This is a genomic window from Parendozoicomonas sp. Alg238-R29, from assembly GCF_947331445.1.
Classification (GTDB): domain Bacteria; phylum Pseudomonadota; class Gammaproteobacteria; order Pseudomonadales; family Endozoicomonadaceae; genus Sansalvadorimonas.
Genome location: NZ_CAMZOG010000032.1, coordinates 1 through 44,457 on the forward strand (window position 1 = coordinate 1; position 44,457 = coordinate 44,457).

Below are 44,457 nucleotides of genomic sequence, written 5' to 3' on the forward strand. Positions count from 1 at the left end.
CAACGGGTTTGAATATCCATTTATTCATAGAGCTTGACGCCACTGCAACTGGATGTTCGATTCTATCTTGATTGACGTTTTAAGTCCGACAGGCTGCTAGAGGAAGTGGCAGGTGATGCTACTGAATATTACTCGGTAAACGGTTCAATCAGTGGTTTCTGTCAAAGTGTTTGTGTGGATGACTGCAGCTCACAGGACGTTACTGTTTTAAACGGTACAGAGTCCATGGATAAGATGCGCTGCTGGCCAACAACCCTAACCAATTCTCCCTTCCATCTTGCCGCTATTATCAATCCGGATAGAGCTCCCAGTGATGCCCCCGTTGCATCACGAGTAGTGATGTTTCCAACCATTAGCAATGGCTCTATTGAGTGGCTCTGCGGGTATCACAACGAAACCAGCCTGAGGCTTCCTGAAAAATACCTGCCAGCAGAGTGCCGCAGCAATTATGTCACTAGCACAGTAACCATTCATGTGGGTGGGGTTGATGTGAGCAGTGACGGTTTGCTTATTGAGTAACCACTAAGTCAGCATTTAAACCTCGACATAATAGTCATCAAGCAGTTGCTGGAAAGCCTCCCTATGCGCAGGCATCACATAGCTTTTATCCAGCATGAGCACCTGATAGATACCTCTGCGAATGGTATTTCTGGAAAACTCTCCGTCACTGCGAGAAGCAATGGTAGCTCCCACAAATCCAACCCAGGACACCAACACCATCCAGGAATTGAAGATAAGAGCCTCCCTGTCCTTACCATCCATGTCACAGAAAATACCAGCCGCAACCATCAACTGATATAGCTTTTTCATATGAAGAATGACGCTTTGTGAGAGCTCCAGCATGCCATTTTTGAGCTGCTCATTCTCTGTAAGCAGATACTCAATGTCTTTGTAAACAAAGCGATAGTGCCACATAAGTTGCACCACATCTTCCAACAGCTGTCTTTTATCTTCTATGGTGAACGGTTTTTCAGAATCAAAGGAGAGAATTTTCACAGACTCAAGGGAAAGCTCACCAAACAGCGCCTGCACAATCTCTCCCTTATTGCGAAAGTGGTAATACAGATTGCCCGGAGACATATCAAGAGCCGCCGCAATATGATTTGTTGATACCAGCCTTTCGCCTTGAGAGTTAAAAAGCCCTCTGGCCGCTTCCAGAATGCGGGCCCTTGTTTTTCCGGCCTTGCCTGTCGCCATACTTATTTTCACTTATACGGATTTGCCGAAGCATTATCCGTTTACATTTTAGAGTTACTACTCTAAATTATCCGACAAAGTGAATATAAGAACAACAATACTCATACCGCCTTCCCAGTCGCAGTTTTCCAACTACATTGGCGGTCATAACCGGAGGAAATGTTTATGGCTACCGCCGTTGAAACCATGACTGCCGCCCAAGAGACAAAAGATTCCCTGCGTCCTTTACTGGAAAAGCAACAAAAAGCCTACCGGGCTAATCCCATGCCTTCAAAAGCAGACCGCATTCGCAATCTGCAAAAACTCAAGAAGGTTATGCTGGACAACCAAGGTGCCATCATCAAAGCCATCAGTGATGATTTTGCTGGTCGCTCCCCTGAAGAAACTCAGCTCGCCGAATTGATGCCTATTGCCCAGGACATCAACTACACCTGCAAAAAACTCGGCAAATGGATGAAGCCAAGCAAACGCCATGTTGGCCAGCATCTCCAGCCAGCCAAAGCTGTTGTGCATTACCAGCCATTAGGCGTTGTTGGCATTATGGTGCCTTGGAACTACCCGGTTCAGCTTGCAGTACTGCCAATGATTGGCGCACTGGCTGCCGGCAATCGGGTGATGGTGAAAATGTCTGAATTTACACCATCAACGGCAGACCTGTTTGCCAAACTGATGAAAGACAACTTCCCGGAAGACCTGATCTGCGTTGTTAATGGTGACGCTGGTGTTGCTGCAGACTTTAGCAAGCTTCCTTTTGATCATCTGCTGTTTACAGGTTCTACCCAAGTTGGCCGTATTGTTATGCGCGCCGCCGCAGAAAACCTGACTCCTGTGACTCTGGAGCTGGGCGGTAAATCTCCAGCCATTGTTGCCGATGACGTTGATCTGGAAGAAGCCGCAGAACGTATCTGTTTTGGTAAATCATTTAACGCTGGTCAAACCTGCGTTGCTCCTGATTACATCCTTTGCCCAAGAAACAAGCAGGAAGCCTTTATCGAGGCCTACCGCAAAGTCTTCAACAGAATGTATCCCAAGCTTTCCAACAACAGCGATTACACCAGCATAGTCAATGACCGTCAGTATCAACGACTGAACAAGCTGGTTGATGACGCTAGAGAAAGTGGCGCAGGTATTCACATAATTGGTGAAGAGAATATTGACGACGGCAGTCGTCGTATGCCTCTGCATATTATTACCGATGCCAGGGAAGACTTGGCCGTGATGCAGGATGAAATCTTTGGACCAGTCATGCCAGTCGTACCTTACGATTCAATGGACGAAGCCCTGTCTTACATAAACGACAGGCCTCGCCCGCTGGCTCTGTACCTGTTCAGTCATAATAGTCAGTGCCAATCAAAGGTTATGGAGGGAACGCATTCTGGCGGTGCCTGCATTAACGAAACTCTGCTTCATGTTGCGGTAGACGATATGCCATTTGGTGGTATCGGGCCTTCCGGTATGGGCCATTACCATGGTCATGAAGGTTTCCTGACCTTCACCAAAGCCAAAGGCACGCTGGTGAAAGGCAAATTTAACGCAGCCAAGTTTATGTATCCTCCTTATGGCGGCTTACTGGGCAAAATCGTATTCAAATTATTCGTTCGATAAGGCTTTGTGCTGAAAAGGACGGGAAAAACACGAAAAAAGCCCTGCCGGATGCCGCAAACCTTTGAGATTATGTTCTGTTCAAAGGCTGCGGCCTCTTTTTGACGAGCAGAAAGCCTGGATCGAGCCACTGTGTTTAGTCAGCTATACACGGGTCATCAGGAAGATAATAAATATGAATAAAAATACCTCTGCTGAGAAGTCTCCAGGCGGTTTCAACCCCGCCTTGAACAGGCGCACCTTTCTGAAAACCGGTCTGGTTGGCGGCGCGATTCTCTCCACCGCGGGCGCGGCTCTTTCTCTTGCTGGTTCAACGCCTGCCCCTAAAGCCAGTGGGTATCTGTTTTTTGCAGACACTGATATCCCATTTATAAGGGCTCTTTTTAGGGGGATCATCGGTAATGCTATTCCCAGCGAAGAAATCTTAATGCTTGGCGTCAGAGATCTGGATAAACACAGTGCCAAACTGTCTCCGGAGCTGCAAAAAATTCTCCGACTGCTGTTCGATGTGGCCACTATGCCTCTGACCAAAGGGCTCGCAACAGGAGTCTGGAAAGATTGGGATAACCTAACCACCGAGGAAGTTTACGCCTTTCTGAATCGCTGGCAGCACAGTCGCCTCTATCTCAACCGTATGGCTCATGCCTCCCTTGTACAGCTGACGTCTATGTCATGGTATGGAATGCCGGAATCTTTTGAACACTCCGATTACCCTGGGGCACCTTACACGAGCGTTCTGATTACAAAACCTAATAACTACTGATTGCTGTCGTATTCAGCGGGGAATTTATGGCTATTAAAGATCTGTTTGCCGAAGGCGTGGCCAGTGGCTGGAAGGTTCATAATGCATCACGCTTTGAGAAGGACACAACTCTGGAAGCTGATGTTGCCATAGTTGGCACAGGTGCCGGTGGCGGAACCACAGCTGAAATTCTGGCAATGGCCGGTTTCAGGGTTGTCATGATTGAGGAAGGTCCGCTGAAATCATCCAACGATTTCAACATGGATGAGCGGGAAGCCTACGCAACGCTTTATCAGGAAGCGGTTGGACGATTGAGTAAAGATGAAGCCATTACTATTCTGCAAGGTCGCAGTGTCGGTGGTTCAACAACCATCAACTGGACATCCAGCTTCCGAACTCCTGAGCCGACCTTGGATTACTGGACATCTGAGTTTGGCGTAAAAGGCACATCGGTAAACGAGATGGCTCCCTGGTTTGCTGACCGGGAAGAACGTTTGAATGTTCATATCTGGGAAATCCCCCCCAATGCCAACAACAGTGTTCTGCAAAAGGGTTGTGATGCTCTGGGTTACGAATGGAAGATGATTCCTCGTAATATTTCCGGTTGCTGGAATCTTGGATATTGCGGAACAGGTTGCCCGACTAACGCCAAGCAATCTATGCTGGTGACAACCATTCCAGGAGCCCTGCAGCGCAATGCGGAACTGCTATTCCTTGCCCGCGCTCACTACCTCCGGCATAAGAATGGCAAGGTAAGCGGTGTTGTCTGTCAGGCTATGGATGAAACCTGCGTCAAACCAACAGGGAAAACCATTACCGTTAAAGCCAAACATGTTGTGCTTTCTGGTGGATCAATCAACAGCCCAGCTGTTTTGATGCGTTCCGCAATACCGGACCCTTATAATATTGTTGGCAAACGCACCTTCCTGCACCCGGTTCCCATGACAACCGCCATAATGCCAGAAAAAATAGATGGTTATCATGGCGCTCCACAGTCAGTTCATAGTGACCACTTTCAATGGAAAGATGGTGTAACCGGCCCAATCGGCTACAAGCTGGAAGTGCCGCCTCTGCAACCAAAACTGGCAGCAGCACTGTTCCGGGCCAGAAGCGAAGATCTGGCTGACAATATGAGCAAGCTTCCATATATGAACGTGACTCTCGCTCTGCTCAGAGATGGTTTCCATGAGCAAAGCCAGGGTGGTCGGGTTGAGATTCGCAATGATGGTAGCCCGGTTCTCGATTACAGAATGAATGAATATCTGTGGGATGGTATGCGTCGTGCGATGTTGTCTATGGCAGAAATCCAGTTTGCCGCCGGAGCCAGCACAGTTCGTCCCCACCACTACGGCGCTCCTCACTACAAGAGCTGGAAAGAGGCCAAAGCTGGCATCAGTGATCTAAACCTCAGAGAGTACGATACCCTGATAGGCTGTGCCCATGTGATGGGTGGCTGCCCAATGGGAGAAGACCAGAAACGCTCTGTTGTAAATAGCCTCGGTGAACATCATCAGATGGATAATCTTTCAGTTATCGACGGTTCGGTGTTCCCCACCAGCATCGGTGCTAACCCGCAACTCTCGGTCTATGGTCAAGCGGCACGAATGGCTACGAACCTGGCCGAAAGGCTTGGATCACCGGTAATTACCAGAACTTAACTGGTAATACGCAGACAGATGGCCTTGTGCATAAGCCTAGGGTTGGTTAGCATCGCTGGCTTTGCCAGTGTTTATGCCAACCTCAGTAGTAAGTGAACGAGAGGACTTGAAAGCCTTGATGAGAACAGTTATCTACCCGGGAACATTCGATCCGATTACCCGGGGGCATTGCGATCTTGTAGAGCGGGCTTCCCTGTTGTTTGATCGGGTGATTATTGCGGTTGCCGAAAGCCCCAAGAAAAAACCTTTGTTTGATCTTGTAGAACGTGTGGATCTTGCAGAAAAAGCAACCGTCCATCTGGATAATGTGGAAGTTCAGGGGTTCAGTAACCTGCTGGCTGATTTCACCAAAGATGTTGGCGCCGGGGTTATTCTGCGGGGCTTGCGTGCAGTATCGGATTTCGAGTACGAATTCCAGCTGGCTAACATGAACCGGGTTCTGGCTCCGAGTGTAGAAAGCCTGTTCCTGACACCTGCAGAAGCATTCTCTTATATTTCTTCTACTTTGGTGCGGGAAATTGCCTCACTGCATGGTGACATTTCCAAGTTTGTTTCTCCAGAAGTGGAACAAGCTCTGAAAGTGAAATTTGGCAGCCCTGAGCGCGCATAAAGCCCTGAGCGCACATAAAGCCCTGAGCGCACATAAAGCTCTGAGCCGATAAGTTTTAAAAGAGTATTATATGGCCCTGAAGATTACTGACGACTGCATTAACTGCGACGTCTGCGAACCTGAATGCCCGAACAGCGCAATCTCTCCAGGTGAAGAGATCTACGAAATTGATCCTACCCTGTGTACAGAGTGTGTTGGTCATTACGACGAGCCACAGTGCCAGATGGTTTGCCCTGTAGACTGCATTCCAAAAGATCCTGAGCACGAAGAAACTCAGGAAGATTTGATGGAAAAGTACAATATCATCACTGGCAACGCCTGATGATATGCGAAAGCCGCCTGCCCAGGCGGCTTTTTACCAGAGGCGCTCTCAATAATCGATTCGCAACTAAAGCCAATCTGTTAGAAGTATTCCGAGGCTGATCCGGTTAGAACTGGCATTATAATCAATCAGACTTTCACCGTAGCCATTAAAATACTGCACATAGCCGCGCAGTCGTCCCCAGAAGGGAAATGACCAGTCCAGCTGAACCGCTCCCTTATTTTTATCCCAACTTCTGAGATTATTGCGAAACAACATGCCAAAGTTGTGCTCCCCCCATTTATAACTGGCAAGCAGCTCTCCGTATCCCATATATTTCCAGATATCCGGGTTGTCATCGCCCTTGAGGTCATCCGGTGCTTCCTTTTTATCTTCTGGAATCCGGTACCAGGGTTTTATTGCCCAGGCAAAGTTATCCTTTTCAAAAACAAATTCCATATAGATTCTGTTCCAGCTTCGCGATAGTTCCCCTGTCTGCCCGTTAGACTGGTGGACGATACCCGTATCGATCATCCGCAGATGTGCCCCAAGAGCGGGCTTATTCATGGGAAAACTCAGGAGAGCTTCTGGCTGGTGATTTGTTTCCCGGAATGGGCTGGAGATATCCCTGTTATAAGCCTGCCACCAGGCTGTCATAGTGTAGCCAGCCTTCAGATCGGCCATCCCCCATATATCCTGCATAAGCGGAATAGCAATGCTGATCTGAAACTTAACCTCCACGTTATCCAGATCCCGGTTTTTAATATCAAATCGCTCATAGGGTCTGACATAAGGCTTGCTCTTGTACGACACAGGAAGAATATAGTTGCGATCAAGCGGAGTAATTACAAAATCCTTATTTTCTGTTCGCTCCTGTTGCCGCATCCGAATATCAATCGGAGACAGATGTTCCTGTTCGGGTTTTGATAACTGACTAGCCGACTCTTCACACAATGCCCAAGAAGACAAACCAAGCAATGCAGGTAATACCAAAAGTGATCGCGCAGTTGTCATAACAGCAAACAGAACTTTGCAGATAGAGCCTTAGAGAATAGTCACAGGTTTCAAATATGGGGCTAATCTGAATGTATTCTGTTACCCGGAGCACAGGGATCGTGCATTCACATTTAATAAATCTGTTTAGTAGCCCGACATTTCTCCGAGAAATTGCTAATCAATGCGAAGAGCTTGGCTACTTTCTTAATCTCCCAACAGCGTCCATCACGCAGTGTGAGCTTGAGGAGATAGAAGGGGAACACAGCTCCTGGATTGGGAAACTCACCATTACCACAACCAAAGATCATCAACGACTGGTTCTCAAGCTTTCCCCTGCCGGCAGTGGGGAGCACGAAGTGATTTTTCATCAAACTATAAAAGCAGGCAGCGATGTACCAACCACCCCGGTACTCGCCTTCGGCATTCTCGAAGACGAAACCAGCTTTTTGATCATGCCTGACCAAACAGACACTCACCGCCAACTCTTTAACACAGTGCAAACATTTACCGGCTCACGCATCAGTCACTCCTTGCAAACAACAGTGATTAAAGCGCTGACAGCTTTCCATAAAGCTATGGAGCCACTGGTTGAGCACGCCGATTATCTGGGAGTTGGGCGATATCGGGATCTGCCCAGACCTTTACTGGAATATGTGACTCTCTGCAGCGAACTTGTAGCAGAATTCCCCGAACGCATACTCCCGCCAGAAGATCACCAACAACTAAAGCAGCTTCTACCGCTGGCCGTTCACTATTGGAAAACATCTCTACGAAAAAGGTTAAAGAGTAAGCAAGGACTTACAATCTGCCACGGAGATTGCTTTCTTCACCATTTCTGGATGCCCCACAACACCCAGCAAGAGCCTCTGCTTTTTGATTTTGATTTGGCGACCCTCCATAGCCCAACCTGGGATCTTGTTACTCTGCTTTCTACCGGAAACTTTCCTGATACTGAGAGATGCCTGAAGACTTATCACCTCCACGCAGGCCTGGGAACGCCGTTCGATGAGTTTAAGGAAGAGTTTGCCTGGCTTTCCATCTGCCAGCTTTACCATGTGCTGGCAGACAGGGAGAGAGGATGTGATGAATTACTATGGAAAGATCGCTTGAAAAACCTGCTGCAATTCAGTGAGTTGATTAGCCTACCCGCCTGATGCCTTTGAACTTACCAGAGCTGTCGTAGCTGATCTCGAATCGACCATAAATACCATGATGGCTTACAAACTGGGCAATGATATCAAAGGGCAGACTGATACTGGTACCGTCATCCGCAACAGCTCGCACCCGCTCTTTCTGTCTCTTGTAAAACTGAAGAACCTGGTCCGAGTTGAGGTTGATGGAAACAATCGACTTACGCATGCAACATCCCTGCTAACTGGTCATCCAACAGCCACTCTTTTTGGTGGCCACCCATTAATAATAGAAAACCAGTAACCATTTGAAAATTAACGCAATTTTCTTACTCTAAACTGTCTGCCCTTGATCTTGCCGCTTTGGAGGCACTTCAAAGCCCGGTTCGCAACGGAACGATCAATCGCTACATAAGCTCGATAATCAAAGATATCAATCTTGCCAACATGCTTCCCTGGTATACCCGCATCTCCGGTCAGAGCACCAAGGATATCACCAGGGCGTACTTTATTTTTTCGCCCGCCATCAATGTTCAAGGTAACCATAGGAGGAAGAATCTCAACCTCCTGTTCCTTTAGCTCAGCCAGAGTGCCGTATTCAACCGGGCGCATCTGGTACGCTTCTATGTCTTCAATCTTGTACTGTTCTTTGTCTGTATAAAGACTCAGTGCCAGCCCTTTGTTACCTGCACGCCCGGTACGACCAATACGGTGAACATGCACTTCAGCATCACGGGTAACTTCATAGTTAATCACCGCTTGCAGGTCTTTGATATCCAGACCACGAGCTGCCACGTCCGTCGCCACCAGCACTGAGCTGCTTTTGTTGGAAAACTGAACCAGAACCTGATCACGATCCCGCTGATCAAGATCCCCGTGAATCGCCTGAGCGTGAAAACCTTCATCGCACAATGCATCAGCAACATCCTGACACTCAACCTTGGTATTGCAGAACACTACGGCAGATTCAGGCTGATAATGACGCATCAGTTTTACCAGAGCATCACGACGCCCTGAACGAGATGTAAGGAAAAAGCGCTGCTCTATCACGGAATCGTCATGGTGAGATTCCACACTCACTTCAACGGGCTTCTTCTGAAACTCACGGCTGATTTCCTGAATACCTTCCGGGTAGGTCGCAGAAAATAGCAATGTCTGACGATTGGATGGCGTTTGGCTGGCAAGATCAGAGATGGCATCGCGGAAACCCATATCCAGCATACGATCCGCTTCATCCAGTACCAGGGTCGTAATATCGTCCAGTTTCAGGGTACCTTTGCGAGCATGTTCCTGCACACGCCCCGGTGTTCCCACAACAATGTGGGCACCATGCTCCAGAGAGCCAATTTGCGGTCCAAAGGGCATACCACCGCAAAGAGTCAGCACTTTGATATTATGGGTAAAACGCGCCAGGCGACGCAGTTCCTTTCCTACCTGGTCTGCCAGCTCACGGGTTGGACATAGCACCAGAGTCTGTACACGGTACTTTCGAACATTCAGACGAGACAGCAGGCCGATACCAAATGCAGCTGTTTTACCACTGCCGGTTTTAGCCCGGGCGATAAGGTCTTTTCCCTTCAGGATATGGGGAACACTCTGTTCCTGAATAGGCGTCATGGTCTGATACCCAAGGGATTCCAGATTGGCAAGCATTTCTCTGGACAAGGCCAGAGTAGAAAAGCGGGAGTCAGACATGATGGTTGGTCAGGCAGGTCAATAAGGCGGGCAATGGTAACAGCTCTGCCGCTGCAGTAAATCCTGTATCATCCGACGGAAATACGTTTTCTAAGGATTTTTTATGTGGTGGCGCATTGTTTTGCTGTCTCTTGCCTACCTGACACTGGGCGCTCACTTTCTTCGTTTTGGCAGTCACCTCGCGGCAATAGCTATAGCGCTCGCTCCCTGCCTTTTGTTTTTTAAACGAACCTGGACCGTATCTCTGCTGCAGATTGGATTGGTTGCAGGTACATTTCTGGTATGGCTGCCGACAACTTACCGGCTTATCTATACACGCATGCACTTTGAGCAGGACTGGATTCGAATGGCATGTATTCTGGGGGCTGTAATGATATTCACCCTTCTGATCAGCTATACCTCTGGCGCCCTCAAACAAAAATACCCGGTTACATAAACCGGGTATTTCATTGTCCAAAGAACTCAGGATCAGGCCTTATCGAGAGAACACGCAAGTGAGTTGAGAAGAAACTGGTTTATAAAGCCTCAAGAGGTAACTATTGACCCAGGCTGCTCACTCTTCTTTCTCTGCAAAGCGTGCAACCACAGGCCAGAAGCTTTCATCAGATAACCAAACAGAGCTCCCACCAGCAGGGAAGGTATCACCAGTTTCCAGTTTCCATCTGCTGCAAAGGTCGCACAAGATCCAATAAATGTTCCAGGAATAAAGCTAAGCCAGCTTTTCTTTGCCTGAATGCACATCATGAAAGACACTGCCGCGGTGACAACATACCCAAGAACTTCAAGATTCATGACAGAGGACAGCTCTATAATAACAACCGCCCAGAACACACCGCTCAAGTTGGTCAGAATACTTAAACCAAGCCCTTTCACGCCATCAACAGGTGAAGCGAAATAGGTTGTACAGCCAAGAAATCCAGCCCATGTGAGCAAACCCAAAGAAATGGAAACCCAGCCCCAAATCCCGGAGAGTATTCCTGTGGTTAAAGCAATTGCAAAAAGAACAGACATAGCGGTTAAAAATCATTCTGCTTATTAAACGACCGTTTTATCGTTCATCTCTCATGTCAGCAATAAGCGCTTGCATACGCAGGGTTCGCAATTTACTTACACAACTCCAATGCTGCCTTTGCTTTTTCCAATACAACAGGAGGAATCTCATGCTGCCCATCAAAAGCCACAAATTCTCCGGAATAGCCGTTATCCAAAAGTTTTTTATACAAACTATGGCCATACTCAAACCCAAGAACAGGGTCCTGTCGCCCGTGAGACTGTAGTAACGCCAGAGGTCGGGAGGTGTTCAACAAGGAGTCCAGCGCAGTTTCTGCTATCAGGTTTCCGGAAAACAACCAGAGTCCTTTTATACGGTCACTGAGCTGTGGCGCGATATGGGAGCCGATCATAGCTCCCTGAGAAAAACCACCAACAATGGCATTGTCGTATTCCGGCAAAAGCCGCTCAATAAACTGCTTACCCAGCTCAATAGATTTTTGAAACTCTTCAGAATTTTTGTCTTTCAGATTCCTTGGCGTTCCCGTCATCATGGCCATCTGAAATTCAGCCATATCAATAGGAAACCACGCTCGCCCTCCACCTTCAGCCGTTAACCAACCATCAGGAAAGAACCAGTCACAGCTTTTTTCCGGATCAAGGTAATCAGAAATACCATACAAGTCTGCCATGGAAGCCCCATAACCATGGAATAATATGACACAGGTTTTACTTCCCTCCTGTGACCGGTTCTCCAGAAATTGCAGTGGTGCTGTGTTCATAATTATTCTCCAGCTTTGCTTCCAAATATGAAGTATAAAAAAACCGGGCACCCATCCTACAGCTGTAGAACCAGGCCCGGTTTCTAAAACCTTTCCGACTTATGCCAGTGAACGAAAGCCTACCGCTTCACGTAACTGCTGGAGGAACGGCACTGACTCTTCACGAGCCTTGCTTGCACCTTTCTTCAGCTCTGCCTCAATAAAGGCCGGGTCTGCAATCAGGCGATCATACTCTTCACGAGGACCTTTCAACTCTTCATTCAGGTATTCGAACAGTTCCTGCTTCAGAACGCCCCATCCTGCACCATCTTCATATTGTTTGCGCTTGGCTGCGATCTCAGTTTCATCTTTGGCAAAAGCAGAGAAGATCTGGAACAGGCTGCAATTCTCAGGATCTTTAGGTTCACCCGGCTCGAGGCTATTGGTCACAACCTTCATGATGTACTTGCGGAATTTCTTTTCAGGGCAGAACAAGGGAATAACATTACCGTAGCTCTTGCTCATCTTACGTCCGTCAAGACCACTCAGAACTGCAGAGTTTTCACCCACCACAGCTTCAGGCATCACAAAGTGTTCGCCCTTATAGATATGGTTGAAACGGGATGCGATATCACGGGCCATCTCAATATGTTGAACTTGATCACGACCAACCGGTACACGGTTAGCGTTGAACATCAGAATGTCCGCAGCCATCAGCACAGGATAACTGAACAAGCCCATGGTTACGCCCTTGTCTGGATCATTGCCTTCGGCAACATTTGCATCCATGGAAGCTTTATAAGCATGAGCACGGTTCATCAATCCCTTAGCGGCCATGCAGTTGAGCATCCAGCACAACTCAGGAATCTCAGGGATATCGGACTGACGGTAGAAAGTCGAACGGTCAGTATCCAGCCCCAAAGCCAGCCAGGTAGCGGCAACCTGACGAGTAGAGTCCTGCAGAAGTTCAGGATCCCAGACACCAATAATCGTGTGGTAGTCAGCCAGAAAATAATAGGACTTGATATCGTCCCGACGACTTTCTTCAATGGCCGGCCGGATAGCACCAACATAGTTGCCCAGATGGGGTGTACCGGTAGGCTTGATGCCGGTCAGGGTCTTGGCTTGTTTGGAGATCATGCTCATGGAGAACCGTCTGTTTCAGTATCGGCGCAGAGCATGGATTTACTCAGGCCTGCAAAGGTTCAGGATTATAAGGAACCTATAGCTTACGGCAACCGTAACCCGACGATCTAACAGGAAGGTTAGCCCTCAGGATAAATCAGATTTATCTCCAATCTGAATATCTGTGCTCTTTTCAGAATTCAGCATGCATAAACAGGAGATTTGACAATATCATATAACATGAGGATCAGAGGTTCTCAGAGCTCATCATCAGCTCATTCCACCATGACTTTCTCGGGAGATACATCGAAAAACGAGAACACGCTGCTCGGTAAACAAAGCTTTGCGAAAGTACGAGAATTAATGTCCTGCTTCCGGTTCACCTCCGTTGCACAGCTATCGCCGGAACCTGGGGGCTATTCCAATGCTTAATTTCAACCCCATCGCCTGCTATTGCTCAATGGCTCAGCGACGGCTTCCCATTCAACGACGGCTTCCATGCCAGGGTGGCCCTATTTGTATTTGGGTATTGAGCCTTACCGGCATGTTTGCGCTACTTTCCATGAAACCCGCTGAAAAGCACACTGGTGAGAACCCTCAACCAGCATGATGTGATAGGGTTACGACAAAAATTTCGATTCAAAATACGATGCCAGAATTACCAGAAGTCGAAACCACCCGCCGTGGCATATCGCCACACATTACAGGCCATCAGGTTGAAGAGGTTATTGTTCGCCAACCACGGTTGCGCTGGCCTGTAAGGTTAGACCTGCCACAGTTGTTAGAAGGTCAAACCCTCAGAGCTATTGAACGTCGAGCCAAATATCTTCTGCTACATTTTCCCGGTGGAACATTAATTGGCCACCTTGGTATGTCTGGCTCCATGCGAATCCTTCCGGCTGGAACACCTGCCGAAAAACATGATCATGTGGACATTGTTTTCGAAAACAACAAGCTGCTTCGATTGACAGATCCACGCCGCTTTGGCGCCATGGTTTGGACCGACCAGCCTCTTGAACATCACGAATTACTTTCCAGGCTTGGACCTGAGCCGCTGTCAGAACAGTTTAACGGCGAACTTCTTTTCAATCGTTCCCGCAAACGCAAACAGGCCGTGAAAACCTTCATTATGGATAACCATAATGTTGTTGGAGTGGGAAATATATACGCTAACGAGGCATTGTTTATGGCTGGTATCCGCCCAGATCGAGCCTGTGGGCAAATTTCCCGTAAACGTTACAATGTGCTGGCAGATGCCATCAAGACAGTTCTGGCACGAGCTATAGAGGTTGGTGGTACAACGTTGAAAGATTTTGTGGGTGGTGATGGCAAACCCGGATACTTCGCCATTGAACTCTCCATGTATGGCCGAGCCGGAGAGTTCTGTAAAGAATGCGGCACAACCATTCGGGAAACTCGCCTGAATAACCGCAGCACATGCTTCTGCCCTCAATGCCAGAAATATTAACTTTCTCTTAAGCCGTTACTTGGACCAGGGGGCATTCTCAATTAGGCATCGAACTCGGCAATGCCCTTCGGGTGGCGCTGAAAGCCGCCATTGCCACAGGCTTCCACCTTTATAATCCAAGAACTCTTAGCCCCCTTATTCACACCATGTATCAAAAGTTGTCAGTAATAATGATCTGGGTGTGTTCTGGCTATGACTCCTTAAGGTGCAACTCAGACAAGAACTGATATAGTTGTTAAAAGACTATTCGCGGGAGGATTAATAACTATGACAACGGGAATCATCAACCTGAGAAAAGCAGCCTTGGCTTTAATTACAGCTCTGGCTCTCGGCATTTCGCCAGTTTTCGCTGCCAAAGGGCCAACTCAGGCTCAGGCTGAAAACCCCAGTTTCTTTGCCATGACCGGCGATCTGCTGATCGCGCGTCCTCTGATGCTGGCAACAACTGTTATTGGTGGTGCTGTTTTCGTAGTCAGCTCTCCATTTTCTGCTGCCGGTGGTAATCTACTGGGTGCTGCGAATACCCTGGTAAAAAAGCCTTTTGATGCGACCTTCCGTCGCTGCCTGGGATGCTCTTTCCCAAGTGAAGAAAGTTTGTAATTCTCTCTGACTATTCAGCACTATCACGCTTTATTGTTTTCCTGATAGTGCTGAAAACCTCCATTTTTTCATCCTTTTTAAATTAACCCCTGCCATTGCTTGCGAGCTTTCCTGTTTCACAGGTATTCTTTGACTGCGCAGGAAATATAACCACGGTCGTATAAGTCAAAAAATAGATAAATACCCCTTAAAAACAAGAATGCGCAGTAAAAGGAATTGCAACTATGGAACCCTCCATTTATCAAGCTCCTGAATCGGAAGTCGTAGAATCCAGCGAACAACTGTACGGTTCTGTGGAAAAAGGCCTTGCAGGTGATTATGACTTTTCCGTCAGTGAAATTCTGAGTGAAGCCTGGGGCAAAACGAAAGGCAGCAAGCTCACTATTCATATTGGCTATGCTATAGCATTTGCTGTGTACATTGGTGCAATCGCCATTATGGTTGGCGCTACTTTTGCCTTGGGTGATTCGGCTCTTTTCGGCATTCTTACCCAGGTTCTGATTACTGCCATCGGTACTCCTTTGATGGTCGGGTTGTTTATGTTGGGCTTAAAGCGTTCAGTCATGTCGCCAATATCTGCCTCTGAGCCTCTCCAGTATTTCCACAAAACCCTGCCGCTGCTTGGTTTATCTATCGTCGCAACTGTTTTCATCATGGTAGGTTTTCTACTGCTGATTCTTCCCGGCATCTACCTTTCTTTTGCTTATATGTTTGCGGGCCCTCTGTGTGCAGAGAAGAACATGGGAGTTTGGGATAGTCTGGAAACCTCCCGAAAAGCCATTACCCACCGCTGGTTCAGCTTTTTTGGCCTATTCCTGCTGCTGGGCATTATCAACCTGATTGCGTCTATTCCTCTTGGTTTAGGTCTGATCTGGACTCTGCCCATGACCAGCATTGCCATGGGTATTGCTTACCGCAATATGTTTGGGGTTGAGCCTCAGACTCAAGGGTAAAGCAGGTTCATGGCAGTACCTCATCAACAGATCGATACCACCTGGAAAGTTGAAACTCCTGAAGGTATCGATCTTCATGCCGAAGTTGCAGGCCCAGTACCACGGGCACTGGCGTATATAACCGACCTCCTGATACGGGGCGTAATTATGCTGGTGCTTGCTATTGCCCTTGGCCTATTGGGTTATGCCGGCCAGGGTATATTAATGATCTGTGCTTTTTTGCTGGAATGGTTTTACCCGGTTGTTTTTGAGGTATTCCGGCAAGGCCAGACTCCCGGCAAACGCCAGTACGGTATTGCGGTGGTGAATGATGACCTGACTCCTGTTATGCCCGGCACATCTTTTATCCGTAACCTTTTACGCACTGCGGATTTTCTGCCGTTCTTCTATATGGCAGGTTTAGTCAGCATGTTAACCACAAAACAGTTCCGCCGATTGGGAGATCTGGCGGCTGGAACACTGGTGATTCATGTTCCACCAAAGCAAGATACGGAACAGTTGCCGAAAGTATGCCCAACTGCTCCCACAATTCCGCTAAACAGCAATGACCAGACTGCAATTATCGACTTCACCCGCCGTCATGAACAATTGAGCACACCCCGTCAGCAGGAGCTGGCCAATATTCTTGAACCACTGTTAAAAGACAAAGACGAGAACGCTGTAACCAAACTTCGCAGCCTTGGTGTCTGGTTATTGGGAGGTTCGGGGAAATGAAGCAGCAAACCTTTGAAAAAAATCACTGTGCCACTTGGGAACTGCTTGAAACTGAGTTTGGTGAAAGTACACCAAAAAGTAAAAACGAAGATAAGCCACAGTTTGATAAAAGTCGCTTCGCCCCTTTGTACCGGGAAACCTGCCATCACCTGGCTCAGGCTAAACACCGTAGCTATAGCCCACACCTTGTTGATCGCCTGAACCGCCTGGTTCTGGTGATGCATAACACCCTGTACAGCAACAATTCCCGATTCCGCTACCAAGGGCTTCGGTTTCTGATTCAAGATTTCCCTCAGGCTTTGTATGACAACAGGCGTTATATCGGCATATCCGCCGCCCTGTTTCTGCTTCCCGGTCTATTTATGTTTATTGCCTGTCTGACCAACGATTCCATGATCTACACCATGATGGAACCGGTACAAGTGCGTCAGTTTGAAGCTATGTATGATCCGGCTAATAGCGCTTTGGGCCGTGAACGACAGTCCGACACTGATTTGGCGATGTTTGGTTATTACATCCAGAACAATATCGGCATCAGCTTCCGTACTTTTGCCAGCGGCATTGCCTTTGGCTTGGGCTCGATCTTCTTTATGGTTTTTAATGGGCTAAATATTGGCGCGGTGTTTGGCCACATCACCCGTATTGGTTTTGAAGAAACCTTCTACCCCTTTGTAGTTGGTCACGGCAGCTTCGAACTAACAGCTATTGTTTTTAGCGGTGCTGCCGGTCTGAAAATGGGATTTACCTTACTGGCTCCAGGTTCTTATCGCCGCCTGACTGCTCTTCGCCTGGCAGCAAACGACGCTATTCGTATTATTTACGGTTCTACCCTGATGCTGTTAATTGCAGCATTTCTGGAAGCATTCTGGTCTTCCAGTTCAACTCTTCCTGTCGCTGTGAAATACGGTGTAGGTGCCCTGCTGTGGGTACTGGTTCTGGGCTGGTGTACGTTAGCGGCAAGAAAAGTCGGCAGGCGGAGGCTTGGATCATGATGGATCTTGGCAAAATCCGCATTAATCCACGCCTGCGAACACACTGGGAAGCTGTTGATCTTGGTTTTACCCTCGCCCGCAGTTGGTACAAAACCCTGTTCCTGAGCTGGGTTCTTCCTGCAGCCACACTACTGGCGATTCTTACATTAATCTTTCATGTCTTTGAGTGGCCACTCTGGATTCCAACAGTCATTGTCTGGTGGCTAAAGCCTTTGTGGGATTCATCACTTCTTCTGTACGGCAGCAGAGCTCTTTTTGGTGAAACCCTTTCCGTTGACTATTCCATGAAAGGTTCCCTGGGCTTTCTTAAACCAGACTGGTTTGCATGGTTAACCTGGCGTCGTTTAAGTCCAGCCCGCAGCTTTGTTATGCCCGTAACAGGGCTTGAAGGGTTAAAGGGTGAACCTCGTTCTCGCAGGGTTGGTCTGCTGACTCAGCGCTCCGGCAGCAGCTCCTTCTGGATAACAATTGTCTGCCTTGTTATGGAAGTTTCTCTGACTGCCGGCTTTTATGCACTGATCCTGATACTTATTCCTGAAACAGTCGATTTCAATCTGCAAACCATTGCAGAAAGTGAATCTGTTTTTGCTGATATGATCGACAATTTTGTCGCTCTTATGGCTTCGGCTCTTATCGCACCTTTTTACACTATGGCTGGTTTTGCCTTGTACATTAACCGTCGTATAGAGCTGGAAGCCTGGGATATAGAAATTCATTTCAGGGACATGGTTTCTCGCCAGAAAAGCAGAAAGCCAAGAGCCTCTGTTTCAAAAGCTGCACAGCTGTTCCTCGGAGGTATTCTTTCCAGTCTGCTGCTTTTTGCAACGCCGCAAACTACTGAGGCTGCTCCTCTCAGTCAGTTGAGCCGGGAGAGCGCCAAAGAACAAATCACTGAAGCTCTCAGAGGTGAAGATTTTCATGTAATGGAAACCAAGACTGGCTGGCGCCTTAAGGAAAACCCGGAAGAAGACTCCTCTCTTTCCGAAAAGCTCCCAGAATGGTTTATTGATGTTATTGATTGGCTTGCAGGGCTTCTTCGTCCGGCAGGCAGTAACGGTAATAGTTCGAGTGTATTCATAATAGCGTCATTCCTTGAACTACTGGTTTGGGCTGCTGCTATTGGAGCCGTTGCCTGGCTGATTTATCACTATCGGCAGGGTATTCGTGCCCTGTTTACCTCGGTAGATCTTGCCAGACACAAAAAACCGAAAGTCGCTGCACCAGAGGTTATGTTTGGCCTGGATGTTCGTCAGGAAAGCCTGCCTGACGATATCCCTGCAGAAGCCTCAGCACTCTGGAGCAAAGGGGAGTTTCGAGCTGCGCTTGGCCTGTTATATCGAGCCACACTGTCTGAATTGATTCATCGTTATGAGTTTGAATTCCATCCCGGCCATACCGAGCGTGAGTGCGCTGATCTTGTTCACAAAGGTCAGAACGAAGAGCAGGTTTCTGAATGTTTAAACAACTTTGTACTGAATCTTACCGAACAATGGCAGTGGACTGCTTACGGACACAGGCAACCCGATACAAAAGCCTTTGAACATCTCTGCGAGAATTGGCAGGAGGTGTTCCCGGCATGAGTCAGAACAAGAATTCAGTTTTTCCCGTTGCCTTACCGTTAACCATTATTGGTGTGCTGGTTATTGGTTTTGGCATCAAGCTATTTCTTGATCGCTACGAACAATACGAAGAAAGTATTGATACCGGCTGGAGCCTGGAAGCCAAAATTAACCCTTGGCTGGCCGCACAACGATACCTTGAAAATCTAGGTTACGGTGTTGAAAGCTACGAGCGAATGGAAGAGCTGGAACCTGATCTTCAGGACCAAAATAAACCCGGTACCATTCTGATAACAGATATTGAACTGGTCATAAGTCAAAGGCGAGTTGATCAATTGCTGGAGTGGGCGCAATCAGGGGGGCACCTGATTGTTGGTTTGCCCAATTCCCTTGATGGCCGCACTCACGAACTGCTGCAGCATTTCGGCGCATCTGTTGTAGAACCAGAGGAAACTGAAGCGGCGAAATCTAACGAACGACAATCTCTTGCCGAGTTGATGCGCGAGTTCGACAGGCAGAAGGAAAGCCCTGATAAGAACAGCAAGCAAACGTTTGAACAGTGGGCAGAACAGAGCCGCCCAGGCAGTTGGGAATCTGCCAAAGAAAACGAGTTTGTGCAGCTGGAATTCTCAGGTATGGATGAGCCTGTGGAAATTCATATGAGTCTTTACCAGCAGCTGAACCATCCCTGGCTATACATTGATGAACAAGACGAACAAAACTATATCGACGAAAATCCTCGATCTCATATTCCCGATTACTGGGCTGGTAATGAGGCAGGCATTCAATATATGGAGTTTGCAGAAGGTGATGGTCATGTCACCTTCCTCACCAGCCCAAATATCTGGCAATCATCCAAAATAGATAAACACGACCATGCCTGGTTGTTATGGAAACTCTCTCCTTCTGGCAGGTTTGCTGTTGTGTATGGTGCCAGCATGCCAGCATTATCAGCTGTGATTTGGAAATTTGCGCCAGAAGCGGTCTTTGCCTTTTCTGTACTCCTGCTGTTCTGGTTGATTTACCGGGGCCGACGCTTTGGTGCTATCCGAGAAGCATCCACCACCAGACGCAGAGCCATTGCCGAACATATTCGCGCCTGTACTGATTACCTATGGCGTAACAAGCAAACCGAAGCTCTGCTTAATCCATTGCAGAAAACAATAGAATTACGGTGTCAGCAGGTGTGTCCAGGATGGCAAAACCTGGACAACACCCAACAAATTGAGTGGCTCGCCAACCACTGCGGAGCCACTGAAACAAACGACATGGAACAGATAGCTGCCGCCATGGCAGCGAACACCCCAAATAACGAATCAGAGTTCGTATTGTCTGTACGTGTTCTGCAAAGAATCAGGGAATCACTTTTATGACTGACAGTTTTGAAAACAGGGATAGTAATAAAGACGAGCTGCTTCCCTTACTCCAGCAATTGCGTGACCGTATCAACAATGCGGTTATCGGCCAGCCTCAGGTGGTTGATCAGGTTTTGATTGCCCTGCTTGCTGGAGGCCATGTTCTTGTGGAAGGTGTTCCCGGCCTTGGTAAAACTTTACTGGTTCGCACTCTGGCTGAAACTATTGCCGGAAACTTCCGCCGGGTTCAATTCACTCCCGATTTGATGCCAGCCGATATTACTGGCCATACCCTGTATGACATGAACAAAGGCACCTTTCAAATTCGTAAAGGACCAGTGTTTACCAACCTTTTATTGGCCGACGAAATTAACCGTGCTCCCGCCAAAACCCAGGCCGCTCTTCTTGAGGTTATGCAGGAGCATCAGGTTTCTATCGAAGGAACATCCCATAAAGTTTCTCAGCCATTTATGGTTATGGCCACCCAGAACCCTATTGAACACGAAGGTACTTACCCACTGCCGGAAGCGGAGCTGGATCGTTTCCTCCTGAAAGTATTTATCGATTACCCTTCAGTAGATGATGAAGCCCTCCTGACCCGGATTATTTCAGGCTGCAGCAAGGATACTCCGGAAAACGCAAGCAGTTCGCCTGTTTTCAATGCCCAACAGATTGAACAGTTACAGCAGATTGTTGCCACTATGCCAGTGGATAATCAGGTGGTTGCCTATGCTGTGCGCTTGGTACGCGCAACAAGGGAAAGTGTTGTTTTTTCCCGTGGTGCAGGAACCCGAGCCTGCATTGCATTGATCAATACTGCACGAGCTTATGCGCTGCTCCGAGGTGCAGACTTTGTTCTCCCTGATGATGTAAAAGCGATGGCCATTCCAGTTATGCGTCATCGAGTTGCACGCTCTGTGGATATGGAAATTGAAGGCGTGGATACCGACGCGTTGCTGGCTGATCTTCTGGAGCAGGTTGAAGCACCCAGACTATGAGACCATCTCGTAAGTTTTTAAAACTTATTGCCGTATGGCTGGCACTGGCTGTGCCGCTGGCAGTACTGCGATATCTGGATCAGGTTGATACCGCAGAAAGTTTTTCCAGCCTCTGGTGGATGGTTGGTATTTCTGTGGCGTTTTTTTCCTTTATCGACCTCTATCGCGGAACAAGATTTAAAGCCATCACAGCATCGCGAAAACTGCCTGCAACACTAGCCGTAGGCATTCATCAACCTGTTGACATCACCGTTACTAACCCTCTCGATTTTCCGGTTAAAACGACAGTGACTGATCACTGGCCGGAAGAAATAGAGATGACCAAAATGCCGGTAGATCTGGAGATTCCGGCAGATAATAGAGCAGAGATTCGTTATCAGTTAAAAGCGACTCGGCGCGGACAATTAGAGTCTGGGCTTGTAGATATGCGTGTTCGCTCCAAGTCAGGCTTCTGGGACTTTCGGTTACTGCTGGGAGAACCATCCAAAGCACGGGTTTATCCAAACTTTGCACCGATTTTTAATGCTGAAACGTTAAGCCTTGATCAACAAATTAACCGTCTTGGCGCTCACCAGCTGCAGCAGCGCGGCTCCGGTATGGATTTCCACCAGCTGCGGGAATTTCGCCAGGGGGATGTGCTCCGACAGGTAGACTGGAAAGCCAGCTCTCGCCTGCAAAGGCTTATATCCAGGGAATACCAGTTTGAACGTGATCAGGACATTATCTTTTTAATGGACTGCGGTCGTCGTATGCGTGCCAGAGATGAAGGCTTAAGCCACTTTGACCATGCCCTCAATGCCATGCTGCTCACTTCATGGATTGCCCTGAGACAAGGTGATGCAGTGGGATTCCAGAGTTTTGCCAATGGCACACAGCAGGAACAACGCTGGCTGGCTCCCGCCAAAGGCCAGATCACTGTTAACCGTATTCTCCAGCAAGCTTATGATCTGCACAGCACAACCACTAACAGTGACTTTGTCGAAGCCGCCGAACAATTGATTACCCACCACAGAAAGCGGGCACTGGTTGTTTTAGTCACCAATATTCGGGAAGAGGATCGGGAAGACCTACGCGCTGCAACTCGATTGCTTGCTGGAAAACATATTGTGATGGTGGCCAGCTTGCGGGAACAAGTTCTGGATCAAATGGTCAAACAGCCTGTCGAAGGGTTTGAGCAGGCTCTGCATTACGCAGGTACACAACACTACCTGGATGAGCGAAAGCGTTTACTCCGCGAGCTTCGGAACTCTGGAGTTCTGGTTGTAGATGCACTTCCGGAAACATTGCATGTGGATATGGTGACTCAGTATTTGCAGCTGAAATCCAGTGGCCGTTTTTAATCACAAAAATCGTAATTTACGGAAAACAACTACAGCTTGGGATAGCACTATGAAAGCCTTAAGATTATTTTTATTCCTGTTTTTTTCATTCTCTACGTTCAATGTTTTTGCAGACAGCGTTTTAAGTGAACAAAGTGTAAGAAAGATGATGCGGCTTGTTGATCAGGCTTCTAATGACAGAAACCACAAAGTCATACTGTCTTACCTAACAGATGATGCCGTCATTATTTCCGATCTTCCGAACAAGATTGGCGAAACTCTAACCATGACCAAAGAGGAGTACAAACAGGGGCTATTAGCCGCATGGTCACTCCCTATGCAAATGACTTATTACACCAGAGGCTTGAAAGTTAAACTCTCTGCAGACAAACAATCGGCAATAACCACTCAGACAGTGCTTGAAACTGTCGTCCACAACGGGCGACTTTTGGCTTCTGCCTCCACTAAAGAAACCTCTGAGGTTGTGCTTGTAAATGGAAAACCGAAAGTGAGAAGAATTGAAGGGATTGTTTCCGTTAAATGAGGTCTCACTTTTCATGAATAAGCTGCCAGGAAGACTCCCAGCTTTCACTGAATTCGGGCGGGTGGAGAATATAGGAATCTCCAATATTTTCTACCCTATACCCCCAGGCCTTATAACGATCGATAGCTTCTTTCTTGGCAGCTCGAGGCACCATGGTTTTATCGAAGTGCTGCTCGCCGCCATGCATACTTCCCAGCAGTTGTACTTCCTCTGCATGTTTGAGGATAAGGCGCCAGCTATTCAGCTGCTTGGCTAAAATGGTATTTTCCAACGCCTCTACATCAGCAGTAATTTGTTTCAGGCTTCCCTTAGTCCGCAGCCAGTTTTCTCTGAAATATTCTTTCTCTTCATCTGAAGCATCCCGATCAACAGCACGAATTAATCGGGACAGAAGTTTTTCAGTTAAAAGGTGCTGTATACCGGCTGGTGCACTCACTACAGGTAAGCCGTGAAACACGACGCTATCTTCAACGTCATCGTCATATGCAGCTTTCGTGCGAACGCCGAAAGCCAGTGACCAGTCGTGAACCGGTATTGATTCCAGTACGGAATTCCAACAACTGGAATCGATGAACTTCAGCTGATCCTTTCCGAGCCCCAACTGTTTGAGACGAGCCAGTTGAATGATATGTGATGCCGTACCATGAGAGAGCATGCCTGAAAGAAGATCCAAGTCATAAAACCCTGAAGCCCTGGCATGAACAATGGCTTCTTCTGGTGGAATATACCCCAGAAAACAGGGAGCTCTCTTTTCAACGGTATCCCCCAAGGATTTGTGGATAACAAAAGACAGTAGCTCGAAAGCCATTTCCCACTGAGTGGTTAAAGTGTCATCGGGAAACATGAGAGAACCGCGATGAAGGGTGACATCCCCCCCATTCAAATATGACACCTGTACACCGGCCGGTACATTAAAAGACACAGGAATGAATAATGGTTTTATCATCGATTGCACCACTAAATCGTTCTCATTCCAGTGCATAAATGATCGAGAGTTCTGGCGCTCCAGATGCATAAGACGGGATGCCGCATCTGTAATAAAAACCGGTTGGTGCTCCAAAGACAGAGAAGGTTTAAGTAACTTCAGTTCAGGAGCAGCCACAGCAGAAAGTGCTCGTAATCCACGCCCTAACTTCACAAATAATGGGAAGATAGTTACTGGGTCCTGAAACTCATCCAATTTGTTTAACAAAGCTGCAGGTAAACGTGACTGACAGCCAGCGCGGGATTTCTGAGCTTCTACCCAATGATGTTTATCTTCAGGCTTGGTTGATCCTGTAAGGCTCAGAGGTAAGCGAATTTTATGAAGATAATTTACATACTGAGTCATATCCTGAAGATTGACCGAATACTGCATATCAGGGCTAGACTCCTGCTGATAACAAAAAGCCATCTGAACGTTCGGCTGGTAATCCAGAGAATAGTTTTTTATTTTCTTCTCTAACTCTTGGGGATTTAAAAGGGAATCTTCAGGCAGAATTGGTTGCCAGTTAGAACAACTTTCCGATTTCAGTTTGTGGACATACTCCGAAAACCGAATAACAACATTTGAGCTCTCAGAGCTATACATTGGCTTCAGATGGCCATGCACAACTTCACCATACTCAAGCCTGTAGTTATCAATCTGATTGGCATCAAGGCAGTAATCGGAATGACCGCAGATCTCATCATAAGCAGCTAAAGAAAGTGAAGAGAAAAAGCTGAGCGCAACAAAGCGGCAAGCTGTCTTTATAGATGCCGAACAAGAAGAGAAAGCCATACCCACCAACCATGTTTAAAATTCCATAGCAGTGAGACTCTGAAGAGCGATATTAAGTTCTAATAAGCGGTATTGTGATAACCGTAATAAAGTGTTTTGTTAGAGTTTCTAACAAACGAGCATTGGCAATGCAGCAAGTATAGAACCTCATCAAATGACACTGCCTATGCTCTTGCTGCACTCAGGGTATGAAGAAATCAGCTTAGGGCTTCAAAATCATCTTCCCGAAGTTTTGCCGTTCCATCTTCCTGCAAAACCCAAAGCTCATTGTGAATAACACCGCCTGCTTTGTTCATCTTCCAGCCAGACTTCAGCACTGCGCTCTCATCACTAACAACTTCAATGGAAGGCTCTATGTATTCAACATCTTTAAAACCATCATCAATTAGCTGCTGCCAGAAGGCCTGTATCTGTGCAGTGCCGGTAAAGGTGCCAAACGGGCGAGCATGCATAACAGCATCTGCCTCATATTGTGCTGCACAGCCAGCAGCATTGCCGGTGTTAAACGCGTTTTTCCAAGCGGAACTGGCCTTGTTAACCGCCGCTAAAACCTTGTTCGCTGTTTCTTCTGCAGACATCATACAATCCTCAAGTTGCTTTAAAGCAATGTAGCTCAGCATATGTGTGTTATAAACCGGGCTAACCAGAAATCACTTTTCGACCTCGCCGAACAATATGTACGATCACCTGCGTCACATGGCTATTTTCTGTGAGATTATTGATAGCGGCTCATTAAGCAATGCAGCTCAAAAACTTTCATTATCTCGTTCAGTTGTTAGCGAACACCTCAAAGCACTGGAACAAAAAGCCGGTACACGTTTGCTACACCGTACCACCCGCCGACAGCAGCTCACCCACACGGGCCAGGAGTTTTACTTCCATGCACAACAGATGTGTGCTGAAGCGGGAAAAGCCTGGCAAGTCACCCGTAAAACGGAGGAAAACCCTTCCGGACCTTTACGCATCAGCGCTCCTCACGCATTGATGGACAACCTTGTCATTCCCTGTATTAACAGGGTACTGGATAAACACCCAAACATTGAGCCTATACTCAGCGCTGATGATAAACGTGTTGATATTTTGGGAACGGAAACAGATATAGCCATACGTGTGGGCAGGTTACCGTCCAGCAGCCTGATTCAAAAGAAAGTGTCCAGTTTTCGTGATGCTCTGTGTGCCAACAGGTATTTCATTGAAAAGCATTCTTTGCCTATTGAGAACTTTCTCGCAGAGAGCTACCAGCAAAGAGTCCACTCACTGCCATTTATTGCTAATGGCTGGCAGAATGAGAATATAGCCATAACCGCAACCCATCAGGAACATTCTATTAAACTTGAGTTTCAGGCCTCCCGTTTTGCAAGCAACGTTTACATAGCCAAGAGCCTTGCCAAAGCAGGAGCAGGGCTTGCACTGCTCCCAGACTTTCTCGTTGCTGACACCCCTGAGCTTGTAAATATACTTCAGCATTGGCAACTGCCTGAAAACCCTGTTTATGCACTTCATACTTATGGAAACCAGCCACCAGCAGTAGTCAGTGCATTTTTATTTGCTCTGGTCAGGGAGCGCTCTCAATTAGGCATCGAACCCAGCATTGCCGAGAGCCTCTATGGGTATACCCAGAGGGCACTATAGGGCGCAGCATTGCCGGAATGCTTGCTGCCTTTCAAAATACTGCAACGCAGCCATGAAGAGTCAATGGCGAAGCGGATTTGATGACTGTCTCCGTTTTATTTGCTTTGGTAGATAAGTATTAACAAAGATTTAAAACTATCTTCGCTTGAACAATATGGCGAATAGTTAGTAGATCATATGATAAATCACCTTTATCGCACTCCCCCTATCCTTTATCCTCACCACGCCAAACATAAAAACCACGCCAAACACAAAAACCGCGGAAAATAAAACCTGTTCAGGGGGAACAATGAACATTCGCCACGTTGCTCATTCAGCATTAGCGGCTGCAGTAGCTGCCGTTATCAGTACCTCAACTGTTGCCAGTGAAGCTGTAGATAAAGGACTTACTCTCACTGCCGGCGGTGCTTACACCGATTTCGACAGCGAGCGTTCTCTGGACAATGCCTTATCTCCGGAGATTGGTGTCGGATATCGCTATAACAGTCAGCTGAGTGTTGAGCTGCTGTACTCTGAGTTCAAAACAGACCAGAGAGGCAACAGTAACAATGCTCGCCTGAAAAACTATCGACTTGATGGTTTCTATGATTTCGCTCCGCTTGGCAATGGTCTTACACCTTACATTGTTGCAGGTATTGGTGAGTTTCAGGAAAATCTGGAACATGCTAAAGATCGCGACGACACTCGCATGAATGTCGGCGCCGGTTTACGCACTTACCTCACACCTAACCTCTCGTTGCGTAGTGATTTGCGAGCTGTTCGCAGCCTCGATTACAACCAGACGGAAGGGATGATGAATGTTGCCCTGACCTGGACATTCGGATCCGTTAGCAAACCTGTTGTTGAAGCACCAATTGAACCAGCACAAATTGCAGAACCAGCGAAGCCTGTTCTTCAGGATAGAGACCGTGATGGTGTAGTTGATGCCAGCGACCTTTGCCCTAACTCTGCTGCCGGTGCTGTAGTCAATGCTTCTGGTTGTGTTGAGCAAGAAGCTATTGACCTATTGGTTGAGTTTGACTTTGATTCTGACAACGTTCGCAGCGCTGCTCTGGATCGTGTTGAAAAAATGGGCAAATACATGCAGCGCAACAGCGATATAAAAATTGTTGTTGAAGGTCATACCGACAATAAAGGTGCTGCCGCCTATAATAAGCGGCTCTCCCAAAAGCGCGCCGATGCGGTACGTACGATTCTGATTGAACAGTACAACATTGAAGCCAATCGGGTTGAAGCTGTTGGTTACGGCGAGGAAAAACCTGCTGCATCTAATGCAACCGATGAAGGCCGTCAGCAAAATCGCCGAGTGTTGGCCGTTATTCGCTAAGTGATAAAATAAAAAAGGCGGTGTGACTCACACCGCCTTTTTTCTGATAACTCATAACTTGATCGATCCGGTTTTATTAAGCGCTCTTCAGCAACTTACCTAGCGGATCATAAGCCGCTACACAGCGATAATCCCCGTCACTAAATGAGTAAAGTTTTGCTCCCCGGCAAACTCGGCTGGTCGTGTCCACAACCAGATAGCTGACAGGATATTTGGGCTTTCCATTTTCAAGAACCCGCTGGGCATCGCTCTCGCTGAAGTGAGCTCCCAAGTCTGTGTGTGAGTAGTACACGACCCTGGATGGATTCACCTCTTTCAGACTGCGTTTTAAAAGGGAATGGTCGCACATGTCCAAAGAGTGTTCAGCACTATGAACCGTTCCGTCACTGTAAATCAAACCACAGACTTCTTTCGGATAAAGCTTATTGCAGTGCTGATAAACTCGTCTCAGGGTTTGCTGATTCAGTAAGTCCATTTATGTTTCTACCTTCCTTTACTTCTTCGTGTTTATTTCAGAGGGTTTAAATATTTTACAGCTTGGACTTCCCCATTACCTTGGCCGGAATTTTTGTAATAGCGAAGCCCAACAACAAAGTTGCCGCATAAACAACAAAGTTGCCGCATAAACAACAAATTCACGAGACAGGTTAATCCCCTCATACGGCTCTGTTCACACAACCTTACCGCCATGCCCGAAGACGCAAGAAAAAGTCGCCGGAAAATGCCAGTGAAAAGTCAGGAGCAATCAGAAAAATTCCCGTCATGGTGGCCTGCGACCGCCAGCAACATGTAACCGATGCCGTTCTCGAACATGTGAGTAACGATGAACTCTTCACGCAACTGGCAGACCAACTCAACGTGACGCTGAAAGAGTTGGTCACATTCAAACAGCCAATGATAAGCGTTGGCTTAACCCACAGTTAGTGTGAACAGAGCCTATCTCTTTGTGCCCAAGTATTTAACCATGAGGGGCTCTTTCCATAAGAACGCTCCCTAGCACCTAACCTTCTCCTTTTCGGTTACCATTTGCCGCTGGCGCATGAGCCAGGATGCGATCAGCAAGGCGTGAGAATGGCAGGCTCTGAATCCACACTTTGCCCCGGCCACTCAAAGTCGCAAGAAAAATCCCTTCCCCTCCGAATACCATAGATTTCAAACCGCCAGCCCTTTGAATGTCGTATTCAATATCACCAGAGAAACCTACCAGGCAACCGGTATCTAAACGAAGGGTTTCACCATTCAACTCCCGCTCAACAACTGTGCCTCCGGCATGAATAAATGCCATGCCATCGCCTTCCAGCCGTTGCAGGATGAACCCTTCTCCACCAAAGAATCCCGCCCCCAGCTTGCGATTAAAAGTAATACTGATACTTGTACCTAAAGCGGCACAAAGGAAGCTGTCTTTCTGGCATACAATCCTTTCACCGAGCTTGGACATATCCAGTGCAACAATAGAACCAGGGTAAGGAGCAGCGAAGCCAACACGCTTTTTACCCATACCCTCATTGGTAAAGTGTGTTGTGAAAACAGATTCACCCGTCAGAGCACGCTTGCCAGCAGAAAACAACTTCCCCATAAAACCCTGATCGGGTTCCGAGCCATCCCCCATGCGAGTTTCGAAGTTAATATCCTCTTCCATAAAGGTCATAGCTCCAGCTTCTGCAACGACTGTTTCCTGAGGATCAAGCTCAACCTCAACCAACTGCATATCATGGCCGCGAATTTCGTAATCAACTTCATGACAACGCATATTTATTATTCCCTTAATCGAATGGGTGTTATTAGCGCCATAGGTTATCAAGAGAGCTATTTATAAAACACCTGCAGATTTATCCATATGTTCATCCATATGTTCATCAATGCGTCACACCCTTTGATAAGAACACCCTCTCAAGCCAGCACTACCAGTGAATGCGTTTAAGTACAATGACGGAGCTCCGCTTCAAAACTTCAAGGCTGGGACAAAGTATAATTATCTGTGCCTGATATTGTGGCTCTGGAAGTATTACTACAAAAGAGAGCACGCAATGCCACGCTTCGCTTTTTTCGCACACCTGATAGCTGCAACCAGCCTTATATTTCTTACCGGTTGTGCAACCAACACTCCATTAAACTGGATGGGATTACATCCTGAGTTCGATGCAGCTCCAATAACTCTTAAAGAAAAACGAGCTTTGGTGATCACTACCAGCCAGGCCACACTCGGGGAAGGTGGCAGCGCCACTGGTGTATTTGCCTCTGAGATGACCGGCCCCTATTACCAGTTCCTCAACAGCGGTATGGATGTAGATATAGCAAGTATTAAAGGCGGTAAAATTCCTGTAGATCCACTGTCTTTCTATTGGTTTATTAAGGCTGAGTCTGATCAGCACTATTTGGAAGATAAAGAGTTCCAGGCCAAAACCAATAACTCCCTGAAAATTGATGACGTAAATATCAATGACTACGACATTGTTTTCCTATCTGGTGGATGGGGAGCAGCTTATGACTTTGGATATTCCGATGTGCTGGGTGAGAAAATATCTCAAGCATATGCTCAGAATAAAGCGATTGGTGGGGTTTGTCATGGACCACTCGGTTTACTGAAAGCCCGAAAGCCTGATGGCAGCTTGCTGGTAAATGGTTTGAAGATGACAGCGGTGACTGACCGTCAAGTCAGTCAGTTATTTGTGACTGAAACTCCGCAGCACCCAGAAAACGAACTGCGCAAAGCCGGAGCAGACTTTGAAAGTGACTGGAGCCTGATTGATATTTTCTCTAACCATGTAGTGACTGATGGGCGGATCATTACTGGCCAGAATCAAAACGCGGGTGAAGAGGTTGCTTACAAGCTAATGGAACTTATAAAAAATAATCAGTAAATTTCAAGCAAAATAAATACGGCCCTCAATAGGCCGTATTTACTTTTATACAGATTCTTTCAGCAATTTACTCATTGGCTTAATTAGCTTTTCAGGTGCATCTTTAGGTGCAAACCGCTGTACTACATTGCCTTCGGCATCCACCAGAAATTTAGTGAAATTCCACTTAATGCCTTTAGAACCAAGCAACCCTGGAGCCTTGTCTTTAAGGTAAGTAAACAGCGGATGTGCGTTACCTCCGTTCACATCAACCTTACTGAACAAAGGAAAAGTTACACCAAAGTTAATTTCGCAGAATTCGCTGATTTCATTTTCAGAACCAGGCTCCTGATGGCCAAACTGATCACAGGGAAAGCCTAGTATTTCCAGCCCTTGTTCCTGATATTTTTTATAGATCGCTTCCAACCCTTTATATTGAGGAGTAAAACCACACTTACTGGCCGTATTCACAATAACCAGAACCTTACCGCGATACTCTTCCAGAGAAACAGTCTCACCTTTTATTGTTTGAGCTGAAAACTCATAGATACTCATATCTCCCCCTCATTTTCTATTTTTTTCTTCTACGTCTACTCAGTCTGCGTAGATCATGAAGGCACTGAACCTTAGTATATGAATCCAAGAACCATTCATTCCTATATGGACAGCGAGCATAACACACCTGTTACCCCCACCTGCGAAGCAACAGGAAAAAGTGCTATCTATAATAAAAATCCTTATGCTTTTTTATCAAAGACTGCGAATTTTTATGGGCTTACCAAAACCCTCTTTTAGAGGCAGACCTTGCTGGTTGAAAAGCTATAAACAGGAACACGTAAAATCCAGTTTTAACTTGCTCCATGCAGACCTGTTAACCAAAGCAGTCATTGATTGAAAAGGCTGATAAGCTTATCCGGTAACAACCGGATAACATCAATCGATAGCGAAAAGTTAATATGCTCTGGAAGCTCGCCTGTTTTCGTAAAGCAGTTTTGGGTCTCACCCTTATCACAATCTTCATAAGTGGTTGTAACTGGCTACCAAAAGAGCCTGAAGATATTTTTCAACCAGCAAGCTTCCAACAGCTGGATGGCTGGAACCAGTTACAGGCCACAGGCCTGAAAGCAGCCTTGCTTGAAAGCTGTACCGTTTACAGTCAGCGCGAAGGTAATGTTGCGGATGACCCACGCTTTGGCACCTATGCACAGTGGCATTCCATCTGTGAAACATTACCGGTACTTGAAGACAACGTATTACCAGGATTCTTTGAAAGTGAATTCGTCGTCTATCAAATTTCGCCTTGGGAAAAAGGATTGTTCACCGGCTATTTCACGCCGCTACTCCACGGTAGTCGAACACGCTCTGAACGCTACTCTACCCCCTTACTTCATGTTCCTTCTGACCTAATTCGTTTTAACCCTAATGACTTCGGCCTGGTAAAAATTGATCAAGATCGCCCAAATCGTATGCTAGCCGCAAAAGTCAGAGATGGTTGGATGGTGCCTTATGATGACAGGGAAGGGATTAACCAGCGAGCGGAACAGGGCGACTATGATGACGATGTTCTTTTCTGGGTTGATGACCGGGTTGATCGCTTCTTCTTGCAAATTCAGGGTTCCGGAACCGTTCACCTTGATACCGGTGAAGATGTTCAGGTGCGTATTTCTGGCCGAAACGGTCAGGAGTACTTTGCTATTGGCCGTTACCTGAAACGTAATGGTCTTCTAGAAAAAGTTTCCATGCAAAGTATTCGACAGTGGCTGGATGAAAACCCTGAACGTTTGGATGAAGTTTTATACACCAACCCCGACTTTATATTTTTCTCTGAACTTGGCAAGCCTGGGCCGATAGGTGCACAAGGGACACGCTTACTTCCTGAACACAGCGCCGCTGTGGACGACAGCGTTATCCCTTTAGGCACACCAATCTGGCTCAGTACAACGCTTACCTATGATGAAACACCGTTCGCACGAGCCATGGTAGCGCAGGATGTAGGATCTGCTATTCAGGGCAATGCCAGAGCCGACATCTTCTTTGGGGCAGGAGATAGTGCTGCTCTGAAAGCTGGTTTTCAGAATGCCGGCGGCAAGCTTTTTGTTTTGCTGCCCAAACAATCAAAAAACCGATCAAAATGATCCGTGTTGATTAATAAACGCACAATAAAGCTTTTTTAATCAACAGGTTATAATCATAAACCTGCATCAGGTAGCTTCTATAAGTGCACGACAAACCTCGTCCAATAATAAAATCCAGATGCGCGAGAGTTACATCGAAATGGCAGCATCCCGATAACTTGATTCAGAAGAACTCGTGGCAGGATTAAGAAAGCTCGAGAAGATAAAAACCATGGAACAAGAGCTTGAGGCAACACTTGGTGAGCAAGTAGTCAGCACAGAAAATTAAGCTTCTCTCTTTAAGTTCAGAAATGAGCTTCTCTAAAAGAGGCACTCATTCCTGTTGAAGCTTTATCAACTCATTTCCAGAACGGTATCCACCAGCCTGAAAATACCACTGGCCGCTTCGCTGATACTGCCAGCTAACATATAAGCAGGAGTGGTTACCAACTTATGGTCTTTATCCACAACCACATCATGAACAGGGCACTCTTTATGAACAGCGCCTGTTTCCTCAATAGCTGAGGCAGTATCCTGATCATTACCGATTGTGCATTGCACACCTTCGCCGAAAATCTTTGCCGACATCACCGGTGCAATACACATCAAACCAACAGGTTTACTGACTGCCTTAAAGCTCTGCACAGCGGTTTTCACATCATCTCTTACCGCAACATCTTTACCTTGAAAGGCAAAGTTACAAAGATTCTTTGCCGCTCCAAAACCACCGGGAATAATCAGGGCATCATACTGATCTGCGGTGAGTTCGCTCAACATTTTGATATTACCGCGAGCAAGGCGGGCAGCTTCCACCAGCATATTGCGGGTATCAGCCATTTCTTCACCTGAAATATGATTGACTACATGATGCTGGTCAGCATCCGGAGCAAAACACTGATAACTGGCACCGTTTTGATCCAGCCGTAACAAAGTCAGAACAGATTCGTAAATTTCAGAGCCGTCATAAACACCGCAGCCTGAAAGGATAATCGCAACTTTCTTTTCCATTGTTTTGCCCAACCCCTCTTTGGAATAAGACCCAGAATATAAACCCATGAGAACGCCCCCTGGAGAACAGAACATAGCTTATTGAGAAATAATCTTTTGGGATTGGCGTAATCCAAGGAGGTTTCCAACAATGACACTAAAGGTGTTATAACCTTTAGTGTCGGGTATCTGTACTGCCGAGTTCTTCCCTTCTGTTTTGAACCGCCGCCATCAATGCCTGACGATTGTCGTCATCCAACTCTTCATCATTGTTGTATCTGTTCTGCAGGGCATCCAGAGTATCGTGATCCTTGGCTGTTCTTATAACACCGTGTTCCTGCACAGTCATCAAGGCCTGATCCAGACCCGGCACAGTGATATCACGATCTGCAAGTTTTCGATCGTGCTTTCCTTTATCAGGAGAAAGGTAGGACTTCCCCTCAACGGCGTGAACATCTAAGTTAGAATCCTGTGACTCCTGCGATCGACCAAATACCATGCTGGTAGCCTTCTGCCACCAGCTTTGACTCTCCGGCTGTGAGCCTGTTGTGAGATTCCCCATAATCTATCCCTGAATTATGAAAATTTGTCGAAAGTTTTAGCCAATTGCATACCTGTGCGCAGTACAGGTCCCTTATGTAAAACCAGATTATCGGCATTATGTTTATCTGCGATAGCCTGCAAGTGTTGACCAACATCTTTCCGTAGAGCCCGCTCACTATCAATTGCTTCCTGCGCATCCATAAACCAGTCCGGAGGTGTATCCTCGACCTGCTGCGCCAAAGTAATGTCTGTAAGTGAGTCGGCAAGCTTCTGAGTTTCTTGCTTCATCACTTTGGTGGCTTTCATCAACCCCAGAGCCTGGTTATAGACATTTCCGAGAATTTCGTAGCCCTTGGCAACATTAGCACCCTCCAGTTCAGTTCCGGCTTCTTTGACGGCTTTAATGTGCAGGGATAGAACCTTGGAGTACTTCTTCCTCGTGGTAAAATACTGATCAACAACTTTCTTTTTGGCAGCTAATAGACGATCAAACTCTGGCGAGTTTTTCAGTGGCCCTATGGATTCATCGTCCAAATCACTGGAAAAATCCCCGACTCCCGAGTCTGTTGAAACACTGCTTTCCAGATCGTCTTCTAACTTATCAACATTGGCGTGCGCTGGCGAAGATGGTGATGGCGTTGTGAACTGTGTAGCCGGATGACTGGCAAGATCTTCAGCACCACGGTTTGTATAAACAGGTTCATTTTTTCTCAAGCCCTCATGCACTGGTTCCTGTTTCTTCGGGCTTGCTTGCAAAGACGCATAGGTTGGGTTTGTAGGGGAGTCTTTCTGCAAGGTTGAGTACACAGGATTTGTAGTAGTGCCTTTCTGCTCGACAGGCTTCGGTACAGACTGAAAAAGTCTGGAATACTCTGGCGTATCAGATAACGATGAAGATCTTGTTGTCTCAGACGCCACCGGCTCTTTCGTCCCCTTACCTTTATATCTCGGCGGTGGTACTGGCGGGCCTGATTCTGAACGCTTTTTTACATGCTCTGGTTTCACCGGGCTGTTACTGCCGGCATTCGGTAAGTCCGGTTTAGAAGGTGAAGACCGGGAAGGCAGCGGTGGTGGCAGAAAAGGTCTTGTCTGCTCAACGACAACGGGGGGCTTACTCGTACGAAAACGATCCAGAAGCTTGCTGCCAAACCGCCTCTTTTTTTTCTGAGCGGGAGCAGGTTTTGAATAAACATCATCCAAAGACTCGTAGGTTGTCTCCGACTTAAGCTCCGGTTCTCTCACCAGTGGTTCTTTAGCAGGCGCTTCACTTTTCACTTCGGCGGTTATTTTGCTCTCCGGAGTTTTGACTGCCTTCCCAATCCCTTCATAAATATTCTCCTGTACCTGAGGTCTGGTTTTTAGCAGCTGGCTGGGAGTATCCGGCTTATGTTTCTTAAACCGTCCAAAGAATTTACTTCGCTTACTTTTTGGCTTTTCCTGTTTAGCAACAGGCCGTTCACTTTGAACGGCCACCTTTTCTGATTTCAAATCAGACACCAGCTCTTTTTCAGGCAAAGAGGTGTTTTTGGCTGATGACTCTTCGAATTTGGTCGCTTTAGGGTAAACCTGCGGGCTGGTATCCAATGTAAAACTTATAGACTTCTGTTCCGAAACATTTTCTTGCGGCTTAGCTGGCGCGACATGAGCTGGCTGAAAATTCCTCAATGGGGCAGGTTTTTGCCAGTTTGAAGACTGCTGCATTTGTTTTTTTTGCGGTTGATACGCGGTCTGACGGGAAACTTGGCTGTATCCTCCCTGGCTGAAGTATCGGGTATGGGAACTCACAGGAGCCGTTTGGGGAGAAAAGCCCTGCCAGGCATTTTGCTGGGCATAACCAGAATACCCAGGCTGAGGGTATGAAGACTGGGGAAAAGGCGGAGCATGATAAACCGGTGGCTGCCATTGCTGTTGTTGCTGTTGCTGGGGAGGAAATACCTGAACATAGGCAGCTTGGCGAATGTAGCCCGGTTGATTCGTTCGAATCAAAACAGCATGGCGACTGTACAGCCCAGTATTAGGAAAACCTGGAGCCCGAGGAGGCCAGCTCTGGTGTTGTGGCTGGTTGTTTACATGAACGCTGAAGCCCCCATACTGCCCACTCTGAACAGTATGTATCTGGCTCTGATATCCACCATGGTTTAGACCTCGGATCCCCCCGGTATTACCAGGGGTTGCGTTATACTCCATCTGTTATTCCTGTCAGTCATGACACTTTAAAGATTAGCTTCTAAGGCACTCTCTGGGTCCTATCTCTTTCTGGGATTAGCCACTAACGTATCCAGCCTTGTTTCATCAATCATCTGCTGGGCTTTTGTGCCCAAAACGTTATTTTGGACAAAACTTGTAGACACAGCTCTGGCGATATGAGGCGTTTTCATCATTTCATAAATGCGCGTATTCATTAAAAGCTGGAGAGTCCTTTTTTCGTTAATAGTCAGCTGGGCATTGAGCATGACCTTCACCCTAAGCTTCATAACGTCACGCATACCCTTCATGCTTGCTGCTTGCTGAATAAAGTCACTTAACCCTTTTTTCCCCAGTTCAGACTGCCTGCCACCAATCAGTGCATCCCTAGCTGCCTGAACCTCAGTTTCTGTAATAGGTGTTGATGTGGGGTAAGCGAGGCTTTGTAGTTGTGGATTCTGCTGATATGAAGACTGCACTTGCTGTGAAGATTGTTGTGGGCGCTGCTGTGTTTTTTGTGGTGCAGGCTTACTCACTTGGGCTCGTTGCAGCGTTCTAACAGGCTCCTGTTGATAGGAAGATTTCTTGCTGCGTACGGCTTTACTTTGTTTAACCTTCCCCTGAAGTGCTTTGAGCTTTGCCTCAGCTTTACGGTTGGCTGCCGCATCCTTTCGATCCTGCTTCAAAGCTGATGAATACAGTTTCTCTGCTTCTTTCAAGCTATCAGCCTGTATAGTTACACTCCGTTCTGCCTTTCGGTAATTCTCTTCAGCCTGCACTCTAAGCTTGCTGCCTGCCGGGTGCTGTTGCGAAAGAATCACTGAATCCAACTGTTTTCGAGCCTTTCTCAATGCTCCTAAAGCCTGATTAAATTGCTGCTGCACCATCTGCAACCCACGTTTGGCATTCTTGCTCAAAGGGGTAGAAGGTGCGCTATCCGAATGGAAGCCTTTGTCACTACCCAACCTCACTTGAAGAGCGTTTCGTGAAGAAGAAAGCTCTATCAATTGCTGCGTTAACCTCTTGACCTCCGGTTCGGCAGCTTCGTCACCCTGCCGAACATCTGAGACAGCACGCTCTAAGTGGGTTTTCAAATCATCTTCCAGACTCCTAAGCCCTTCCAGCCGTGTTTCCAAGACTGCTCGGTCATCTTTTTTATGGAAAATTCCTGTTCTACCAGGATCATATAAACCAGACAGTACACTTATGTGGTCACTTGAAGAGGTCGCGACATCCAGATCCAGCTGATCCTGAGCCCCGGAAAGATCCAGTCCTGCTTTCTGGAGTCTGCTTTCTGCATCGATCAGCTGTTTCTCGGCTCTATAAAGGCCATTCCTACGGGTGGCTGGAGAATCCCATCCCACACTGTTTCTCAAATTTTCCAGTTTTCCGGAAGCTTCTTTAAACACTCTTAGAGCCTCAGTGTATTTCCCGGCCTTTTTGGATAACTGGGACACATCGTCTTTCAGTTCCCTGGCAACATGATTATTATCCAATACCCCACCGGCACCACGATTAACCAAAAAGGTGTCGTACTGCTTCAATACCTCAACATGCCTTTGAGCAAGAGCCTTTGTTGCTGCTTTAACCAGTTCGCGTTTGCCACCCAAAATGGCCTTTCCAGGGACGGTCTCCAATGTCCATTCCTGCAGCTTACCTTGCGGCTGATCAGTCTTTTGAGAGCCATGAAAACCACCAGCTTGCTGGATACCCTGAAGCCCACCACCATTGACAGAATGACTCATTAGCTCTCAGCACCCATATCAGCCTTTTTTATCCTTATTGGAGGTTATCGACCGGCGGCGCCTTTTTAGAGCTTCTGCCAGGTCTTCCATCATCTTTTCCTGATCTGTTTTCGGCATATTTTTGGGTGCCGGGCCACGGTTAACGTCTTGCGAGTTGCTTACGTTTTTAGATTTCGCCTTTATTTTCTCCCACTGATCCTGAAGGTCACTGGCTTTGAAAGGTCTCTCTCCTTGGGGTAGTGCAGGCTTTTCCTGCTTTTTCTCCTCTGTAACAACCTTTGATAGTGGTGGAAGAGCAGGATTAGTATTTCGTTTCACCCTCCCGATAGGTGGAGGTGGCGGAAGCGGTGGTGCGCCAGATGGAGCAGGTGTAGGGACATCCGGTGATTTGTTTTCTTTTCTCACCACCGATCCAGAAGAATCCATATGCACATTTTTTGAAGGGGGCGGTGGTGCAGGTTTATGTTCCCGAACAGGTTTTGAAATCTTATTCCGTTTTGGCTTGGGTTTCTTAACCGGCGGCCCAACTTTAATTCTTCCAATTCTCTTTCTCAGACTTTCAGAAATAGCAGGCTTTGGCGAGATGATAGGTTTCGTCACCTCTTTGGGCTGAACAAGGGACGGCTCCCCGGCCTGTTTTGGAATAACTTTTGGAATAACTATATCTGGCAGCTGATCATCAATGCCTGATAGGTCAGGGTAAAGGGACGGAATTTCTTTCGTTTCCGATTTTTTCACATCCTTACCAATGGTTTCCTCATAGGATGGCGGCAAGCCCTGTGCTTCACGCTCTGCAGAGGTTTTTACTGGTTCAGGAATGGATAAAGGGTTGGATGGCGGGGTATAGGCTGGAGGCGGCTCATCCGGAACAGTTTTCTGCTGAGGCACACTTGGCTTCTGATGATTAGCAACCTGAAGCATTGGATTATTTATTGGGTGCACGGGTCGGGAATAAACGGATTTCTGAGGTAACGGCGGATATGACAGATTCATATACTGGTTGGATGGATAATAAGTCACCTGCTGATTCTGGAAAGGTGGGTAATACTGAACCGCTGGCACCTGAGCATAAGTTACTGGCGGCCAAGGTTGCCACGCCCTGGCATCAAGGGCTATAGGAGCATAAGGAAGCTGTTGTTGCAGAGGTGCCAGTAACAGATTTACATCTGCCAGTATTTGCTGAAGTTGCCTGTCACCAAATGAGACAGAACCGCTGAATATCTGAACATTTGGCCCAGATAAACCAATGTTCTGGGAAACAAATGGTCCCTGAATCCCTCCAGCCATAACCAGTACCGCTATGCTTGCCCAAGAAGCCCGTTGTATACCATGTTCTATCCCTGTTCATATGCTTACAGATTAGCTTTCGGCTAATTTCCATAAAGTGTGAAGATTCAGATCATCGCCTTGCAAATCGCCTGAACTTTCTCCGGGCATCCAGCCAGCTCTACGACTGTGCATTGTGTCTTCCTGCTGACTTTTAAGTTGTCGGCTTACAGAAAGGAGCTGTGAAAAACAGTAATCAAATGGATTCCTCCGAAGGATTAAGAGTCAATCATTGCTGCCGAAAAGATGAACAGGGATTGTCTGTAGAAGCCATTTTAAGGCTCAGAGGCAGGTCATACATCAGGGGGGAATTCCATGAGTGGAGAAGGCTCAAGCAACGTAGGTGGCAGTGGCTCAACCCAAGCAAGCTATGCTAGCTCTACTGGTACTTCTGGGGCACTGAAAGGCTCAGCCCCCCAAGGTAATTTCAATACCAGCTCTCTTACGCAGTACCCTTCCCAGAAACATATACCCGATGTACGGTTAGAGCTGCACGAGTTCAAACCTCTGCATCAGTGGGAAGTGGAAGTCAGCCTTTTGGAGAATAAATACTTTCGCCTGGTTAAGAAGCTTCAAGAACCTTTAACAGATACTCAAGACAACCGCGAAACCCTGCAAACACTCATAAACTCTGTCATCGAAGCCGGGCATCAGGTCATCGCCCAGTATCAAACGCGCCTTCAAGAGCAGCATCATCAAGGGCTCATAGATTCTGACACCATCGACCAGCTATCCCAATCCTTGCAACAGGATGCAGCGAGTGCTGTTAGCAGGCTTTATGAACTGCAGCAGAAAATTAGCTCCACGAGCAAAACATGGGGATTTCGCAAAAAGAAACTTGCTCTACCAGAAATAAAAGAATCACTGCAAACCTTTAACGGCGCACTGCAAAAAACGAAAGACCAGATAAGAGCCAGCTCTGGAGAGGACATTTCCCCATCTTCAGAATGGGAACAACTGGGAACACAGCTCGAAGCATTACAGACCCAGCTCAACAAAAAAGTAGCAAACTTCCAAGAGCTGGAAGCTCATTTGCAACAAGGTAATCAGCTTGTTGAACAACTTATGACACACTCCAGCCAACTGATGAGCCGCACAGAAGAGGATGTGAAAACCCAAACTCTGATGATGGAAAATCAGTTACAGCTGGCCAGATACCAAGAGCTCTTACAGCACGTTGAATTCAAGGGTGGATTCCTCTCATCCGCTGAATCCCAAAAAAGCAAAGTTCAAGAACCACTGCAAGGCATTATAGATGCCGCTCGCCAGCTCCAACCCTGGATACCCGCTATTGTGGCAGCCGAGCCAACTGCTGCCACAGCTGCCCCCTCCTCGCTGAGTAATCCAACTTTGCAACAATTAGCCTCGAAACTAAAAACAGCAACCACCAGTAAAACCCAGAAAGAGGTTCAGGCGGAAATTGATCAATTTGTCAGTGAGCAACAAAAGGAATACGGGAAACTGATACCACTTCTGTCTATTGCTACAGTCAAGCAGGATAGTCTTGGGGGCAACCTTGTACCGGAAGTGTCCGATTGCTTGAATGAACTGAATACTCTTGCGATGACACGCAAAATGTTGGAGGAGGTCAAAACCAATAAAGAATACAGTGAAGCCCTGAAAAAAATTGATAAGGCTCTTACTTATCTCGAAAGCTTTAACACCAATATGCCCGACCAGGTTTATCACTTACTGACAGAATCCCTGCCAGAAGAACCTACTGAGACGGAGCACCTTAATAACTTGCTCTGTCGCAGCACTTTCTCTGAGCCTCCACAGCGACTGTCTGAAAAAAAACATCTCTCCATCCTCACTGCAATGCATGAATATCAAATTCAGCTCGCTAAACAGTCATCTGAAACACATGACCAAAAAAGTTTTCTGGCTCACAGACAAATTGTGGGTAAAGCATTCTCCAGTCCGGAGTGGGTAAGAGCTCTCACAGAGCAAGCCAAAAACCTTGAGGAACTTCGGGCATTGAGTCATGTCCTTCCGTATTGGGAAGGGCTACAGCATGCTCTGCTTGATCAAGCCTACGAGGATCTTCAAACACTCAAAGCAGATATGGTGATGCCAAAAATAGAAAATGGCCGCGAATCTATAAGACAGATGACCACTCTCTTTGATGACAGTATCAAGCAGTATACAGAACACGTTGAAGCTTACAGGCGGGCGCAGTTGCAGCAGTTTACATATCAAGCCATTGAAGAATATATTGCGCACCGCTTTAATAATCCCAGTCTATTAAGAATGGAATTATTAAAGAGCACTGAAGCACTTTGCAGGAATCTCCAAGAGGAGCTGAACAAAGCGTTAGATGGCATAGCCAAAGTCACCTTGATTCCGGACCAAAATGAAGAAGGCGATGGCATCCAGCACCGTATCGAGATGCAGATGCATGACCCAAAGAAATCTGAACAGGATTTCAACCGTCTTATGCGCAGTAAACACGCCATTGCCAAAGGCATAGTTAAACATATCCCAACTGATGACCCAGACCCCCTGCTACATTTTGACCCTGTCCAAAAGCGCTACACATGGGTTCCCCACCCAACCTCTGAGGTTCAGGTATGTGGCGAAGCCTTTGCTGGTGCTTTTGATACACACACCGGAGCTATTCTTGAAGCTAAAGAACAACATGAACGCATTCGCCGTTATGCTGAGACTCGCCAGAAGGCCAAAGAAAAAGTTGAAGAGGTTGTTCTGGCTGTAGTATCCACCCAGAACGTTTTACCGACACAAAGCGAGGAGAGCCAGGAGGGTGCCACAAAAAAACTTAAAGAGATTAAAAACAAGCTTCAGAATGTTAAAACTGCCCCCATGAAGAAAATGGCCGAAGAGGCTGTGGAATGCCGGGATAATGTTGTTGCCATGCTCAGACAGCAACAAATAACAGCTTCACAAGCTGAAAATATGCTGACTTCTCTATTTTCATTGCTTCACACTTTGGATGAACGCTATACCGCACAACAGGCTGTTATGCCCGAAAAAATCACAATGGATCCTCCCCCTGCACTGATGACAGAAATCCATAAACTGGAAAAACCTCCAAGAGCGGCATTCCTGCTCCATGTTTTTGCCAAGGAACGGATGAAAGCCTTCGAGCAAACCAAATCGATGGTTAAATACACCAAATCTTTGGTAGAAATATGTAGCAAGAGCCTCAACATGCCATTACAAGCCATAAATATTTTGGATGAACATGCCATGTTTCTCCAGAATGAAGGTCTGACAGAACTCAGCGCACAGGTAAAACTGTATTCGGATGATCTTTATCTAAAAATGCGCAATATAGATGAACCGCAAAAGTTCCCTGACCTCCAAGAACCAGAAAATAATAACTTAACATAACGGGCTGTTGGAGGACGTTCGTTGAACACTTCATTGTTCACGCCCGTCCGTCACTTATCTATCCAGCCCACCGCCGATCTCATAAGCTGCTAGACTCCGCTGCCTTCAATTGCAGTAACACATCACTATGTCTCTGGCTGTAGCTCATACTCGCGCCCGCCTTGGTATCGAGGCTCCCGAAGTTCAGGTGGAGGTGCACCTGTCTAACGGGTTACCGGCTCTCAATATTGTCGGCCTGCCGGAAACAGCCGTCAGAGAAAGCAAAGACAGAGTGCGCAGTGCACTTATTAACGCAGGCTTTGAATTTCCGGCACTGCGAATAACAGTCAATTTGGCTCCACCGGAATAGCACTCCACAAAGATTCAATAACGTTTTCTGCAGAAATAGCATCAAACCGCGATCACGGCATCATATTATTTATACATACGGGAAGAACGTCACTGTATGAGTAACCCATCACTCTTGAGTAAATTTAGAATTAGAGAAACTGAGTTGTGTATTCATACTGGAGTCTCAATATGAGCTGAGGTAAGGTTGACTCACTTTTTTTACCTAATCGTACGCTCCGTAGATGCACGTCACTTCTTTTGTAAAATTCACACCACAAACCCGATGAATACATATCACCATGGTAAAAATGAAAAAGCTAGCCAAAGAGCCATTAGTACATTTCATAGCCATTGGTGTTGTTATATATAGCTCGTTCGGATTTTTGAATCCAAAACCTGATCCTACACCAGAGAAAACTATTGTTATCAGTGTCAATATTCAGGAGCAGCTGTCTGCCCAGTTTCAATCTATCTGGAAGCGCCAACCGACACAGAATGAACGGGAACGGTTAACGAATGAGTACATCCGTGAAGAAGTCTTTTACCGGGAAGCCATCGAACTCGGGCTCGATCAGGGCGACACTGTTATCCGACAGCGTTTGAAGCAAAAGTTGGAATTTATCTCTGCAACATTAACAGGCACTACGCTACCCACAGACAAGCAGTTAAAAGAACACCTGACGGCTAATCATGCACAATTTATGCGCCCAGCAAAAATGGCCTATTCACAGATTGTTCTTGGAAAGAAAACGTCCAATGAAGAAATCGCAGCATTTCGGGAGCAGGTCAATAGCGCAGCACCATTATCAGAACTGCAGAAATTCCATCATTCTCATATGCTGCCTGTTGGCTCTGTTCACAATAAATGTGGGTTGAGCCAATGGGATGCTTCCTGATCTAACAAACTCTCTTCCGAGAAGATATGTGTCTTTAAAAATCGTTTCCAGCCCAGATAGCGCGATAAATATTTCGTTGCTACGCCTTTGAAAAAACCATTAATCCAACGTTTG

Annotated in this window: 42 protein-coding genes and 1 pseudogene; 26 read left to right on the forward strand and 17 right to left on the reverse strand. The window is 47.0% G+C overall.

All coding sequences use genetic code 11. The annotated features are described in order from the left end of the window. Positions 1–174: 174 nt before the first annotated feature. Complete coding sequence (locus tag QMA35_RS09875; RefSeq protein WP_281646983.1) at positions 175–519, forward strand: pilin; 345 nt, start codon at positions 175–177, stop codon at positions 517–519. A 15-nt stretch (positions 520–534) separates the two neighbouring features. On the opposite strand, the gene QMA35_RS09880 is transcribed toward QMA35_RS09875, so the two are convergent. Further along, complete coding sequence (locus tag QMA35_RS09880) at positions 535–1,197, reverse strand: TetR/AcrR family transcriptional regulator (protein ID WP_281646984.1); 663 nt, start codon at positions 1,195–1,197, stop codon at positions 535–537. A 165-nt stretch (positions 1,198–1,362) separates the two neighbouring features. Here QMA35_RS09880 and QMA35_RS09885 point away from each other — a divergent pair, with 165 nt between their 5' ends. The 5 genes from QMA35_RS09885 to QMA35_RS09905 all read left to right on the forward strand — a co-directional run bounded on the left by QMA35_RS09885 (position 1,363) and on the right by QMA35_RS09905 (position 6,131). Then, the gene (locus QMA35_RS09885) at positions 1,363–2,802 is read left to right on the forward strand and encodes a coniferyl aldehyde dehydrogenase (RefSeq protein ID WP_281646985.1); all 1,440 of its coding nucleotides are present in this window, start codon (positions 1,363–1,365) and stop codon (positions 2,800–2,802) included. 172 nt (positions 2,803–2,974) lie between these two features. Further along, positions 2,975–3,562: a twin-arginine translocation signal domain-containing protein gene (locus QMA35_RS09890; RefSeq protein ID WP_281646986.1), complete on the forward strand. Its 588-nt coding sequence runs from the start codon at positions 2,975–2,977 to the stop codon at positions 3,560–3,562. Between the two features lie 26 nt (positions 3,563–3,588). Beyond that, positions 3,589–5,199, forward strand: coding sequence for a GMC family oxidoreductase (locus tag QMA35_RS09895; protein WP_281646987.1), 1,611 nt, complete (start codon positions 3,589–3,591; stop codon positions 5,197–5,199). A 118-nt stretch (positions 5,200–5,317) separates the two neighbouring features. Beyond that, entirely contained in the window at positions 5,318–5,809 is a 492-nt protein-coding gene (gene coaD, locus QMA35_RS09900; RefSeq protein ID WP_281647023.1) for a pantetheine-phosphate adenylyltransferase, read from the forward strand. 70 nt (positions 5,810–5,879) lie between these two features. Continuing rightward, complete coding sequence (locus QMA35_RS09905) at positions 5,880–6,131, forward strand: YfhL family 4Fe-4S dicluster ferredoxin (RefSeq protein WP_281646988.1); 252 nt, start codon at positions 5,880–5,882, stop codon at positions 6,129–6,131. A 66-nt stretch (positions 6,132–6,197) separates the two neighbouring features. Here the strand turns inward: QMA35_RS09905 and QMA35_RS09910 are convergent, their stop codons facing one another. Beyond that, positions 6,198–7,124 carry a phospholipase A gene (locus QMA35_RS09910; protein ID WP_281646989.1) on the reverse strand — a complete coding sequence of 309 codons (927 nt, stop codon included), beginning with the start codon at positions 7,122–7,124 and terminating at the stop codon, positions 6,198–6,200. Positions 7,125–7,225: 101 nt separating this feature from the next. On the opposite strand from QMA35_RS09910, the gene QMA35_RS09915 reads away from it, so the two are divergent. After that, on the forward strand, positions 7,226–8,260 hold the full coding sequence (locus QMA35_RS09915) for a phosphotransferase (RefSeq protein ID WP_281646990.1): 1,035 nt from the start codon (positions 7,226–7,228) through the stop codon (positions 8,258–8,260). Here QMA35_RS09915 and QMA35_RS09920 read toward each other — a convergent pair. Together QMA35_RS09920 and dbpA are read right to left on the reverse strand one after the other, a co-directional pair. After that, entirely contained in the window at positions 8,244–8,465 is a 222-nt protein-coding gene (locus QMA35_RS09920) for a DUF2835 family protein (protein WP_281646991.1), read from the reverse strand. The genes QMA35_RS09915 and QMA35_RS09920 overlap by 17 nt on opposite strands. A gap of 86 nt (positions 8,466–8,551) precedes the next feature. After that, a complete protein-coding gene (gene dbpA, locus QMA35_RS09925; RefSeq protein WP_281646992.1) occupies positions 8,552–9,931 on the reverse strand; it encodes an ATP-dependent RNA helicase DbpA in 1,380 nt (459 codons plus the stop codon). A gap of 103 nt (positions 9,932–10,034) precedes the next feature. Between dbpA and QMA35_RS09930 the strand changes: the two genes are divergently transcribed. After that, the gene (locus QMA35_RS09930; protein WP_281646993.1) at positions 10,035–10,367 is read left to right on the forward strand and encodes a hypothetical protein; all 333 of its coding nucleotides are present in this window, start codon (positions 10,035–10,037) and stop codon (positions 10,365–10,367) included. Between the two features lie 89 nt (positions 10,368–10,456). On the opposite strand, the gene QMA35_RS09935 is transcribed toward QMA35_RS09930, so the two are convergent. The 3 genes from QMA35_RS09935 to trpS form a co-directional block, all read right to left on the reverse strand. Next, entirely contained in the window at positions 10,457–10,942 is a 486-nt protein-coding gene (locus QMA35_RS09935) for a DUF1097 domain-containing protein (protein WP_281646994.1), read from the reverse strand. Positions 10,943–11,034: 92 nt separating this feature from the next. Then, complete coding sequence (locus tag QMA35_RS09940) at positions 11,035–11,703, reverse strand: hypothetical protein (RefSeq protein ID WP_281646995.1); 669 nt, start codon at positions 11,701–11,703, stop codon at positions 11,035–11,037. A gap of 99 nt (positions 11,704–11,802) precedes the next feature. Next, positions 11,803–12,828, reverse strand: a complete 1,026-nt coding sequence (gene trpS, locus QMA35_RS09945; RefSeq protein WP_281646996.1) for a tryptophan--tRNA ligase — start codon at positions 12,826–12,828, stop codon at positions 11,803–11,805. 628 nt (positions 12,829–13,456) lie between these two features. Between trpS and mutM the strand changes: the two genes are divergently transcribed. From mutM to QMA35_RS09995, 10 genes are all read left to right on the forward strand, one after another. Continuing rightward, the gene (mutM, locus tag QMA35_RS09950) at positions 13,457–14,275 is read left to right on the forward strand and encodes a bifunctional DNA-formamidopyrimidine glycosylase/DNA-(apurinic or apyrimidinic site) lyase (protein ID WP_281646997.1); all 819 of its coding nucleotides are present in this window, start codon (positions 13,457–13,459) and stop codon (positions 14,273–14,275) included. Between the two features lie 267 nt (positions 14,276–14,542). Continuing rightward, on the forward strand, positions 14,543–14,875 hold the full coding sequence (locus QMA35_RS09955; RefSeq protein WP_281646998.1) for a hypothetical protein: 333 nt from the start codon (positions 14,543–14,545) through the stop codon (positions 14,873–14,875). A gap of 224 nt (positions 14,876–15,099) precedes the next feature. After that, entirely contained in the window at positions 15,100–15,828 is a 729-nt protein-coding gene (locus QMA35_RS09960) for a hypothetical protein (RefSeq protein WP_281646999.1), read from the forward strand. Positions 15,829–15,837: 9 nt separating this feature from the next. Continuing rightward, entirely contained in the window at positions 15,838–16,542 is a 705-nt protein-coding gene (locus QMA35_RS09965) for an RDD family protein (protein WP_281647000.1), read from the forward strand. Next, positions 16,539–17,534 carry a stage II sporulation protein M gene (locus tag QMA35_RS09970; RefSeq protein ID WP_281647001.1) on the forward strand — a complete coding sequence of 332 codons (996 nt, stop codon included), beginning with the start codon at positions 16,539–16,541 and terminating at the stop codon, positions 17,532–17,534. The genes QMA35_RS09965 and QMA35_RS09970 overlap by 4 nt, the downstream gene beginning before the upstream one ends. Beyond that, positions 17,465–19,114 (forward strand): DUF4129 domain-containing protein, encoded by a 1,650-nt coding sequence (locus QMA35_RS09975; RefSeq protein ID WP_281647002.1) that lies wholly within the window; start codon positions 17,465–17,467, stop codon positions 19,112–19,114. Before QMA35_RS09970 ends, QMA35_RS09975 begins: the two co-directional genes overlap by 70 nt. After that, positions 19,111–20,466: a DUF4350 domain-containing protein gene (locus QMA35_RS09980; RefSeq protein WP_281647003.1), complete on the forward strand. Its 1,356-nt coding sequence runs from the start codon at positions 19,111–19,113 to the stop codon at positions 20,464–20,466. The genes QMA35_RS09975 and QMA35_RS09980 overlap by 4 nt, the downstream gene beginning before the upstream one ends. Continuing rightward, positions 20,463–21,446: a MoxR family ATPase gene (locus tag QMA35_RS09985; RefSeq protein ID WP_281647004.1), complete on the forward strand. Its 984-nt coding sequence runs from the start codon at positions 20,463–20,465 to the stop codon at positions 21,444–21,446. Before QMA35_RS09980 ends, QMA35_RS09985 begins: the two co-directional genes overlap by 4 nt. Then, positions 21,443–22,786 (forward strand): DUF58 domain-containing protein, encoded by a 1,344-nt coding sequence (locus QMA35_RS09990; RefSeq protein WP_281647005.1) that lies wholly within the window; start codon positions 21,443–21,445, stop codon positions 22,784–22,786. The genes QMA35_RS09985 and QMA35_RS09990 overlap by 4 nt, the downstream gene beginning before the upstream one ends. Positions 22,787–22,931: 145 nt before the next feature. Continuing rightward, positions 22,932–23,309, forward strand: coding sequence for a hypothetical protein (locus QMA35_RS09995; protein WP_281647006.1), 378 nt, complete (start codon positions 22,932–22,934; stop codon positions 23,307–23,309). A gap of 4 nt (positions 23,310–23,313) precedes the next feature. Here the strand turns inward: QMA35_RS09995 and QMA35_RS10000 are convergent, their stop codons facing one another. Both QMA35_RS10000 and QMA35_RS10005 read right to left on the reverse strand, forming a co-directional pair. Beyond that, entirely contained in the window at positions 23,314–25,068 is a 1,755-nt protein-coding gene (locus QMA35_RS10000) for a hypothetical protein (RefSeq protein WP_281647007.1), read from the reverse strand. 197 nt (positions 25,069–25,265) lie between these two features. Then, the gene (locus tag QMA35_RS10005) at positions 25,266–25,688 is read right to left on the reverse strand and encodes a nuclear transport factor 2 family protein (protein WP_281647008.1); all 423 of its coding nucleotides are present in this window, start codon (positions 25,686–25,688) and stop codon (positions 25,266–25,268) included. Positions 25,689–25,743: 55 nt separating this feature from the next. Between QMA35_RS10005 and QMA35_RS10010 the strand changes: the two genes are divergently transcribed. Continuing rightward, complete coding sequence (locus QMA35_RS10010) at positions 25,744–26,700, forward strand: LysR family transcriptional regulator (RefSeq protein WP_281647009.1); 957 nt, start codon at positions 25,744–25,746, stop codon at positions 26,698–26,700. A gap of 289 nt (positions 26,701–26,989) precedes the next feature. Next, positions 26,990–28,027 carry an OmpA family protein gene (locus tag QMA35_RS10015; RefSeq protein WP_281647010.1) on the forward strand — a complete coding sequence of 346 codons (1,038 nt, stop codon included), beginning with the start codon at positions 26,990–26,992 and terminating at the stop codon, positions 28,025–28,027. Between the two features lie 76 nt (positions 28,028–28,103). Here QMA35_RS10015 and QMA35_RS10020 read toward each other — a convergent pair whose 3' ends face one another. Continuing rightward, on the reverse strand, positions 28,104–28,502 hold the full coding sequence (locus QMA35_RS10020; protein WP_281647011.1) for a hypothetical protein: 399 nt from the start codon (positions 28,500–28,502) through the stop codon (positions 28,104–28,106). A gap of 287 nt (positions 28,503–28,789) precedes the next feature. On the opposite strand from QMA35_RS10020, the gene QMA35_RS10025 reads away from it, so the two are divergent. Then, positions 28,790–28,951 (forward strand): hypothetical protein, encoded by a 162-nt coding sequence (locus QMA35_RS10025; RefSeq protein WP_281647012.1) that lies wholly within the window; start codon positions 28,790–28,792, stop codon positions 28,949–28,951. Between the two features lie 76 nt (positions 28,952–29,027). Here QMA35_RS10025 and QMA35_RS10030 read toward each other — a convergent pair whose 3' ends face one another. After that, a complete protein-coding gene (locus tag QMA35_RS10030; protein WP_281647013.1) occupies positions 29,028–29,777 on the reverse strand; it encodes a TIGR00266 family protein in 750 nt (249 codons plus the stop codon). A 277-nt stretch (positions 29,778–30,054) separates the two neighbouring features. Between QMA35_RS10030 and QMA35_RS10035 the strand changes: the two genes are divergently transcribed. Then, entirely contained in the window at positions 30,055–30,888 is an 834-nt protein-coding gene (locus tag QMA35_RS10035; RefSeq protein WP_281647014.1) for a type 1 glutamine amidotransferase domain-containing protein, read from the forward strand. 45 nt (positions 30,889–30,933) lie between these two features. Here the strand turns inward: QMA35_RS10035 and QMA35_RS10040 are convergent, their stop codons facing one another. Next, a complete protein-coding gene (locus QMA35_RS10040; protein ID WP_281647015.1) occupies positions 30,934–31,422 on the reverse strand; it encodes a glutathione peroxidase in 489 nt (162 codons plus the stop codon). Positions 31,423–31,823: 401 nt separating this feature from the next. Between QMA35_RS10040 and QMA35_RS10045 the strand changes: the two genes are divergently transcribed. Then, positions 31,824–33,002 carry a murein transglycosylase A gene (locus QMA35_RS10045; protein WP_281647016.1) on the forward strand — a complete coding sequence of 393 codons (1,179 nt, stop codon included), beginning with the start codon at positions 31,824–31,826 and terminating at the stop codon, positions 33,000–33,002. Between the two features lie 333 nt (positions 33,003–33,335). Here QMA35_RS10045 and elbB read toward each other — a convergent pair whose 3' ends face one another. From elbB to QMA35_RS10070, 5 genes are all read right to left on the reverse strand, one after another. Further along, a complete protein-coding gene (gene elbB / locus QMA35_RS10050) occupies positions 33,336–33,989 on the reverse strand; it encodes an isoprenoid biosynthesis glyoxalase ElbB (protein ID WP_281647024.1) in 654 nt (217 codons plus the stop codon). A 154-nt stretch (positions 33,990–34,143) separates the two neighbouring features. Beyond that, the gene (locus QMA35_RS10055; RefSeq protein ID WP_281647017.1) at positions 34,144–34,530 is read right to left on the reverse strand and encodes a hypothetical protein; all 387 of its coding nucleotides are present in this window, start codon (positions 34,528–34,530) and stop codon (positions 34,144–34,146) included. Positions 34,531–34,544: 14 nt separating this feature from the next. Next, the gene (locus tag QMA35_RS10060; RefSeq protein WP_281647018.1) at positions 34,545–36,698 is read right to left on the reverse strand and encodes a hypothetical protein; all 2,154 of its coding nucleotides are present in this window, start codon (positions 36,696–36,698) and stop codon (positions 34,545–34,547) included. A gap of 59 nt (positions 36,699–36,757) precedes the next feature. Then, complete coding sequence (locus QMA35_RS10065) at positions 36,758–38,440, reverse strand: hypothetical protein (RefSeq protein WP_281647019.1); 1,683 nt, start codon at positions 38,438–38,440, stop codon at positions 36,758–36,760. A gap of 18 nt (positions 38,441–38,458) precedes the next feature. Next, entirely contained in the window at positions 38,459–39,727 is a 1,269-nt protein-coding gene (locus QMA35_RS10070; protein WP_281647020.1) for a hypothetical protein, read from the reverse strand. A 354-nt stretch (positions 39,728–40,081) separates the two neighbouring features. On the opposite strand from QMA35_RS10070, the gene QMA35_RS10075 reads away from it, so the two are divergent. From QMA35_RS10075 to QMA35_RS10085, 3 genes and pseudogenes are all read left to right on the forward strand, one after another. Then, on the forward strand, positions 40,082–43,117 hold the full coding sequence (locus QMA35_RS10075) for a hypothetical protein (RefSeq protein WP_281647021.1): 3,036 nt from the start codon (positions 40,082–40,084) through the stop codon (positions 43,115–43,117). A gap of 127 nt (positions 43,118–43,244) precedes the next feature. Then, positions 43,245–43,457: pseudogene (locus QMA35_RS10080) on the forward strand (magnesium chelatase domain-containing protein); the annotation flags it as partial. A 289-nt stretch (positions 43,458–43,746) separates the two neighbouring features. Further along, positions 43,747–44,343, forward strand: coding sequence for a hypothetical protein (locus QMA35_RS10085; protein ID WP_281647022.1), 597 nt, complete (start codon positions 43,747–43,749; stop codon positions 44,341–44,343). The last annotated feature ends 114 nt before the right edge of the window (positions 44,344–44,457 follow it).

Excerpts from the sequence above, each read along its gene's own strand:
- coaD (WP_281647023.1), top strand. The coding sequence starts at position 5,318 with ATGAGAACAGTTATCTACCCGGGAACATTCGATCCGATTACCCGGGGG.
- QMA35_RS10035 (WP_281647014.1), top strand. The coding sequence starts at position 30,055 with ATGCCACGCTTCGCTTTTTTCGCACACCTGATAGCTGCAACCAGCCTT.
- QMA35_RS09990 (WP_281647005.1), top strand. The coding sequence starts at position 21,443 with ATGAGACCATCTCGTAAGTTTTTAAAACTTATTGCCGTATGGCTGGCA.
- QMA35_RS09940 (WP_281646995.1), bottom strand. The coding sequence starts at position 11,703 with ATGAACACAGCACCACTGCAATTTCTGGAGAACCGGTCACAGGAGGGA.
- QMA35_RS10040 (WP_281647015.1), bottom strand. The coding sequence starts at position 31,422 with ATGAGTATCTATGAGTTTTCAGCTCAAACAATAAAAGGTGAGACTGTT.
- QMA35_RS09885 (WP_281646985.1), top strand. The coding sequence starts at position 1,363 with ATGGCTACCGCCGTTGAAACCATGACTGCCGCCCAAGAGACAAAAGAT.
- QMA35_RS09880 (WP_281646984.1), bottom strand. The coding sequence starts at position 1,197 with ATGGCGACAGGCAAGGCCGGAAAAACAAGGGCCCGCATTCTGGAAGCG.
- QMA35_RS09920 (WP_281646991.1), bottom strand. The coding sequence starts at position 8,465 with ATGCGTAAGTCGATTGTTTCCATCAACCTCAACTCGGACCAGGTTCTT.
- QMA35_RS10000 (WP_281647007.1), bottom strand. The coding sequence starts at position 25,068 with ATGGCTTTCTCTTCTTGTTCGGCATCTATAAAGACAGCTTGCCGCTTT.
- QMA35_RS09935 (WP_281646994.1), bottom strand. The coding sequence starts at position 10,942 with ATGTCTGTTCTTTTTGCAATTGCTTTAACCACAGGAATACTCTCCGGG.
- QMA35_RS10075 (WP_281647021.1), top strand. The coding sequence starts at position 40,082 with ATGAGTGGAGAAGGCTCAAGCAACGTAGGTGGCAGTGGCTCAACCCAA.
- QMA35_RS10045 (WP_281647016.1), top strand. The coding sequence starts at position 31,824 with ATGCTCTGGAAGCTCGCCTGTTTTCGTAAAGCAGTTTTGGGTCTCACC.
- QMA35_RS10085 (WP_281647022.1), top strand. The coding sequence starts at position 43,747 with ATGGTAAAAATGAAAAAGCTAGCCAAAGAGCCATTAGTACATTTCATA.
- QMA35_RS09985 (WP_281647004.1), top strand. The coding sequence starts at position 20,463 with ATGACTGACAGTTTTGAAAACAGGGATAGTAATAAAGACGAGCTGCTT.
- elbB (WP_281647024.1), bottom strand. The coding sequence starts at position 33,989 with ATGGAAAAGAAAGTTGCGATTATCCTTTCAGGCTGCGGTGTTTATGAC.
- QMA35_RS09905 (WP_281646988.1), top strand. The coding sequence starts at position 5,880 with ATGGCCCTGAAGATTACTGACGACTGCATTAACTGCGACGTCTGCGAA.
- dbpA (WP_281646992.1), bottom strand. The coding sequence starts at position 9,931 with ATGTCTGACTCCCGCTTTTCTACTCTGGCCTTGTCCAGAGAAATGCTT.
- QMA35_RS10025 (WP_281647012.1), top strand. The coding sequence starts at position 28,790 with ATGGTGGCCTGCGACCGCCAGCAACATGTAACCGATGCCGTTCTCGAA.
- QMA35_RS09980 (WP_281647003.1), top strand. The coding sequence starts at position 19,111 with ATGAGTCAGAACAAGAATTCAGTTTTTCCCGTTGCCTTACCGTTAACC.
- QMA35_RS09955 (WP_281646998.1), top strand. The coding sequence starts at position 14,543 with ATGACAACGGGAATCATCAACCTGAGAAAAGCAGCCTTGGCTTTAATT.
- QMA35_RS09930 (WP_281646993.1), top strand. The coding sequence starts at position 10,035 with ATGTGGTGGCGCATTGTTTTGCTGTCTCTTGCCTACCTGACACTGGGC.
- QMA35_RS10060 (WP_281647018.1), bottom strand. The coding sequence starts at position 36,698 with ATGGAGTATAACGCAACCCCTGGTAATACCGGGGGGATCCGAGGTCTA.
- QMA35_RS10020 (WP_281647011.1), bottom strand. The coding sequence starts at position 28,502 with ATGGACTTACTGAATCAGCAAACCCTGAGACGAGTTTATCAGCACTGC.
- QMA35_RS09965 (WP_281647000.1), top strand. The coding sequence starts at position 15,838 with ATGGCAGTACCTCATCAACAGATCGATACCACCTGGAAAGTTGAAACT.
- QMA35_RS09960 (WP_281646999.1), top strand. The coding sequence starts at position 15,100 with ATGGAACCCTCCATTTATCAAGCTCCTGAATCGGAAGTCGTAGAATCC.
- QMA35_RS10010 (WP_281647009.1), top strand. The coding sequence starts at position 25,744 with ATGTACGATCACCTGCGTCACATGGCTATTTTCTGTGAGATTATTGAT.
- QMA35_RS10055 (WP_281647017.1), bottom strand. The coding sequence starts at position 34,530 with ATGGGGAATCTCACAACAGGCTCACAGCCGGAGAGTCAAAGCTGGTGG.
- QMA35_RS10030 (WP_281647013.1), bottom strand. The coding sequence starts at position 29,777 with ATGCGTTGTCATGAAGTTGATTACGAAATTCGCGGCCATGATATGCAG.
- QMA35_RS09890 (WP_281646986.1), top strand. The coding sequence starts at position 2,975 with ATGAATAAAAATACCTCTGCTGAGAAGTCTCCAGGCGGTTTCAACCCC.
- QMA35_RS09970 (WP_281647001.1), top strand. The coding sequence starts at position 16,539 with ATGAAGCAGCAAACCTTTGAAAAAAATCACTGTGCCACTTGGGAACTG.
- QMA35_RS10015 (WP_281647010.1), top strand. The coding sequence starts at position 26,990 with ATGAACATTCGCCACGTTGCTCATTCAGCATTAGCGGCTGCAGTAGCT.
- mutM (WP_281646997.1), top strand. The coding sequence starts at position 13,457 with ATGCCAGAATTACCAGAAGTCGAAACCACCCGCCGTGGCATATCGCCA.
- QMA35_RS10065 (WP_281647019.1), bottom strand. The coding sequence starts at position 38,440 with ATGAGTCATTCTGTCAATGGTGGTGGGCTTCAGGGTATCCAGCAAGCT.
- QMA35_RS10070 (WP_281647020.1), bottom strand. The coding sequence starts at position 39,727 with ATGGCTGGAGGGATTCAGGGACCATTTGTTTCCCAGAACATTGGTTTA.
- trpS (WP_281646996.1), bottom strand. The coding sequence starts at position 12,828 with ATGAGCATGATCTCCAAACAAGCCAAGACCCTGACCGGCATCAAGCCT.
- QMA35_RS09910 (WP_281646989.1), bottom strand. The coding sequence starts at position 7,124 with ATGACAACTGCGCGATCACTTTTGGTATTACCTGCATTGCTTGGTTTG.
- QMA35_RS09895 (WP_281646987.1), top strand. The coding sequence starts at position 3,589 with ATGGCTATTAAAGATCTGTTTGCCGAAGGCGTGGCCAGTGGCTGGAAG.
- QMA35_RS10005 (WP_281647008.1), bottom strand. The coding sequence starts at position 25,688 with ATGCTGAGCTACATTGCTTTAAAGCAACTTGAGGATTGTATGATGTCT.
- QMA35_RS09995 (WP_281647006.1), top strand. The coding sequence starts at position 22,932 with ATGATGCGGCTTGTTGATCAGGCTTCTAATGACAGAAACCACAAAGTC.